The organism is Arthrobacter sp. zg-Y877 (assembly GCF_030373105.1).
Lineage (GTDB): Bacteria > Actinomycetota > Actinomycetes > Actinomycetales > Micrococcaceae > Arthrobacter_B.
Genome location: NZ_JAUCPU010000003.1, coordinates 399,314 through 453,912, shown reverse-complemented (window position 1 = coordinate 453,912; position 54,599 = coordinate 399,314). Strand labels below are relative to the sequence as shown.

Below are 54,599 nucleotides of genomic sequence, written 5' to 3'. Positions count from 1 at the left end.
GAGGTGGGCACCGGCACCATTGCGGTGATGGTCGCGGTGTACACCTACGTCCGCGCAGCCAGCGGCCGGAGGCGTTACCTGGTACCGGCGGGACTTGCCGCGGCCGACGTCGTCGTCACGATGTTCGCCGTGCAGAGCAGCGCCGTGGTTCCACCCGAGCTGATCCCCACGTTCGCCGTGGCACGCACCCTGCTGGTCTTTGGGCTTGGCGTGGGTGCCGCGGAAATCCTTGGCGGCAGGGCACGGCTTCTGGAGGCGCTCCGCGAGCGGGCGGAGGCTGCCGAACGCGAAAAGGAACACCGGGCCGAGGAAGCGGTCCTGCGTGAGCGGACCCTGATGGCCCGGGAACTGCACGACGTCGCGGCCCACCACCTGACCGGCATCATCGTCAGCGCCCAGGCGGCGCATGCCCTGCGGACCTCCGATCCCGAGAAATCCGGAGAGTACATCCGCCAGGTGCAGGGTGCCGCGAGGACAACCCTGGATAACCTCCGGCAAACGGTGGGGCTCCTGCGGGCCGACGCCGAAGGGGAGCTTGCCCCCGTAGCCTCACTGGAGAATCTCCCTACCCTGGTGGCAGAAGCATCAGCAGCCGGCGCCGACGTCGCCTTCGAAGAGTCCGGCACGCCTCGCGATCTCCGGCCGCTGGCAGGCATCGCGGCGTACCGGATGGTGCAGGAATCCCTCGCCAACTCACTTCGCCACGCTCCCGGTGCAGCCCGCGCAGTGCGGGTGGACTACGGGCCGACGTCGGTGCGGCTGACGGTGAGCAACGATCCGCCGCGGGCAGGTGCGCCGCGGGCAATGGACAAGCAGGGTTCGCGTGAAGGGTACGGTCTGATCGGCATGGCCGAACGTGCAGCGCTAGTCGGCGCAACACTTCGCACGGGGCCCGACGAGAACGGCGGCTGGGTCAACAGCCTGGTCATTCCGGACGACAACACCTACGACGACAAACCCTTCGAGGACAACAAATGACGATCACCGTAGCCATCGCCGATGACCAGGCCATTGTCCGTGCCGGACTTCGGGTCATTTTGGAAACCAGCCCGGACATCGAGGTCGTTGGCGAGGCATCCGACGGACACGAAGCGGTGGAGCTGGTGCGCGCAAAACGTCCCGACGTGATCTGCATGGATATCCGGATGCCGGGCCTCGACGGCATCTCTGCGACGCGGACCATAACCGCCGATCCGCAGAACACCACAGGTGTGCTGATGTTGACCACCTTCGAACTCGATGATTATGTCTTCGGAGCCCTCGAAGCCGGCGCCTCCGGATTCCTGCTGAAAGGCGCCGACGAGGAGTCGCTGCTGGACGCGATCCGTTCCGTCGCCCGTGGGGATGGGACACTCGATCAGCGGTTGACCCGCCGCGTCCTGGTCGAGTTCGCAAACCGGACCGCCGGGCCGCGCCGCCCGCCGACGTCACCGGCGGTGCCGCTCACCGCCCGGGAAACAGAAATCCTGACGCTGTTGTGCGAAGGGCTTTCAACCTCGGAGATCGGTGAACGGCTCTTTGTCGAGTCAACCACCGTCAAATATCACGTGGCAGGAATCCTGACGAAGACGGGCGCGCGGGACCGGCTGCAGGCCGCGGTCTGGGCCTTCCGGAACGGTGTTGTCTCCGTTCCCCGCTAATCAGCACCATCACGATCAGCGCCCCAAAGAAAACTAGCGCCCCATCACCTTCCGCAGCTCGTCGACAATGCGGGTGGCCCGGTCATCGTCCCCGGATTCCATCCAGTTGGTAATAAACGCCATGCTGAGGTCCAGTCCGGGCTCGGCAAAGGCCACCTGGCCGCCGGCGCCGTCGTGCCCGAACCCGTCCGCCGAGACGTATCGCCGCGCACCGGAATCCAACTGGAAGCCGGCGCCCCAGCGTGGCCACGGAGCAGGTGCAGGAAACACGGGTGCTCCTTCACTGCGGACCTCGGTGGCCCGTTTGAGCACCACCGGGTCCAGCCGGCGGGTGGCGGCGGTGTCATGGATGGCGGATGACCAGGCGGCGGACAAACCGCGGGCCGTGGCAACAGCTCCGGCCCCTGGGAACTCCGCAGCCCTGGCATCGGGACGGTTGAAGCCTGCGTCCGGACCCACCAGCTCCTGGGGGAACGCATGTCCCAGCGTCATCGCGGCACTGGGCCAGTCCGGTTCGCCGGGCCAGCTTGCCGCCTGCTGCGCCCGGACGGACTCGAGCAGGCTTTCCGCTGCTTCACTGTGGGCAATGTCCGTCTGGCGCTCCACCGGCACACCGAGGTGCAGCTCAGCGCCCAGCGGACCCGCCAGCGTTTCGGCGAGGTGCTGGCCCGGCATCTTTCCGGTGACGCGGCGGATGATTTCGCCGCTGAGCCAGCCGTGCGTCAGCGCGTGGTAGCCGTAGCCGGAGCCGGGCTCCCACAGGGGTTCCTGCTCTGCAAGCAGGACCGTCATGGTCTGCCAGTCGAGGGCTTCCGCCAGCCCCACAGGTGTCCGGAGGGCCGATACTCCCGCACGGTGGGAGAGCGCGTCACCCACGGATACCGCACCTTTGCCGTGGGCACCGAACTCCGGCCAGATATCGGCGAGCGGCATGTCGTAATCCAGCTGCCCGGCCTCGACCAGCCGGGCGATGAGCAGGGACATGATCCCCTTGGTGCAGGAGAAGACCACCGTGGACGTGTCGCTGGTCCACGGGCTGGAGCTGCGCGCGTCTGCCACCCCGCCCCACAGGTCAACCACCAGCTGGCCCTGATGGTGCACGGCCAGTGCCGCACCCATCCGCGGCCGTCCCTCGAAGGCAGCGGCAAAGGCATCCCGCACCGGCAGGAAGCGTTCGTCCGCTGTCCCGTGGACCGCGCTCATGCGCTGACCTCGGTCCGGGCGAACGAAAGGGACCCGTCCGGCGCCCATTCCAAGGGCAGGGGGTCAGAGATCCCGCCGATGAAGGTGCCCTCGCTGTCGACGTTCTCAAACGCCAGCAGCGCCCAGTCGCCGGTCCTGGTGCGGACGGCACGTCCGGCGTAGAGATCTTCGGTGGTCAGCTGCACGGCGGAGGCGACGTCGAGCGGGCTGTCCAGCACATCGGTATCCAGAGGCAGCGCCCAGATCCCGCCCTGGACTCCGTCAGCCTTCCGCCGGCCGGCCAGATGGTCGGTGTCGCACGAAAACAGCAGGACGGGCCGGTCGTCGATGGTCACCAGCTGGATCACCTCGAGATGGGCGAACCCGGCACCCGGTTCGCTCAGGGGAGGCTGCACCGTCCAGTGCTGGAGGTCGGTAGACGTGGCGTGACCGATGACTCCGCGGTCCCGCCCGGAACCGGTCCGCGACCGGGCGGTGAGGAGCATGTGCCAGAGGCCGGCGGAATCCCGGTGGATCCAGGGGTCCCGCCAAGCTTCCTCGTGCCAGGTGTCGTCGGCGAGGGTTTCGTACCAGCGGGGATCGGCAGAGAGGGAACCCGTCTGCTTGGTCCACGTCACGAGGTCGGTGGAGACGGCCCGGCCGACCGTTTCCACATTGGTGACCGTATCGGCGGACAGGAAGCGGGTGCCGGTGTAGAACATGTGCCACGAACCATCGTCGGCCTGGACCACGCTGCCGGTCCAGGTGGCGCTGCCATCAAAGTCGGCTGCCCCTCCCGGTTCAAGCACAACGCCGTGGTCGACCCACCGCTGGAGGTCCGCGGAGGTGGCGACGCCGATGCGCGCGTTCCGGTGGCGAAGGTGGGGATCCAGCAGGGATTTCGGCGCGTGGAGGTAGTAGAGGAAATCCTCGACGCCGTCGTTGGCGTGCCAGAAATCCCAGACCCAGTGGTCGGTACGGGTGAAGCCCATGGTGCGGATCCTTAGATGGGTAAGAGGTGCAAGGTCAGCCCTTGACGGCGCCCTGCAGCAGGGCGCGGACAAACTGACGCTGGAAGATGAGGAACACCACGATGGCCGGCGTGATGATGAGCAGTGCTCCTGCGTTCAGGAGGGGGATGCTCAGGGAATACTGCCCCTGGAAGAAGGTGAGCGCTCCGGCCACGGTCCGGTCCAGCGGGTCGGCAATAAGCACCACCGGCAGCAGGAACTGGTTCCAGGTCCAGAGGAACAGGAGGATGGCCAGGGCCGAGAGTGCGGGCAGGGCGAGGGGGAGCTGGATCTGCCGGAACTCCTGCAGGACCGACGCCCCGTCCACGCGGGCGGCTTCGGACAACTCGCGGGGCACATTGATGAAATGGGCCCGCATCCAGAAGACGCTGAAGGGCATAAACAGCCCCAGGAGGGGGAAGATCACGGCCCAGGGCGTATTGAGGGTGCCCAGGGACTGGGACTGGTAGTACAGGGGGATGATCAGCGCCTCGAACGGGATGGTCAGTCCTGCAACGAAGAAAATCAGGACCGCCCGGCCGCCCTTCGGGGCCAGCGCTCCGAGGGCATACCCCGCGAGGGTAGCGATGAGCATGGACGCAGGCACCACCCCCAGGACGATGAACGCGCTGGAGGTCATGAGCCGCCAGACGTTCCCCACCTCAAAGGCCGTAACGAAGTTGCCCCACTGCGGATCGGTGGGCCAGACGATGCCGGTGGGATTCCGGTCCGCCGGCTGCAGCGCCGCAGACAGCATGCTGATCAGGGGAAGCAGGGTCAGGATCAGCGCCGCCGCAAGCAGCAGCCGGCCGAGTATCAGTTCACTGCGGCTGGTACGCATCAGTCGTTCACTTTCGAAAGTCGCTGGATGGGAAGGACCACGAGCAGGACCAGGACCATAAGCACAATGCCGAACGCGGAGGCCAGGCCGACGTCGCTCTGCGTAAATCCGATCCGGAAGATCGAGATGCCCGGGACCAGGGTGGTCCGGCCGGGGCCGCCCTGCGTGGAGGTGTAAATGATGTCGAAGCTGCTCAGGGCGGCAATGATGGTCAGCGTCGCGAGGACGGCGATTTCCTGCCGCAGCCCCGGCAGCGTCACGGTGAAGAACTCCCGCCACCAGCCGGCACCGTCCAAACGGACGGCCTCATAGAGCGACGAGTCGATCTTTCCGATGCCGGTCAGCAGCAGCACTGTGCACAGCCCGGTCAGGACCCATGAACCGATCAGCCCGACGGCGGGAAGTGCCGTGCCGTAGTCGGCCAGCCAGGACCGGGTAATACCGCCCAGGCCGACGGCGCTGAGGAACTGGTTGACCGTGCCCGTCTGCGCGTACATCCACGACCAGGCAATACCGGCCGCGGCAAGCGGCACAATCTGGGGGAGGAAGAGGATGGTCTGCGCGGCGGAGGACAGCAAACCCTGGCGCATCGACCGGATCAGGCTGGCCAGGATCAGCCCCACGCCGATGGGTATAAGGGTGAAGTAAATGATCAGGGTCAACGCGTTCAGGATGGAGCCGAGGAGCTCGGGGTCCGTGACGACCTGGAGGTAGTTTTCCAGTCCCGCGAAGGTGGCGACCCCAACGCCGTTCCAGTCGTAGAACGAGTACTGCAGTCCCATGCCAAGCGGAACGACGACGAACCCGACGTACACGGCGAGAGCTGGAAGGAGCATCAGCCAGGCCACGTAGCCTGCCCGGCCCGGCCGTTTGCGTTTTCCCTGCTTGACGGCGGCCGCAACCGGCCCTGCCGGCGTCGAACCTGCGGCTGTGGTCTCGTCACGGCCGGCGGAGCGGCGTCGGACAGGACGGGTGGCGGCCTTCTGCATTAGTCGCTCACTTCGCTCTCGTAGAACTTCTGCACGCGGTTGACGAACTCTTCACCGCTGATCTCGCCCGTCACCAGCAGCTGCGACTCGGGAATGATGGAGCCGGAGTAGATGCCCGCCGTCGTGTTGGACATGAAGTCGACCTGGCCGTTTTCCTCACCAACCTGGGCAGCCATCTCCAGCGCCGAGGCGATCAATGATCCTTCCTCCACGGTGGGCTGTTCCAGCGCGGGATCCCCACCGGGGGATGCTCCGGTGACGTCGGAAATGATCTGCCGGGCTGCCGGGTCCGTGTGGATCCAGTCGAGGAAGTACGTGGTGGTATTCAGGTCATCGGAGCCTGCCGCTACGGAGAACGAGTTGGCAGCGCCCATGGCAACGTGGTCACCGCCCGCTTCGACCGGCGGGACCAGGAAGAAGGAAACGTCGTCGCCCAGGGCCTTCTGGTAGTTGGCAGCCTCCCAGTTGCCGTTGAAGGTAAACAGGCCGTCGCCTTCGGAGAACCGGCTGACGAAGGTGAAGTAATCGATGGCGTTGATGTCGGAGGGGAAGTAGCCCTTGTCGGCCCAGGTGCGGATCACTTCTGCGCCCTGGATGTTGCCTTCGGTGGCGTACGAGCTGCCCGGTTCGTTGAACATCCAGGAGAGGAATTCGTCCTTGTCCGCGTACTGGTTCATGGCCGCCTGAATGGCAAAGTTCACCACGCCGTCCTTGTCGCCGGCCATGATGGGCTGGACTCCGCCGGCCTTCGCCGTGGCAAGATCCTCTTCGAGCTCGGCCATGGTCTGCGGGGGACCATCAATGCCCAGCTTCTCGGCAATGGCGGTGTTCATAAAGATGCCGGTGACGCTGTAGCCCAGACCCACCTGATACAGGGGACCGGATCCACGCGTGCCCTCGTCATTCATGCGCAGGGGTGCCAGCTGCGATTCCGGCCAGGCATCCCATCCGTAGGCCTCGGCGTACGGATCCAGGTTTGCGAGCAGCCCATCACGTGCAGTGTCGCCGATGGTGGGCAACCGGATCAGGTCCGGCGGATTGTCTCCGGCAAGCAGCTTGGGGGCGTTGGCCGTGAGGTTTTGGAAGGTGTCCCGGGTGACCTCAAAGGTGACGTTGGGGTGCTGTTTGGTGAACTCCTCCGCCAGTTTGTCCGTGACGGGGAATCCTGTTTCGTCAGCGATCGTAATCGTGACGTCCTCAGAGGTCAGCTCGGTGCTCACCTCGACGCTGGCATCGGAGGAATCGGCAGCCGGTCCGCTGCTTCCCGGAGCGCATCCGGCGAGGGTGATGCCGGCGGCGGCCATAAAGGCAGCTACGGCAACTGGTCGACGGCGCCCCGGGCGCTGCAGTAATGAATTCATGCTTGACTCCTTTGTCAATGATTCTGGTGGCTGTCGGTATGCCGTGTGCTAAATCCATTCAGCACTACACAGCCTGCTGCCTATTCGTCAATTGCGCAAGTGAATTTGTGGAGTCGTTTTAGAGAGTTAGCATCAAGCAGGAGGAAATATGACCACCAAGCGTGTGACGCTTGCCGACGTCGCTCGTCGGGCAGGTTTGTCGTCTTCCGCTGCGTCCATGATTCTTAACGGCCGTCCGGATACCAGGCTGTCCAAAGACGCCCATGACCGGGTCAACCGGGCGGCCGCCGAGCTGGGTTATCGCCCGAATGTCGCGGCGCGCAGCCTGCGGATAGATAAAACGCAGACCATCGGATTTGTTTCGGACACCGTTGCCACCACGCGTTTCGCGGGCGGGCTCATCAAGGGAGCTTTGGCTGCAGCCGAGCAGGCGGGCCATGTCATTCTGCTGGCCGAAACAGGCGGGGATCCCGCACGCGAAACCCAGGCCATTGCCGCGCTGCTTGACCGGCAGGTGGATGGAATTGTTTTTGCCACCACGCGGGCCCGTGAACTGTTCATTCCCGACCTGCCGGGAAGCACACCGGTAGTGCTGCTCAATGCCATCAATGAGCACTATTCGACGTCGGTCCTGCCCGACGAGGAGCGTGGAGGCCGTGCGGCGGTCTCGCTGCTCGCGGATGCCGGCCACCGGACGGGCCTGGTGCTCATAGGCCATAACGAATTAAAGGAACGGGACGTTTTCCGGTCAACGACTGTTGCCCGCCGACTGAATGGAATCCGGGCGGAAATGAAAGATAGGGGACTGTCTTTTGCGCGGGAGGAATCCATTTGGGACTGGGAACCGCACACCGGCTACGCCGCGGTGAATGCCCTTCTGGAGGAGATGCCGGATGTCCGGGCGCTGGTCTGCCTGAATGACCGGCTGGCCTTTGGGGCGTATCAGGCACTCACCGAGCGGGGCCTGAAGGTGCCTGAAGATGTTTCGGTGGTGTCCTTCGACAATGACGAAATTGCCTCCTATCTTCGCCCCGGCCTGACGACCGTAGGGCTTCCCCATGAGGAAATGGGCGCAAGGGCGGTTTCGCTGCTCCTGGAGGGAGAAGCGCACGGCGAGCACCTCATCGAAATGCCCGTCATTATCCGTTCGTCAATTCAGTCGGTGGAGCGCTGACCCTGATATTCGGACCGCACCGTTTCCCCGGATTCCGGGGTGCTCCGGGCGCGGCCGACGACGCCGAGCCCGCTGATCCCGCACGCTGCCGCGGCAACGGCGAAGGCCAGCCCGTAGCCGCCTAGTTCAATGATGGTTCCCGTCAGGGCTGACCCGGCCGCCTGCCCGAGGATGAGACTGATAAACAGCACCGATGTGCCGGCAGCACTGCTGGCTGCCGCCTGTCCCGCCCAGATGATGAGGACTGACGTCGCGGCGGTGTACGCGAGTCCGAACAGTGCGGCGGTGGTAAATGAGATCGTGATGCTCCCCGGCGCGAAGGCCATGGCGCCGGTGGCCGCCCCGGTGGCCAGCACCGTGACCGGCCAGGTAAGCCGGATCGAATGCCGGGCCAGCCAGGGGGCGGTCAGCACAGCAGCAGCACCGCCGACGCCGAGGGCAATCCAGGCGCCGGCAGAGAGTGCGACGGGCATCCCGCCGGAGTCTTCGAGCAGGGTTCGGCCGTAGACCCAGATTGCAGCGCAGCCGATGCCGAAGACGAAGGCAGCAAGGATCGGCCGCAGCAGTCCACGCAGTCCCAGGCCACGCAGTCCCCGTTCCGCTCCCAGCCGCGGAGCGGGTTGGGTGCCGTTTTCCCGGGCGGCGCCGTCGTCGTCCCGGCTTTCAGTGTGGCCCCTGCCTGATCGCGAGACGTCGGCCCGCAGCACCCCGACCATTCCGGCCACCGCGATCACGGCAATGAGTGCCCAGGCCAGCCGCCACGAGGACCCGAGCGCCAGCGCGAGCAGCCCGGCTGCCACGACACCGAACCCGGTCCCGGAGTTCACCACCGACTGCCGCTTTGCCGCGTGGATCGGTTTCGTATTGCGCTGGACGAGTTCCACCAGCGCGGGGGAGGCGAAGCCCGCACCCATTCCGGCCAGCAGCACCGCGGCGGCAAAAATCCCCGTGGATGGAGCGGCCGCAATCCCCGCGGAGCCGACTGCCGCCGTCGTGCCCGCCAGGACCGTGACCAGCCGGGGATGCCGCGGCGCATAGACAAACCCCAGCCCGGCGGAGACGCAGTAGATCACCGAGGCGCCGGAGGCGAGCAGTCCGCCGACGGCCGGCGTTAATTCAAAGGAGGCCGAGAAGGCCGGCAGGAACAGGCCGTAGCCCAGCCGGGCCAGCCCGTAGGTTGCCGCGATGAGGGTCACGGCGGCAACCGCGAAGAGCGGTCCGGCGGTGGAGACTGAAGGCTGTAACGGTCGTTTCATTGAAACGTACGTTATATGGTGGACCCATGGTTGGACAACCCAGTGCACGTGAGCGTCTGCTCGACGCCGCCGAAGAGCTCGCTTTTACCCGCGGTGTCGCGGCGACGCCGGTGGACCGGATCCTTGAGCGCGCCAACGTCTCTCCGGCGACGCTGTATGCGCACTTCGGCAACAAGGAGGGGCTGATTGCGCAGGCGCTGCGCCGCCGGCTGGAGAACTGGGACGCGGCCTGGCAGCTGGAAATCGATGCGGCCGCCACCGACCGGGACCGGTTGCTGGCGGTGTTTCCTGCCCTGACGAGCTACCGGTCGGGTGCCTCCGCCGCCCGCTGGTGCGCCGCGCTCGGCGTGGCGGCGGAAACCGTCGAGCCGGGCCGTGAGCTCGCCGAAACCCTGACGCAGGACACGCAGCTGCTGACGAGCCGCTTCCGGGAACTCGCGGTGCCCGTCGTCGGCGCGGATTCGGCGGACGCGGTGGCGGGCCACCTGCTGCTGATCTTCACCGGCGTCCTGGGCATGCTCCTCCGGGGCGTCTCACCGGAGGACGCGGCGGCCATCGGCCGGGCCACGGCGGGGTTCGTCATTGACGGGTTCGGGCCGTCCCGTCCTGGCGCGTAGTTCCGGGCATTCCTGACTTCCTGCTCGTTCCTGATTTCCCGCCCGTTCCGGACTTTCCGTTCTTCCCGCCCGACGACGGCGGCACCCCCTTGCGTGCCGGTGCCTCGCCGGGGCTGAGGTACTCGACGTCGCGCCGTCCGTCCGTGAGGATCCGCAGGTCCTCGTCCAGGTTTCGTCGCAGCTCCATCAGTGCGAACTGGTACCGCCCGGGATCAGCGGCAACATCGCGCAGATAGCGGTTACAGGCCGCGGACATACGCATCAGGACCTCGGTGGCGGCGGAACCGAGGGAGAGGTGCGCCAGCGTCTCCATCAGGTTTTCCCGCAGGTCCTGCACGGCGGACCGGTGCCGGGCTTCCATCGGTCCGGCCGCCGAAGGCTGCGGCGTGATCGGGGCCAGCGTCCGTTTCAGGTGCAGATAGGTGACCAGTTCGTTGAGTGCCCGGGATTCCTCACGCCGGCCCAGATGCCGTTTGGCCAGCCAGCCGGCGGCGAACCCGAACAGCACCCCGAGGAGCGGCCAGAGCACATTGATCCAGTCCATTCGTGCCTCCCGCTTGATGCGCCGATCTGCAGGCAGGTTATGGTGCGGTTCCGGGTTCGACCAGAGGGGAGCGGCAACAGGCCAGCCAGGAGCAGTTGGAAGCAGTTTCCAGAACCCCCTAGATGTTGCCCTTGGACCCGCCTAGCGTGGATGCCAAGGGCACGTCCGTTCGGGCAGAAACACGGTGACTGACCACGGACCGCCCCACCAGAAGCCAGCTGGGTCCGCGGACCCGGGGGAGGCTGGCACGGCACCACCCTGCTGAGGCACCATGTCCCACGAACCAACACCAGCAGCAGCTCCCTCCAGCCCGTTTCCGCCGGAGCGAAGTCCCGGGATTTCCACCCCCCGCTCTGCATGGTTGGTCGTGGGTTTGGCCGCTGGACTGTTGTGGGTCGCGGCCCTGCAGGGCAGCTTCGGCGTCGTTATGTGGATGCTCGCCTCCGGATCACTGCTGGTGTTCACCGCGTTCTATGCGCTGGGTTTCCGGCGCCGCACCTGGGCCGGCCTCGAGACGGTGGAACAACGGAAGTTTGCCCTCGGGCTAGGTTCCGTGGTGTTGGTGGTCGGAATCGTTACGGCTGTTGTGTCCACACCGCAGCCGGTCGCCGGCCGGATCAGCGCGGACGCCGAAGGTCTCCGGCCACGGCCGGATCTCTTCTCCCTCCCGACGACGCCGCCCCCCGGGTCCGTGCTCCAGGTCCCACTGACGTCCGGTTCGGGTCAGGAAGTCAAAGAGGATTCGCCAAGAGACGGGTCAGGCAGCTATGCGCTGCTGGGGGAGGTGTCCCAGATGGAACCGGAGGATGCGCTCACCGGCACACCGTGCGCCGTGGCGGGAAGCACCCGGACGCAGGGTCAGGTGGAATACCGGTGCACCCGCAACTCCGCGGGGGATCTTGCCTGGCTCGAGGCCGCTTCCGCCCAGCAGTTGGTTGAGGAACGGATGGCCGAAAGCCAACGGGCGGAAGCCGCCCGTCAGGAGGAACGGGCACGCCAGGCCGAAAACGACGCCCGGCTGGAGCAGGAAAAAGCGGAGCAACGGGCAGCGGAAGAACAGACCCGCGCGGAGCGCGATGCTCCGGCACCGCAGCCACCGGCCCAGCCGAACGAGCCACAGCCGCCGGCGGACAACCCGCAGCCCCCGCCGGTCGAGCCACCTGTCGGACCGCCGGTGGAACCCCCGCCGGAACCACCCACGGAGCCGCCCACGCCGCCACCGAGTCCCGACCCGACGGTTCCGCCCCCGGATCCGCCTACTCCTCCCGGCCCGCCGGACCCGCCGGTTCCGGGCACTCCGGAACCGGACATTCCGGTCATTCCGCCGGAATTCCCCGTACCGCCGTCCCCGCCGGGACGGGAGCGCCCGGTCCAGCCGCCGTCGTCGTTCGCACCGCCGTCAGCTACACCCGAAGCCACCGAGGCTGCCGCCGAGCAGGTACTGCCGGCCGCCCGGTAACCAGGACCCCGGAAACCACCAGAACCCGCCTACCGGAACGCGGAAATTCCGGTGATGTGCTGGCCCAGGATCAAGGTGTGCACCTCGTCGGTACCTTCGTACGTGCGTACCGATTCGAGGTTGTTGGCATGCCGCAGCGGTGCGTAGTCCAGCGTGATGCCGTTGCCGCCCAGGATGGCCCGGGCCTCGCGGCAGATCGCGATGGCTTCGCGCACGTTGTTCAGCTTTCCCACGGAAATCTGCACCGGTTCCAGCATGCCGTCGTCCTTGAGCCGGCCGGTGTGGATGGCCAGCAGCACGCCCTTCTGTATTTCCAGCAGCATGTTCACCAGCTTTTCCTGCGTGATTTGGTACGCGGCCAGCGGCTTGTCGAACTGCTGCCGTTCCAGCGAATACGTCAGCGCCGCTTCGTAGCTGTCCCGGGCCGCGCCCATGGAACCCCAGAGGATGCCGTAGCGGGCCTCGTTCAGGCAGGAGAACGGTCCGCGGAGGCCCTTCGCCCCGGGCAGCAGTGCCGAGTTGGGCAGCCGCACGTCCTCAAGGAACACGTCGCACTGGATGGAGGCGCGCATGGAGAGCTTCGGTTCGATCGGTACGGCCGAGAAGCCCGGCGTATCCGTGGGGACGAGGAAACCGCGGATGCCGTCGGCGGTCTGCGCCCAGATCACCGCGACGTCGGCAATCGAGGCCAGCCCGATCCAGCGCTTGGTGCCGCTGAGGACCCAGCCGCCGCCGTCGTGCACGGCGTTGGTGGTCATGCTCGACGGGTCGGAGCCGGCGGTGGGTTCGGTGAGGCCGAAGCAGCCGATCAGCTCCCCGCGCGCCATGCCCGGCAGATACCGGTTCTTCTGCTCCTCGGAACCCCACCGGTGGATCGCGGTCATGGCCAGGGAGCCCTGCACGGAGACGAAGGTGCGCAGACCCGAATCGCCCGCCTCCAGTTCCATGACGGCGATCCCGTATTCGACGGCGGAACGGCCGGGACAGCCGTAGCCCTCCAGATGCATACCGAGCAGGCCGAGAGCGCCGAGCTCCCGCACAATCTCCACCGGGAAATGCGCGTCCTCGTACCAGTCCTTGATGTTCGGGCGGATGCGCTCGTCCACGAAGGTCCGGACCCGGGCACGCAGGGCGAGTTCAGCTTCGCTCAGGAGTCCGTCCAGGCCGAGTACGTCCGACGCCGAGCGGAGGCTTTCGAGGTCCGGACCGGCGTTAGGGGCCGTTGTGGAGGACGGGTCGGACGGCGTCGTGGGCATGCTCATGGTTTCTCCTGCAGCCGCAGCGCCGCGGCGAAACTGGCGGGATGCAAGCTGGACGGTGGTGGTCAGGTCGATGTATTCCAAGTCACATTACTAGTTCCGGCGCAGTACCATTTCCAGCATGACTGAGGCCTATCTCGTGTCCGGCGTCCGCACCCCCGTCGGCCGTTACGGTGGTGCCCTGTCCGGCGTCCGGCCCGACGACCTTGCGGCCCTGGTGCTGCAGGAAGCGGTGGCCCGTGCGGGAGTGAGGTCGGCCGACGTCGACGAGGTGCTCCTGGGCAACACCAACCAGGCCGGGGAAGACAACCGGAACGTGGCGCGGATGGCGGTCCTGCTCGCCGGGTTCCCCGACACCGTCCCCGCGATGACGGTGAACCGGCTCTGCGCCTCCGGGCTCAGCGCGATCATCACCGCCTCACAGATGATCAAGACTGGTGCCGCCGACATTGTGGTGGCCGGGGGCGTGGAGTCCATGTCCCGGGCGCCGTGGGTGCTGGCGAAACCGGAGAAGGCTTTCGCGAAGCCGGGGGAGCTGGCGGATTCTGCCATCGGTGCCCGGTTCACCAACCCGAAGTTCTACGACCTGCCCGGCACCACCTACTCCATGCCGGAAACCGCCGAAGAACTCGCAGCCCGGGACGGGATCTCGCGTGAGGATTCCGACGCGTTCGCGCTGCGCTCGCATGCCCGGGCGCTCGCCGCCATAGACGATGGCCGGTTCAGCGACGAGATCGTGCAGGTGGAAACGAAGAAGGGCGTGGTGAAGACCGACGAGGGTCCACGCCGGGAAACCAGTATCGAGGCCCTGGCAAAGCTGCGGCCCATCGTGCGGTCCGGCGGGGTAGTGACCGCCGGGAACTCCAGCTCGCTGAACGACGGCGCGTCGGCCGTCGTCGTGGCCAGCGCTGACGCTGTCCGCCGGCTCGGGCTGAATGCGCGGGCGCGGATTGTCGACGGCGCCTCCGCGGGGGTGGCCCCCGCCGTCATGGGTATCGGTCCGGTGCCTGCGACGCAGAAGGTGCTGGACCGGGCGGGCTGGTCGCTGGGTGATATCGAGGCGGTGGAGCTGAACGAGGCCTTTGCCGCCCAGTCGTTGGCCTGTATCCGTGCCCTGAACCTGGACGAGTCGATTGTGAACCGCGACGGAGGCGCGATTGCCCTCGGGCATGCGCTGGGGTCGTCCGGGTCCCGGCTGACGGTGACGATGCTGAACCGGATGGAACGTGAAGGTGCCTCGAAGGGCCTGGTGACCATGTGTGTGGGCCTGGGTCAGGGAGTGTCTATGCTGCTGGAGCGGGTGTAGGCGCGAGTTAACCCCGTGAATCCCGGCGTGGAATGTCCGGCGCAGAGAACGCTGGCCGTAGGCTTCAGCCCATGACTGCATTGATCTCCCACACGACCTTTGACAGCCTCGATGCCTACGCCCAGTCCGTGTTCTGGGCCCAGGTGCTCGACTTCCGCGAAGATCCGCAGGATCCCAACCAGCCCGACGACGACGAGTGCATGATTTTCTCCGCCGACGGCTCCCAGCGGCTGCTGTTCATCAACGTTCCGGACCGCAAGCAGGTCAAGAACCGGGTGCACCTGGACCTGCAGCCTGCAGAAGTCGGGGGCCGCGACGAGGAGCTTGCACGGCTGCTGGCACTGGGGGCCACAGAAGTGGATGACCAGCGCCGCCCGGATGGAACGGGCTGGGTGGTGCTGGCCGACCCCGAGGGCAACGAATTCTGCATCCTCCGCAGCGAGGCGGAGCGGTCCGCCTGAGGCCGGCGATGCGGCCCCCAGCTCAGCAGTAGGGCAGAGCCCTACCCCCGCACCAGCCCCAGCATCCGCCGGATAATCTCTTCGCCGGCCAGAATCCCGCGTGCCTCGGTGACGTGCAGGTGCGGATCGAAGTAACCGGCGTCGTCCAGTTCCCCGTGCGCGGGGCGGAAGGCGACGTCGGCGCACTCCAGCATCGGGCGGTCCAGCAGGGAGTCCCCGGCAGCGATGATGCGGTCGGCACCGATCCGGCGGGCAACCTCGGCCACGGCCTGCTGCTTGGTCACCGGAGTGGGCACACAGTAGAGCTTGCGGCCCTGCAGGGAGACGGTCCAGCCGCGCGCATCGCACCAGTCCTCCAGAGCCAGCAGGAACTCACCGGGCAGCGCGTCCCGGTCCACAATTGCGTAGGCGAACAGGTCCTCGGCGGAACGCAGCTTCAGAATCCATTCATGGAACTCAGGACGGCCCAGGTAGGCCTCGATCTCGGCAAGCGGCGCGCACCCGGAGGTGAGGAGGCCGCGGACGGAAGCCTGCCAGTCGGCGTCGGGCTCTCCGTGATGGAGGATGACGCCGCCGTTGGTGGTGACCGCGTACTCCGGCGCCGGACCGGGCAGCTGGATGCGCCGGTACTGCGCCACGGTCCGCGTGGTCACCGGGACAAACGCCGCAGCCTCGGCAGCGGAGACCAGCAGCGCCTCGGCGGCACGGGTCATGAAGGACAGCGGCTTACCTTCATAGACCTCGGACACAACCATCGCCGGAGCCAGGGCATCCTCGGTGTTCAGGAACAGCGCGTTGGCGGAATAGATCAGGGTACGGTCCAGGTCGGACGCGAGCATCGTTTTCACGCGTCGGCCCCCGGAACGCCGGCACCGGCGACGGCCCGGCCGTCGGCGCCCACGGCACCGGCGGTGAACCGCGGATGAATCAGGCCGACGCAGCTGAACGGCAGATCCGGCACCTCCTCCACAGGTACGCCACGCTGTTCCGCCAGGAGCAGCACATGCGCCACATCCTCCAGCGCGTCCGGATGCACCAGCACCTTCCACGGCACCCGGCGCAGCAACACGCGGGTGGTCTCGCCGACGCCGGGCTTCACCAGGTTGACGTTGTGGATGCCGTATTCCTCGCTCAGCCGCTCCACCGCCTGCCAGCCCACCCAGGTGGGGGTCCGGTCGGCGTGCACCAACGACGCCGCAGCAGCCTCGGCTTCAGGCCGCACGTCGTCGAAATGGGACTCGATCGCGGTCAGGAAATCCCGGGAGACATCCGCAGTGGCCAGGTGCGCATAGAACTTCGCCCCGTGGAAATCGTGCGGCGCGATGAGGTCCTTGTTGAACACCGTGCGGGACACCAGCCCGGAAACGGTCGAGTTCAGGCAGGCCGACGGAATCAGGTAATCCTCGCGCGTGCCGAACAGCTCCACCGAGTGGCCGGGATCGGCCAGCACCGCGAGCTCGGAGGAGAACCGCACGCCGTCGCTCGCTTCGAACTTCTCCAGCGCCGCGGTCAGCTCGCGGGTGATCGCGCCCTTCCCGGTCCAGCCGTCCACAAACAGGATCCGCTCGGGGGAGTAGGTGCGGGCCAGATAGCGCAGCGCGGTCTCGTCCATGCCGACGCCGCGGACAATGCTCATGGTGTAGTGCGGCAGGTCCAGCCCGTGCATCCGCTGCGCCCAGCGGCGCATCAGAATGCCGATGGGGGTGCCGGCCCGGGCGAGCGACACCAGCACCGGCTCCCGGTTCCGGGCGGCCAGCGCCAGTTCAGTCACGGTGCCGACGGCGGCGGCGACCCGCGGCGCGGAACGCCGCAGCGCCTCTTCGTACAGGTCCTGGTACTGCGCCGACGGCAGGTATTCCATGGGCAGCGACTCAGCGTAGTTCGCCCCGCCGGATTGGATGGCGGCTTCGCGCTCGGCGGTCGGGGCTTCCAGCGCCGCGTCGCGCAGATCCTTCAGCAGCCAGGTCACATCCTCGGGCGCATAGGAGCCAAATTCGGGTCCGGTCAGTGGCACCGCTGCGGGCACGGCGGCCGGTCCCGTCCAGTCCTCCGGCGTGGGGACATCGGCCGGCAGCAGCACAACGACCACGGCGCCGGTCACCGCGCGCAGGGCTTCGGTCACGCTGCCGGGACCGGTGATGGAATTCAGGTCGGTGCCGGGCTCGGGCAGCAGCACAATGCTGCCGAAACCGGTCCCGGCCGGACCGGCAGCAGTGCCAGCGGCAGCAGCACCGTCCGCACCCACGGCGTCCGCACCCACGGCGTCCGGGCCGGCCGCACCCACGGTGTCCAGGCCGGCGCCAGTCCGCCGCGGTCCGACGTTGTAGGCATGCCGCGGCCCGGGGCCGTCCTCGGTCACGTCGTGGCTGGCGAAGGCCACGGCGTTGGCAATTGCGTAGTCCGACCGGTCGATTGGGACGATGGGGGAGCGGGTGGTGGTGGAGAACCGGACGGGTACACCGGGCAGGGCTTCGGCCAGGGCGTTGGCAATGGTCAGCGGCACATGGATAAATTCCTCGCAGCCGAGCACCAGCACCGGCTCCGCGGGATCCGGGAGGGTGGCGGAGATGCGCGAAGCGATGAGGGCCAGTGTCTCGGCGGAAACGGCTCCGGGCAGGGCGGCAGGCAGGGTGCCGAGGTATTCCGACGAGACGCCTGCACGGTTGCCGAAACGGTCACTGCGCAGGCCGCGCGCAGCATCGGAGTAATCCAGGACGGTCACGGGTGCGGGATCGACAACCCCGGGATCGAACTCAGTAGCCTCAACCTGATCCGGGAGTCCGCCGATCAGCTCCTGGGCCCGGGCCAGGAGATCCTCGCCAAGGTCAATGCGGCCGGTACCCAGCGCAACCACCCGGATGCTGCAGCCCAGCTGTTGGGCCAGCTCGTCGAAACGGGCACGGTCGGCGTCGGAACGCAGGTCGATCAGCGACGCCACCACATAGAGCGGATGCTGGGCGGCGGCGTGCAGTTCAGTGATGGTGTTGACGACGGTGGCGCCGGTGCTGAGCTCATCGTCCACCAGCACCACCGGTGCCGGGCTGTTCAACAGTGCCGGGTCCACGGGGAGCAGCCGGTGCGAGGTGGCATGCGAATGCGCTTCCTCAAACGAGCCGTAGGCCACGGCGTCCGCGGGGGCATGCCGGGTGGAATGGATGTAGTAGGAGCCCAGGACGTCGGCCACCAGCCGGCCCAGCCCGGTGGCCGTTTCCGCGTAGCCGACCGTCACCACGTCGGGGTGGGAAATGGGCAGGTCCCACAGCTGTTCTCGGGCATGCTGCAGCCGGGTCCGCGGGGACCGGGCGGCAGCGGAGCGGGCACGGCCAGCGCTGTCACGTCCCGCACTCGTACCCGGCCCGCCGTCGTCGTCCGCCGGCCCGCCGTCGTCGTCCGCGGACCCCGCCCCGCCCTCGAGAGCCGCAGCGAGTTCGACGGCGACGCCGCGCAGCACTGTGCCATCCACCGTGCTGCCCAACGCCGCACCGGCGAGGGTCCCGAGCAGCTCACCGGCGGCCAGGACCACAGCCGGTTCGGTGGGCACGTGCTTGGCCAGCACCCGGGAAACGAGCAGGTGCGCACGCCGCGGATTGCGGCGCAGCGCCAGCCCCACCAGATCCTCCACCGGCAGGAGGGCCGCAGGATCCGAGGTGATCCGCACTCCCAGGGCCTCGTGGACAAATCCGCCGGTCCAGGGGTGCTGGTTCAATTCATGCTCGCTTCCAGAAGATCTACATAGCTGATGTCGGGGGCCGCGACGCCGAACGCGGCAGCCCGGACGAGGGTGGAAGCTGCCCACGCCTGGTGCGGTTTCATTTCGTTCATCTTGTTGCGGTACGGCGACGCCGCGGCGCCGCCCCCGGCCGTGCCGGAAATATGCAGGGCGTCGAGGTACGCCTCGTGGCTGACCACGGACATCGCGTGGACCAGGGGAACATGCGAGGGGTGGATGACCGTCTTGCCGAGCAGACCGTTCGCCTGGTCCAGTTCGATTTCGCGGATCAGCCCGTCTAGGTTCGCGGTCAGCAGCCGCTGGCGCAGGTCCAGTTCGTCGGCATCGGCGAACGGGGTGGAGCGCAGCATCGGGCGCAGCAGCCGTTCCCCGGAGCTGTAGTGTTCCCAGACCGGGCCGCTGATGATGAAGCCGTCGGGCCGGCCGAAGGTGTTCACGATGTCACCGATGACCGCGGAGACCACCTTGACGTCGTAAATGGTCAGGTCACGGGAACGGCGCAGCCCGTAGGCGCTGGACATGTCCGTGGCGCCGATCCGCACGGCCAGGATGTCCTGCCGGTTCGCTTCGAGCACCTCGAGGATGCCCGTGAGGGTGGCGGAACGGGTTTCGGCGTGGATCATCAGCGGCGATTCGAGGATGGGCATGGCGCGCAGCGGCCGGGCGTCGGGATCGGCGGCCCGCCGGGCGTCGTTCACGGTGTGCAGGGCGTCGAGGAAACGCTGGGCCGTGCCGGAGGTGTTCTCGAATTTCGGCAGCACGAATCCGGTGAGGACGTCCAGGGCGGGACCGCTGCGCTCGGCCAGGCTGAGGAGCTGCTCGGGGGTGCGGACACGGACGAAAAGCATCAGGTCTGCGGCATCGCCGGTCCGGCGGGTAGCGGCACTGTGAAGCTGTTCGAGGGCGCCCAGCACGTTGGTCTCCGCTGCGGGGACCTCGGCGTCGGCAATGGAATCCTCCAGGCAGAGGACCATGCTGACGGCACCGCTGGCGGCCTGCCTGCGGATGTCCTTGACCAGGTCCGGCCGGGTGGCTGGACAGTACAGGGTGGCACCGAGGGCACTGGCCAGCAGCCCGGGATCTGTTTCCAGGGTCAGTTCCTGCGGCGGGAGGTGGAACAAGCGGGCGGTCTCGGGTCCGCTCAGAAAAGAGAAGTGACGCACGGGGCTCAGCGGTTCCTGCCGGGGAAGGAGGTAATGGTGAAGCCGAAGGCCTCCCAGATGGCCTTGAGTTCCATCCCGTAGGGCATGATTTCGGCGCGCAGTTCCAGCACCTCGCCGATCCGCAGCACGGACAGGACATAGAAGGTGCGTTCCCCGGCCTTGGGCGGAATGGTGACGGACTGGCCGTTGTAGATGCCCACGGTCATGGTCTGCTTGGGCTGAGGGAAGAACAGGGCGCGGCGCAGCAGCCCGGCATGGCGCAGGGGAATCAGCGCCAGATCGTCTTCATAGCCCACCAGCGGCCGGTTGCCCGGAGTGTCGACGACCGTGCCCTCCAGGGTGCCGCGGTCCAGCGGACCGGCAGGCATGCCGCCGGTTGTGTATTTCCGGTCCTCCCAGACCGCGTGGATGGTTCCGCTGATGGCGAGGCTGCCCACGGCGGATTCCATCGGCGTCAGGCGCAGCACGGGATTGTTCCGGTCCAGCATGCGCACGTCACGGATGCCCGGGGCCGGGAACAGGCGGGTATGCAGCGGCGCGGGAACGGTACGGGCGGGTGCCGACGGCGTGACCGACGACGGCACGGACGCCGCCGACGCCGGCCGCGACGCGGAGCGGGTGGAGGCGGCCTCGGCGTTGGGCGACAGGCCAAGGGAGAGCGACGGCGACGGCGGTGCCGGCGGCGCAGGACGGGTTGGTGAGGACAGCGTGAGGGACCCCGGCGCTGAAGCGGGGGGAGCCGGCGTCGTTGGCCGCGGCGACGTGCGTGGGGGCGTTGCCTGCGGCGGTGTGGCCGGCGCGGGGGTCGAAGCAGGAGCCGCAGGGGCGGAAGCAGGCGCGGCAGCGCGCGGCTTGACCCGCCGGCTCAGGAAAGGCAGGTCGGTACGCACATCCGAGGAACGGTTAACCGCCATCGCCTAGAGATCGAATCCGAAGTCGCTGGCGAGTCCGCGCAGCCCGGTGGTGTAGCCCTGGCCCAGGGCACGGAACTTCCAGTCGCTGCGGTGGCGGTACAGCTCGCCGAACATCATGGCCGTGATGGCGTCACGGTTGGCTGCGGGCAGGTCAAAGCGGACCAGCTCCGAGCCGTTGGCCCGGGCCACCCGGATGTAGGCGCTGCGGACGGCGGCGAAGTTGCCGGGGCCGCGCATCTCGGGGTCGGCGTACACGGCGAAGACAATCTTCGTGACGTTGTCGGGGACCCGGGAGAGGTCGACGTCGATCTGTTCCTCGTCCTCCTCGCCGGCAAAGTGCACGGAGGCATCCGGGCTGGCGATCTGGTTGAAGAACACCAGATGCGCGTCCGAAAGCACCCGGCCGTCCGCGCCCAACAGCAGCGTGAGCGGAACCAGTTCGGCTGCGGGGCCGCGGCTGGGGATCACGTCCCATCCCAGTCCCACCAGCACGGACGTCAGGCCCGGGTTTTCCGCGGTCAGGGCGGCGTTGGCGCCGGCCACCAGGGTGCCCATCAGCGCTCCCCGAAGGTCAGGGAAGAGGGGGAGAACTTGTCATCAAGGAACCGCCCGTGGGTGGACAGTTCGGCAATGGCGCCGGAGCGGACCTGGTTTTCCAGGTCCCGGGCAATGCCTTCCAGGATGGTCAGCTGTTCAACGAGCAATCTGGTGGCCTCGGAATCGTCGGTCCGCTCCCGGTCGTTCAGGGCCACGTAGGCCCGCAGGGGAGTGGGGAGGTAATTGGTAATGATGGCGTTGAGCAGCACCCGCTGCTCGGTGGAGGCACCCTGGGCGCCGACGTACTGGACCAGCGGCACCAGGATGTCGTCGATCTGCCGGACCATGGAGGACACCAGCGTCGGCAGCGCGGCACCGGCCCGCCGGACGGCGATGCGCAGGTTCCGCAGCGAATCGGCGGTCTCCCGGTGTTCGGCGTCGGGGCCCGACGCCGGCGCGGCAGGGGGCAGCCCCGATGCCGGTTCGGGTTCCGGCGAGCCGAAGAGCGAACCGAAGAACTTCACCACGGCCGTGTCCTCGGCATCGGAGCTGCCCTGTCCTGCATCTAGCGGGACTCGCTCTGGCGGGAGCGTTCCAGGTAGGGCTTGGCCTGCGTGATGGTGGACTCCAGGGACTTCACGGTCCCCTCCATGTTGCGGGCAGCCTCGGACCGGAACGTGTCGATAGCGTCCATGGTCTGGTACACGTTGTCGAACGCCTTCTGCAGGGTTTCCACGCTCACGCCGGAGGTGGAGGCCTGCTGGTGGATGCGGGCGGTCTGGTCCTTGAGCATTTCACTGGTGCTCAGGATCATGTTGTTCGTGGTGGTGTTCACCGCGTCGATCTGGTCCAGCACCATCTTCTGGTTCGCCAGGGCACCGGCCACGATCACGGCGGTGCGCAGGGCGGAAATGGTGGTGGTGCGCGCGCGTTCCACGCCCTTGATCAGTTCCACGTTGTTCTTGCGGATCAGGTCCATGGCCAGGTAGCCCTGCACGGAGACGGCCAGCTGGGTGAGGATGTCCTGGCGGCGCTGGCGGATGGGGAAGAGGACGTCCGCTTCAAGGGCGTTGGCCTGCTCAATCTGCCCGGAATTCTTGAGCTCGTTCACCTTCTGCACGGCCGCCGCATCCAGCGACTCGGCGAGCACGGAGTATTCGCTGAGGGTCTGCATGGTCTTCCACAGCTCCACCTTTTCCCCGGCGAGGGAGGCGTTGTCCTTGAGCAGCTCGTCCTGGCCGGACATCAGGGCCTTGATGATCTTGTCCAGCTGGACCTGCGCCGACTCATACTTCTGGAAGTACTTGGCGAGCTTGTTGCCTCCCGGGATGAAGCCCAGGATCTTGCGTCCTGTGCCCAGGTTCGCCTGGTTGGGGGTCAGGTCCTCGACGGTGGTGCGCAGGTCGCCCAGAGTGACGGCGACCTTCTTCTGCGCATCGTTGCCGGACTTCTTTGCCCCGGCGACGGAGGTGGAGGAACGCTCCAGCAGGCGGGAGGAGTAGCCGGCGGACTGCACCATTTCCGCGCCGGCCAGCTTGTTGATGGAATCCACCTGTGCGGTGAATTCCGGGCTGCGCGCATCCAGCTTGGACACTTCCTCCATGAAGGACTTCGCCTGCGCGGCGATTTCGACGCGGCGTTCCTCCGGCACCGGGACCATGCCCGGGGCGCTCTCGGGTGCAACCGGAGCGGGCGGTTCCGGAGCCTTCAGCACCAGGGCGGCTTCGGTGGCGTCCGGGGGAGTCAACGGTGTGGTCATGGTCCAGCCTTTTCTTCGGTGTCTACGGATGCGGGGAGTGTCCCGGCCTGCGGAACACTCCCCGCAGGGTGTAACTGAAAGCCGAGCTTAGCTCAGCTGCACGCCGAAATCGGTGGCGATGCCGGCCAGGCCGGTGGCGTAACCCTGGCCAACGGCCTTGAACTTCCATTCGCCGTTGTTGCGGTAAACCTCGGCGAAAATCATGGACGTTTCCGGCGCAGCGTCTTCGCTGAGGTCGAATCGGACAATTTCGCTGTCGTTCTCCTGGTTGATCACGCGGCAGTACGCCCCGCGGACCTGGCCGAAGTTCTGGTTCCGGACCTCGGCCTGATCGATGGAAACCACAATGACCACACGGTCGACGTCGGCCGCCATCTGCGTCAGGTCGAGCAGGATCTGCTCGTCGTCGCCTTCGCCGGCGCCCGAACGGTTGTCGCCCAGGTGGGTGACGGAGCCGTCCTTGGCTGCGGGCTGGTTGTAGAAGATGAAGTCATCCGAGGACCGCACCTTGCCGTTGGCTGCGATCATCAGTGCCGACGCATCCAGGTCGAAGGGATCGCCCGTGGTGGTGCGCGGGTCCCAGCCCAGGCCGACGACGGCCTTCTGCAGTCCGGGATCGGTCTTGGTCAGTGAAAGGTTGTTGCCCTTGGTGAGGGTCAGACCTGCCATGGTGTTCAGCTCCTTGTAGACGAAGGGATGATTAGTCGAGGGCGATGCCGAAGTCGGTGGCAACCCCGTACAGCCCGGACGCGTAGCCCTGGCCGATAGCACGGAACTTCCACTCACCGCGGTTGCGGTAAATCTCGGCAAAGATCATGCATGTTTCTGCAGCAGCATCCTCGCTGAGGTCGTAGCGGACCACCTCAGTGTCGGTGTCCTGGTTGACCACCCGGCAGTAGGCATCGCGCACCTGGCCGAAGTTCTGGTGCCGGGCGTCCGCCTGGTCGATGGAAACCACAATGACCACGCGGTCGACGTCGTCGGTCAGGATGCTGAGGTCAATCAGGATCTGCTCGTCGTCGCCGTCGCCCAGGCCGGTGCGGTTATCGCCCAGGTGGACCACCGAGCCGTCCTTGGCGGACAGCTGGTTGTAGAAAATGAAATCGTCCTGGGAGCGCACCTTGCCGTTGGCGCCGAGCAGCAGTGCGGAGGCGTCCAGGTCGAACGGATCTCCGCTGGTGGTGCGCGGATCCCAGCCCAGGCCGATCACGGCCCGTTCCAGGCCTGGATCGGCCTTGGTCAGGGAAAGGTTGCTGCCTTTACTAAGCGTCAGGCTGGACAAGGTGCGCTCCTTACGGACGGGGGTGGTTAGAGCGAGCGGGCTGCCGTGGGGATCAGGTCCATGACGGTGCGGCCCTGGGCGCGTTCGCCCAGTGCCTTGAAGCTCCAGCCGGACCCTTCCCGGCCGACCTTGGCCATCACCATGGCAGTGTGCGTGCCGGCGTCGGTCAGCTGGTAGCGGGCAATCTCGGGGCTGCCCGGCGTGGAGTCATCGACGAGGCGGCAGAAGGCGTTCTGCACCTGGTCGAAGGTCTGCCGGCTGTAGCTGGAGATGACGAACACGATGTTCTGCACGGCGGGGGAAACAGCTGACAGGTCAACGAGGATGACCTCGTCATCGCCTTCGCCGGCACCGGTGAGGTTGTCGCCGGTGTGCTTGGCGGAGCCGTCCTTGCTGGCGAGCTGGCCGTACCAGACCTGGTCAACAGCGTTGCCGTTCGCATCGAAGAAAATGGCCGAGGCATCGAGGTCCACTTCGGCGGCTTTCTTTCCGCCGAACAGACCGCGCTTGACCGGGGCAGCGGAATCCCAGCCCAGTCCCAGACGCGTCTTGCTCAGTGCGCCGCCGTCCTTCTTCGTCAGTGAAAGCGACTGACCTTTCTGCAGGCTCAGGCCCATGATTCTCCCTCGTTAGTTTGTGTAAACAGATTCTTTGGCAGCGCCGGACTTTGCGGCACGCTTGTTACGCACGATCGAGGAGGTCAGGGCGGCGAGGATGAAGACGACGCCGATGAGGCCGGTGAAGACCTCGTTGATCTCGATTTCGATGGTGAGCAGCAGGATGGTCGCCAGGGCACCGATGGCCCAGTGGGCACCGTGGTCCAGGTAAACGAACTCGTCCAAGGTTCCCTGCTTCACGAGGAAGACGGTCAGGGAACGGACGAAGATCGCACCGATCAGGCCAAGGCCCAGGGCAATGATGATCGGGTCGGAGGTGATGGCGAAGGCGCCGATGACGCCGTCGAAGGAGAAGGATGCGTCAATGACTTCCAGGTAGAGGAAGAGCATAAACGCCGCCTTGCCGGTGGCCTTTACCAGGGCGCCGTTGCCGGACTTCGGGGCGAGTGCCTCGACGTCGTCGGCATCGAAGTCCCCGTCGCCGTCGACGTCGAACATGTCACCCAGGCCGGTGACCAGAAGGTAGGTGATCAGGCCGGCGGCACCGGCGACGAAGACATCGGTGGTGTGCTCGGGATCCGCGAGCGAACCGGCGGCCAGCAGGGCGCCGAGGCCGACGATCAGGGACGCACCGGTGACCTTGCCGATCTTGTTCATCGGGGTTTCCAGCCAGCGCAGCCAGCGGATGTCGCGGTCTTCGAACATGAAGTCCAGGAAAAGCATCAGCAGGAACAGGCCGCCGAAGGCGGCAATCTGCGGGTGGGCTTCATGCAGGAGGTAACCGTAGCTGCCGGGCTCATCCGGATCGCCCTTTTCGAGGGCCAGCTGCAGGGCTTCAATCGGGTTGATGCTGGCAGTGACGCCCACGATGACCAGCGGGAAGACGATGCGCATACCGACGACGGCAATCAGGATGCCCACGGTGAGGAACATCTTCTGCCAGAAGGGGCTCATCTTTTCGAGGATGCGCGCGTTGACCACGGCATTGTCGAAGCTCAGGCTGATTTCCAGGACGCCCAGGATGGCGCAGAGGATAAGTGCCTCTACTCCGCCATAGAAGAACGCCGTGACCAGCGCAGCGGCCGTGATGACAAACGACCAACCGAAAGTTTTGAAGAACACTCTGCTTGCAGCTCCTTCAGTTCCTGCGCGCAGCCGGTGGCCGGAGTATGGCAAAAACCAAGTAGGGGATGGGTACATCCGAAACGATTTAGGCTTCAGTATGTCGCACCCCGGATGCCACGGGCAACTACCGGCGGCGCTGTTCGCGGAGAGGGTAGCCCCAGGGCAGTTCAGGGCACCAGAGCGGTGGTGAACTACGGCGGCCCAGCGGCCTCCATGATTGGGAGGCGGGCCTGGTGGTCTGAAACAATAAGGAAAGCCTACTTACCCGGGCACCCCTTTGAAGGAGGACTGCATGCAGGACGAAGTGTATGAAAACACGAATCCGGAACCGGTCATGAACATTCCGGCGGCCGACATCGTCAACGGCGGCGCGTCTGCCGCTCCGCCCGCCGAGGTGGATCCGGCCGAGGTCGCCATCCTTGCCCAGGCCGAGGATCCGGGCACTGATCCCCTCCGGCTGCAGGAACTGGCTACCGACTATCCGCTGGCCCGCCCCGCGGTCGCCGCCAACCCGGCTGCCGGCCCGGAACTGCTTTCCTGGCTCGGTGCGCTGGGCGACGCCGGCGTGAACGAGGCCCTGGCCCGCCGCGGCGCGTAGCCTGCCCGCAGATCCAACATCCCGCCGCACAGTGACTGTGCGGCGGGATGCTGTCTTTAAGCGGTGGTTGCCGTCCCGGGTTTTGGGGGTGCCCGAGGCTAGATCTCCGCGACGGCCACTATCGGGAAAGTGGGGGCCGTGGATCCGCCCGCAGGTTCCACGGTCAGGGCCACGGCGCCGGCCTTGTCGAGGTCGCCGCTGAGCCAAACGCTGACGTCGCCGCCGGAAAAGTGCTGATCCGGAATGGGCGTGTCGGCCTCAAGCAGCCACAACTGGTACTCCCGTCCTTCTCCGGGATCCGGAAGGCCGTCCGCAACGAACAGCGCCTCATCCTGCTCACGGGACACCACGAGGGTGGCGGTTTGTCCGTTGACTTCCACCTGGTGCGTGGCGAGGTCCGGGGCGCTGAGCAGCCGGTTCTCCTGCTCCTGCTGCCGGGCTGCCACCTCCGCCTGCTGCCGCTGCTCCGACTGGACTCCCAGGCTCCAGCCGCCCACGGCGATACCCGGAAGCAGGACTGCGGCTGCAGCGGCGGTCAGCAGGCGGCGGGTGCGCCGCCGTCGTCGTTCCTCGAGCGAGACGACGACGCCGGCCGGGCCGGTCTCGGCGTCGGTAGCCGTACCGGTACCAGACGCGCTGCCCGCCTGGGGATCAGATGCAGGCAGCGGCCGGGTGCCGTGGATGCTGTCCAGCACGGAGGCGCGCAGTTCAGGCGGGGGAGTCTGGGCGGAACCGGCGGCAAGATGCGCGGTGACCTCGGCGTAGCCGGCAAGCTCGGCCTGGCACGGCAGGCAGTCGGCCAGATGCTGCTCGAATTCGGCGCGCTCGGCCGGTTCCAGTGCATCGACGGCATACAGCGGTGCCAGCTCATGGAAATCCCCGGCGTCAACGCCTTTGCTGTGATGGCTCATGCCTGTCCCCCCAATGCTGACCGCAGGTTCTTCAATCCGTCCCGGATCCTGGCTTTGGCGGTGCCGAGCGGAACATCGAGGCGCACCGCAACCTCCTGGTGCGTATAACCCTGGTAATAGGCCATGGCCACGGCCTCGCGCTGGAGCGGGGTGAGGCTGCCCAGCCCGTTCCGCACCTCATGGGTGTTCATGCTCTGTTCCACTTCCTGCCACGTCTGGTCCGTCGGAGTTTCCGCCCGCTGGTCCTCATAGGTCTGTTCCCGGTCCCGTTCCCGCGCCACCTGGCGAACCCGGTCCACCGCCCGGCGGTGGGCCAGGGTGCATAACCATCCCAGCACTGTTCCCCGGCTTGCGTCGAAGCGGGCCGACTGCTGCCAGGCCATCAGATAGACCTCCTGGACAACTTCGGCCGCGATCTCCGGGGAACGGGTCACCCGCACCGCCAGCCCGTAGACCTTGGACGAAGTGGCATCATAAAGGGCCGCAAAACTTGCTTCGTCGCCCTCACCGCAGCGCCGGAGCAGAGCCGCGAGCCCGGAGCCGCCGTTGTCCGCGGTGTCCCGTGCCGCGGCCGCATGCGGGTCGGAGAAGTCCGTTCCGCCGGTACCGGGGTCAGTCATGGGCTCCCACAGGTGATCCCTTCGGCGACGTCGCCCCGCCGCGGTAACGGGCGGGGATATCTTCGCTGAGAACACTGCCATACTCACCAGCCAATCGGCGACCCGCCTCCCTGCCGGATACTCCTGCGGTGTGCCGGCCGGCAGGCCAGTAGCTGCCGGGGGATGCTGCGCTGCCGGAAAAGTTGTTCCATACCCTGTATTCGGAACCGGGGAGCCAACGGACGGGTGGGCGGGGGTAAAAGTATTTTTCCTTTGCACCCATCCAAGCGCGGATCTGCTCCGAACCTTCTGTGTCTAACCACCGATGCACAGCACCTCGATGTGCACACCGACACGACGAAGGAACGATCATGAACAAGAAGATGCGCCTGCTTGCTGTCCCCACCCTGGCCCTGGGCGCGATGGCCCTGTCGACGGCCCCCGCGATGGCACACGGCGAAGACTCCTGGTCGAGCCAGGCAACGCTGAACACCATGAACAACTCCGGCACCACCGGCCAGGCCATGGTGGAAGTGCACGGCATGGAGGCCAAGGTGACGGTCAACGTCGCCGGTGCTGCAGAGACGTTTATGGACGGTCCGTTCCCGCACGCCCAGCACATCCACATCGCCGCCCAGGGCGTCTGCCCCGGACCCGACGCGGATACCGACGGCGACGGCGTTGTGAACACCACCGAGGGGCACCCCTTCTACGGCCACATCGGCAACTCCCTCACCACTGAGGGGGACACCAGTGCCGACTCCGCACTGGCCGTGGAGCGCTTCCCGGGTGGATCCGCCTACACCTACGAGCGCACCTTCGACCTGACTCCGGAGACTGCGGCGTCGCTGAAGGACGGATCCGCCGTAGTGGTAGTCCACGGTGTGGACCCGGCGCTGATGCCCGCCGCCGCAGCCGAGAAGATGTCCGATCTTGACCCGTCGCTGCCTGCCGCGGCAACCCTGCCCGCAGCCTGCGGCACCCTTGCCGGTTCGCAGATGGCGGCAATGCCTGAAGGCGGAGCAGATACCGGAGTGGAAACCGCAGCGGACAACGGCACTGCCACCGGCACCACGACAGTCATCGCCGTGGCCGGTGCCGGTGCACTGACCCTGGCCGGAGCGGTTATGGCCTTCCGCCGCCGCGCCCGCGCCTAGTTCCCAGCTGAGGCTCCGATCCCCATGATTGCATCGCGACACGGCCGCCGCGCAGGTCTTATGACCGGCGCGGCGGCCGCGCTTCTTCTGTTCACCGGGTGTACCGGCACCTCCTCACCGGAAGGAGGGGGACAGGCCAGCAACTCTATGGCTACTTCCTCCGCCGTTCCGGGCGGATCTCCGGGCGAACCGGGCCATCCGGGCGAACTGTCGGGTCCGCCCTCCGGCCAGCCGCAGGCTGCTGCCGGCCAACCCCCGGTCCTGACCGCTTCGAAACCGGTCTCGCTGACCATCCCGTCCGCCGGCGTCGACTCCACACTCCTGCACCTTGGGCTGCGGGAAGACGGCGCCCTTGAGGTCCCGCCCGTTCCGCCCGGCTCACCGGCCAGCTGGTACACGGGATCACCCACCCCCGGCGAACGCGGTCCAGCCGTGCTGCTGGGCCACGTCAACGCTACCGGCGGCGGTGCGGGAGTGTTTGCCAACCTGCGGAGCCTGAAACCCGGCGACCGGATCGAAATTGCCCGGGAAGACGGGACCACCGCGGTTTTCACCGTTGACCGGGGAGAGCAGTACGGGAAGGAAAGCTTTCCCACCCTGGAGGTCTACGGAAACACCGAGGATGCGGAACTGCGGCTGATCACCTGCGACGGTTTTGACGCTGGCACCGGGACCTTCGACGACAACTATGTCGTGTATGCGTCGCTGGCTCCCTGAGTACCGCGTGTTAGGGTCTGGGGCGATATGTCATTGTTGGCTCGGGGGGACCATCATGTCCTTACTTCCGGGCGCTTGCGGAACCATCCTGGGAGAAGACATGAAACACTGCCTGTCCTGCGGCGCTGAACTGCTGCCGCCGTCGGAAATCTGTCCCGCCTGCCGCGCTCCGCAGTCGGCAGCTCTGTACGTTCCGGTTCCGGCAACGTCGGTCTTCGATCCGCCCGTGGTCGCCCCGACGGCGGGCTTTATCCCGTCGCAGCCCGTTGCTTCCCCGGGAGCCCCACGCCCCGCCGCCCGGGATACGCCCGAAGTGCGTACCCGCAGGACGATCATCCTGGTGTCGGTGCTTGTCCTTCTGCTGGTCCTGGGACTCGCGGCGTACGCCGTCGGACGCGGCGGAACGGCGGAGAGCACAGTGGACACCACCGTGGACACGGTGGCCACCGGGACCGGGGGAGCCGGAACGCGGTTCTCGCCCGTGCCTGCATAATCCCGTGCCTGCGTAATACTGGACTCGACTGTCGGCAAGGAGGCCGGGAGGAACGAAAGGATAGGCGCACGTGACGCACTCCCCGACCCCGGCATTCGAAGGATTCACCACGCTCCGGGTAACCGAAGGCGCGGACCGGGTCCAGGTCCAGCTCCACCGGCCAGAGGTCCGCAACGCCATTAACTCGGCCATGGTGGAAGAACTGCACCAGGTCTGCAGCGTGCTGGAACGGCAGCCGCGGGTCCTGATTCTCTCCGGCACCGAGGTCGGCGGAAAAGGGGTCTTCGCCTCCGGGGCGGACATCAAGGAACTGCGGGAACGGCGCCGCGATGACGCCCTGGCCGGAATCAACTCCGGTGTTTTCTCCCGGATCGCCTCCCTGCCGCTGCCGGTGATCGCCGCCCTGGACGGATACGCGCTGGGCGGCGGAGCGGAACTGGCCTACGCCGCGGACTTCCGGATCGGCACGCCACGGCTGAAAATCGGCCAGCCGGAAGCGGGACTGGGCATCATGGCCGCAGCCGGCGCCACCTGGCGGTTGAAGGAACTGGTGGGGGAACCGCTGGCCAAGGAAATGCTGCTCGCCGGACGGATCCTGACCGGGGAGGAAGCGCTGGCTGTCCGGCTGGTCACCGAGCTTCATGACCCCGCCGGCCTGCTTCCTGCCGCCCATGCGCTCGCGGACCGCATCACGGCGTTGGACCCGCTGGCCCTCCGGCTGACCAAGGCGGCCTTCACTGCCCCGCGTGGCGCGCATCCGCTGATCGACAACCTGGCCCAGGGCATCCTCTTTGAATCGGACGCCAAGTTCGACCGGATGCAGGCCTTCCTCGACGGTAGGGAGAACGCCAGCGGCAGCGAAGAGCGCTGACGCCGTGTCCGCCCCGCCCGGGTGAGATCCCCCGGCCGGAACACCGGACACAGATTCAGCTAGAAAAAACCTCCCCGGGCGCCACTGTGTCAAGGAAGGTGCGGACCATGGCGGCGTGGTCCAGGGCCATGGCCACCGATACGACCGGCGCCGGAGCCAGCAGGCCGTGCACGGTGTCCTCGCCGGGTATCAGCCGCCGGTCCACCAGGGTCTGCCCACGGCTGTGGCCGGCCAGCTCCACGCGGACCGGATAATCCTCCAGCACCACGGTCTCCGGGGCGGCGATCAGGCAGGCGGCACCGGCGTCGCCAATCGTGACCGGCGGCAGTGTGCCGTCGTTGGCGGTCACTGTGACGACGGGCTCTTCGCCCAGGATGCCGGCCACGGCCCGCGTCCGTGCGCCCGAGGCCAGCAGCGATCCCACCAGCCGGGCACCCGGATCGGTGGAGGCTTCCAGTGACAGGTACTGCGGGGCGTCCAAGGTCGCCAGCATAAAGACGTCCAGCCCGTACATGGTCACCGGCACGCCGCTGTCCAGGACCACGGCCAGCGCCTCCGGGTCGTGCCACGCATTGAACTCGGCGTGTGACGTGGCGTTGCCGATCCCGGCCGATCCGCCCATAAACACAATCCGTTCCAGTTTCCGGGCGGTCAGCGGGTAAGCGCGCAGGAACACCGCCAGATTGGTCAACGGGCCGATTCCCAGCAGGGTCACCGGTTCGGCAGAGTCTTCGATGGTCCGGTGCAGCAGTTCGACGGCGGCCAGCGGCGAAGCCGGCGTGCTGCTGGCCGGCAGCTGCAGCCCGCCGATCCCGTTGGCACCATGGAACGCGTGGGCGTTGAGGGCTTCATTGACCAGCGGCCGCTCCGCCCCGCGCGCCACGGGAACATCCGGGCGCCCGGCAAGGTCCAGCACGTCCAGGGTATTGCGCAGCACCTGGTCGACGTCGGTGTTCCCGGCCACGCAGGTCACCGCCCGCAGATCGATGCGCGGGCTGCGCGCCAGGAAGGTCAGGGCCATGGCATCATCCACACCGGTATCGACGTCGGCAATTACGGGAATGCGGTGCACGGAATCAGGGGAGGAAGGCATGGCGCCGTCTTTCGTTGAACTGCGGGGGATTACCGGGGAAGGTAATCAAAGAACACTGCCATTCTTCATGAAGGGGACAATCCATGTCACAGGCGCCGCTCCCTCCCGCCAGTGTTGCCGTCCTGGGCGGCGGGGTCCTGGGACTGTCCACCGCGGTCCAGCTGCTGCGCGGCGGGGCGGACGTACTGCTGGTGACGGAAGCGGAGGTGGACAGCGGGGCGTCCGGGCGCTCGCTGTCCTGGCTGAACGCGGGCGGCGGCTACGGCGAGGACTATTACCGGCTGCGGATGTCCGGCATCGACCGCTACCGCACCCTGCTGGCGCAGCACCCCGGCATCGACTGGCTCGCCTTCGACGGAGGCCTGTACTGGGACGATGACCCGTTCACCGTCGTTGAACGGCACAATGCCCAGTCCCGGCAGGGCTACGACGCCCGGATGCTGGAGCGCGAGGACGTGCCGGGTTTCGTGCCCGGCGTTGACCCTGGAGTGCTGCCGCACCGGGTGCTGGCCAACCCGGGCGAAGGCTGGGTGTCCCTGCCGCACCTGGTCCGTCACCTGGCCGAGGAATTCACGCTGCGCGGCGGCACCCTGATTGAGCACGCCGGGCTATGCACGGTGACCCGCGGAGCCGACGACGACGGCGTGCGGGCACGCGGGCTGCGCACCGCCGGCGGGGAGGAATACGCCGCCGACGCCGTCGTCGTCGCCTGCGGGGCAGGCACCCCGGCCGTCCTCGCCGCGGCCGGCATCGACCTGCCCGACGCGTCGGATCCGGCGATGCTGGTGATCAGCGAACCCGTGGAGCACGGGCTGCGGGCAGTGCTGAACACCCCGCGGATTTCGCTGCGCCCCCATCCCGGCGGGCGGCTGGCGATGGATTCCACCTGGTATCTGGACCGGGTGCAGCGCCGCGGGGACGGCGGCTGGGACGTGGACCCGGAGGTGCCGGCCGAGCTGGCCGCCGAGGCAAGCCGCGTGCTCGCGGGACACCCCGAGGTGGTGCCGCAAAGCTGGCACCCCGGACTGAAGCCGGTGCCGGGAGATGGTGAGCCGGTGCTCGGTGAACTGGACGCACTGCCCGGCTGCTGGGCCGTTTTTACGCATTCCGGGGCAACGCTGGGTCTGATTGCCGGAGAGCTGGTTGCCGGGGAGATCTTGACGGGCCGCCGGCATCCGGTGCTGGACCCGTTCCGGGCGGAGCGTTTCCGCTAAACCGGGTGTGTTCCGCTAGCTGGCAGCCCTAGCCCACGGTGCTATTTCGACGGCGCAGCCAGCACCGGAGCGAAAGCCAGCTCAGCGGCACCAACCAGCAGCAGTTCCGAGCGCAGCGCGGCCCGGCGCAGCTGCACCCGCTGGCCCAGGCCGGCCATCGACTCTGCGGCAACGGCGTCGACCAGGCGCTGCTGGTTGGCCGCAAACAAGGTGCCGAGGAAGCCGCCCAAAACGATGGCTTCGGGGTTGAAGATATTCACGAAGTTCGTCAGTGCCACCGCAAGCTGGTCCAGCTGCCGGTCCACCTCTGCACGGACTTCGGCGGTCTGCGGCTGTTCCATTGCGGCATCGAGCGTGTCCTGGTCGGCCCGGTCCAGCCCGAGCACGTCCAGCAGCCGGTCAAGGTTCACTTCGGTTTCCAGGCAACCGCGGCGCCCGCAGTGGCAGGGTTCGCCACCGCTGCGGACCAGGGTGTGGCCGAGTTCGCCCGCATAGCCGTCCGCTCCGCGCAGCGGTGCGCCGGCAACGATGATTCCGCCGCCGATCCCGCTGGCACTGCCGTTGAGGTAGACGGCATTCCCGGTGTCAACGGCGGCACCGAAGAGGCTTTCCGCCACCGACCCCAGCGTGGCGTCATTGCCGGCGAAGACAGGCAGGCCCAGTGCCTGGGACAGGGGAGCGGCGAGGGGTTCGTTCCGCCAGCCCAGGTGCGGGGCCAGCAGCACGTGTCCGTCGGAGGTGCGGGTCAGTCCGGGCACGGCCACACCGACACCGGCGATCCGGTCCATGGCGGCCAGGTCCGGGGCCATCCCCGCCAGCACGGCACGGGTGATGCTGACCGTTTCCTCCACGCTCGGCGGGGTGACGGTGTCATGGCGGACCCGGCGGTGCACCCGGCCGCCAAGACCCACCAACCCCACGGTCACGGCGTCGACGTCGGGGTGGACCACCACGGCGGCGACCCGCTCGTTGGGATGGACCAGCGGACTCGGCCGGCCGACCCGTCCGGCAGGGGGATCGGTTTCATAGGCCAGCCCCAATGAGGCGAGATCGGCGGTCAACGTCCCCACAGTGGAGCGGTTGTAGCCGGTGAGCCGGGTCAGGTCCGCCCGGGACAGCGGGCCGCTGCGGTGCAGGAGGGTCAGGATGCGGGAAAGGCTGGTGGACCTGTCGGTGCCGCGCCCTGCCGGGGCCGGGGCGCTGAGGATGCCGCTTTCCACGTCTCGTGTTTCCTTCCCGGTAGCTCGTTACCCCCAGCCTACCCGGCGTCGGACGCGTTTAGTTGAAGGTGGCAACAAACCTGCTTTGATCCAGCGGTGGAGGCTGGCGGATCCGCGGAGTCGGGCCGGAGAACCATTGACACGCTCGCACCACACCAATATGTTGTTGATTCCAACTAATTCGTGATCTGGAGTTCCCATGACAATGACGCCATCGCCTTCCGACCGTTTTACCTTCGGCCTCTGGACCATCGGCTGGACCGGAACGGACCCCTTCGGCACTCCCACCCGCGCGGCCCTGGATCCGATCAAGGGCATGCATAAGCTCGCCGAACTCGGCGCCTACGGGGTGACCTTCCACGACAATGACCTCGTTCCCTTTGACGCCACGGCGCAGGAACGGGACCTCATCCTCAAGAACTTCACCAATGCCTTGGCCGAAACCGGCCTGAAGGCACCCATGGTGACCACCAACCTGTTCAGCCATCCGGTCTTCAAGGACGGCGGCCTGACCTCCAATGACCGCTCGGTCCGCCGGTTCGCGCTGCGCAAGGTCCTGCGCAACATCGACCTCGCCGCGGAGCTTGGCGCGGAAACCTTCGTGATGTGGGGCGGCCGTGAAGGCAGCGAATACGACGGCTCCAAGGACTTCGCCGCCGCCTTCGACCGGATGCGTGAGGGTATCGACACCGCCGCCGGCTATATCAAGGACAAGGGCTACGGGCTGCGCATAGCCATCGAACCCAAGCCCAACGAGCCGCGCGGCGACATTTTCCTGCCCACCATCGGGCACGGGCTGGCGTTCATTGCCCAGCTTGAGCACGGCGATATTGTCGGCCTGAACCCGGAGACCGGGCACGAGCAGATGGCAGGACTGAACTTCACCCACGGCATCGCCCAGGCCCTGTGGTCCGGCAAGCTGTTCCACATCGACCTCAACGGGCAGAAGTCCATCAAGTTCGACCAGGACCTGGTCTTCGGCCACGGCGACCTCACCAGCGCCTTCTTCACCGTGGACCTGCTGGAAAACGGCTTCCCGAACGGCGGCCCGCGCTACGAAGGCCCCCGCCACTTCGACTACAAGCCCTCCCGCACCGAGGGCTACGCCGGCGTGTGGGAATCCGCCAAGGCCAACATGGACATGTACCTGCTGCTCAAGGAACGTGCCCTGGCCTTCCGTGCCGATCCCGAGGTGCAGGAAGCACTGCAGTACGCGGGCATCGAGGAGTTGGCTTCGCCCACGCTGGCCGCAGGCGAATCGGTCACGGACCTGCTCGCGGACACCTCATCCTTTGAGGACTTCAATGCCGACGCCGCCGCGGAGCGCGACTTCGGCTTCGTGAAGCTGAACCAATTGGCGCTGGAACACCTGATGGGTGCCCGCTAGGCTACCTGCGCACGGGACACCCAGCGCCACCACCAGCACCGATTCGTGCACTGCCGGCTCTTCCGGGGGAGAGCCGGCGGCAGCACCCGTTGAAAGGCCCGATATGCCGCTCGTTGCCGGAGTCGACAGTTCCACCCAGTCGTGCAAGATCGTCATCCGCGACGCACAGACCGGGACACTGCTGCGCGAGGGCACGGCCCGCCACCCTGCCGGCACCGAGGTCGACCCGGAAGCGTGGTGGGCAGCGTTTCGAGAAGCCGCCGCGGCTGCCGGGGGACTGGACGACGTCGACGCCGTCTCCGTGGGCGGGCAGCAGCACGGCATGGTCTGCCTGGATGAGACCGGCGCCGTCATCCGGCCGGCCCTGCTCTGGAACGATGTCCGGTCCGCGGCCGCAGCGGACAAGCTGATCGCCGACGCCGGTCCCGACGGCGCCCGGTACTGGGCCGACACCACGGGCACGGTTCCGGTCGCCTCGATTACGGCGGCGAAACTGCGCTGGCTGGCGGAAAACGAACCGGAGAACGCTGCCCGAACTGCCGCTGTCTGCCTGCCGCATGACTGGTTGAGCTGGCGTCTGGCCGGCTTCGGCCCCGGCAGCGGCGCGGAGGGGCTGGCGGCACTGACCACCGACCGGTCCGATGCTTCCGGCACCGGCTACTGGTCCCCATCCACGGGGGAGTACCTGCCCGAGGTCCTGGAACAAACGCTCGGCCATGTGCCGCAGCTGCCTCGGGTGCTCGGCCCGCTCGAAGCGGGCGGCCGCACTCCAGCCGGCGCGCTGATCGGTCCCGGTGCAGGGGACAACGCCGCTGCCGGACTTGGTGTTGCCGCCGGGGTGGGGGATGTCGTGGTCTCCATCGGCACCTCCGGCACCGTGTTCGCCGTCGTCGACTCCCCGACGTCGGACGCCACCGGACTCGTGGCCGGTTTTGCCGACGCCACCGGCCATTTCCTGCCGCTGACCGCCACCCTGAACGCCTCCCGGGTACTGGACGCGACCGCGGCCCTGCTGGGGGTGGACCTGAATGAGCTGACCAGGCTCGCACTTTCCGCGCCGGCCGGTGCCGGCGGATTGGTGATGGTGCCCTACTTCGAGGGCGAACGCACCCCCAACCTGCCGGATGCCACCGGTTCCCTGCACGGCATGACCCTGCAGAACTTCACCTCCGCCAACCTGGCCCGTGCCGCCGTCGAGGCTGTGGCGTGTTCCCTAGCCGACGGCTTTGCGGCGTTGAAGAACACAGGAGTCACCGCGCAGCACGTGATCCTGGTTGGCGGTGCTGCCCGGTCCGAAGCGGTCCAGCAGGCCATCGCTGCAATCTTCGAACTTCCCGTCACCGTGCCGCGTCCGGGGGAGTACGTGGCCGACGGCGCCGCCCGGCAGGCCGCTGCCGTCCTCACCGGCGCGTGGCCTGAGTGGAGCGACGGCGAATCCGTGGTGGTGACGGCCGATCCCACTCCCGAAGTGCTGCACCGCTACCGGCAGGCTGCCGGACGTCCAGCGCTTCCGGCTGCCCGATAGGATCGGCCCATGACAACTTCCTTCGGGCCCAACGGGCGTCCTGTCTCCCTGGCCGCCGGAGAATATCTGGCCACCATCCTGCCCGTGGGGGCCACGCTCGCCGGACTGACCCACGGTGGCCGGGACGTTGTGCTGCCGCTCGCCGAAGATGAGATTCCGCAGGCCTTCTCCGGCAAGGTGTTGATGCCCTGGCCGAACCGGATTGTCGGCGGCCGCTACACGTTCGAGGGCACCGAGTACCAGGTGCCGGTCAACGAACCCGAGACCGGCATGGCACTGCACGGGCTGGTGGCCTGGGACGCCTGGGACGTTGCGGAGACTTCGCCGGAGCGGGTGGTCCTGCGGCACCGGCTGATGGGCCAGCCCGGGTATCCGTTCCAGCTGGAACTGGAAGCCGTTTATGAGCTCGATGCCGAGACCGGGCTGCGCGTTTCGCTTACTGCCCGGAACGCGGGCACCGGCCCGGCACCCTACGGTGTTTCGGCCCACCCGTACCTGACCGTCGACCGGATTCCTGTGGACCGCTGCGTGCTGGACGTGCCTGCCGCCCAGGTTCTCGGCGGTCCGGACCAGTCCGGCAGCCCTCTGGACCTACGCGAACTTCGGGATACCGAGGGCACCGTGCTCTCCTTCTCTGCGCCCGAGCCGATCGGCGCCCGCACAGCGGACCATGCCTTCACCGGCCTGCCCGACGGCGAATGGCAGGTGTCGCTCACCGATCCGGAAACCGGGTTCGGTGCCGTGCTGTCGGCCGACGGTACGGATGCGCCGTGGCTGCAGGTTTACACAGGGGAGAAGATGGACCGCCTCGGAGTCGCCGTCGAACCGATGACGTGCCCTCCGGATGCCTTCAACTCCGGGGAAGATCTGATTGTGCTGGCTCCCGGCGAGGAGCACCGGCTGAGCTTCCGGATTGCTGCTGCCTAACCGCTTGGCTGTCCTGTTTCCTGGTAGGAAACCAGCCTACGCTTTGAGGTATGACTCAGGACCCCGTCGAGTCCAATCCCGACCATTACAAAGTGGTGTTTGAAAACGATCGCGTTCGCGTGCTTGAGTACCGCGACACTCCCGGCCATACAAGCGTCATGCATCGGCATCCGGACAGTGTGATGCTTACCGCCAGCTCCTTTCGGCGGCGGTTGCATTCGGGCGGGGGACCCGGTGTAGTGCCAGGGCCTGCTCCGGGGCCGGAACCGTTGCCGGGAGCGGGCCCCGGGCTCATACCGGGGCCGGGTGGACCAACTTCGGCTCCGGGCGGCGGGATGGACGTGGAACTGCCCGCCGGTGCCGTCCGTTGGCTTCCCGCCCAGGAGCACTACGGTGAAAACACTGGAGAGACGGAAACCCACGTGTTTTTCGTGGAGCTTAAGGAACCGGACCCATCGGAGGAGATGCCGGGCGGGCCGTTGCCTGCCGCTCCCTGACTGGCTCTTCCCTCCGCTGTAGACTTCCCGGATGCAGACCCTGAAGACGCCCCGCTTGACCCTGCGCCCCTATGAGTCTGCCGATGCCGATTTTGTCCTCGATATGTACTCCCGCATGGAAGTCCAGCGTTTTCTCGGTGCCGTTCCGAAGCTTATGAAGAACCTCGACGAGGCTCAGGCCCTGATCGAGGCTTGGGGTCGCGTGGACGACGGTATCTGTGGTGTGTGGGCCGTGGAGGAAAGGGACACCGGGAACCTGGCCGGGACCCTGCTGCTGAAGCCCATTCCGGCGTCGGGACCGGAGAGGCAACCTTCCGGCGATATTGAAATCGGTTGGCACTTCCATCCCGCGAGCTGGGGGCAGGGTTTCGCTGCGGAAGCGGCGGCTGCTGTCCTGGAGCATGGTTTCGGCCAGGGGCTTCCCCGGGTAGTGGTCGTCATCGATCCGGCCAATACTGCGTCGCGGCGGGTCTGCGAGAAGATCGGTGTGGTTCCCCAGGGCAGCACGGACCGGTATTACAACACCATCCTGGAGCTGTTCACTGCGGAGAATCCGGGCTAGCGCGCTGGGTGCGTCTGCCGGGTTTACCGGGTTGCTGGGGACGGGACTTGGGCCGGGATGATGCGACTGAGGGTGCATGGTCAGAACGGAGGTTCCGCTTCCTGCCCGTGTTCCTCCCACTTGTGGTTCTTCCACCCGCCTGCCTTCTGCCTATCTTCCGTTCGCGGGTCCGTTGCCGGATCCGGCGGGCCTAGTTCCAGGAAGGGTTCGGTCCGGTAGACCCGGCCGGTCGGCGAGGTCCACTCCATCACCCCTGGTGTGGGTTGGCAGGTTTTCCAATAACCCAGGGTCTTGAACCGGTGATGCCGGCGGCATAGATGTTCCAGGTTCCCATGGTCGGTGGGACCGCCGCGGGCCCAGTCTGTGGTGTGGTCGATGTCCGAGTTCGCGGTGCTGACCCGGCACCCGGGGAACCTGCAGGTTCCATCCCGGGCCCGAAGCCAGCGGCGGAGCCCCGCCGGGACCTTTCTGCGGCGCCCCACGCCGAGAATTTCTCCGGTGTGCGGGTTCTGCGCCAGACCGGTCCATCCGGCTGCGTTGCGGGCCAGCCTTCGGGCGGTTTCGGCGCTGATGGGTCCGTAGCCGTGCAGTTCGGCCGGCTGATCGTCGGCACCGAAGAGTGTTTCGGCACTGATCAGGACCATGATTTCCGCCCTCGGGACGGCGCCCATGTCGTCGCAGCTGGTCCCGTTTGTGCCGGGCGAGCCGCCCGCCCGCCTTGCTCCACCATTTCTAGTGATTCGCGTTGGGCCTAGCCTGACGGCTCCACCCGCACCGCCGGCTTCAGTGACCAGCAGCGGGCCAGACCCGGCGGCTCCACCCGCACCGCCGCTAACGTGCATTGTCCCGAGTCCGCCCATTAACAGTTGCGCCAGAATGTCGGCCCGCAGCTGGTCCGTAGTCCTCGGGTCTCCGCCCGCTTGCTCTCCCCGAGCCGCCGTGCTGAGGGTCGTGTAGATCTGCTGGGCTTCCTCGGCCCGTAGATGAGCCGACAGGCAGGACATGCCGTCCTCTTCCCGGTCCAGAGTGACCTTGCGCTGCTCGAACGCGGACTGGTGCCGTTTGCTGATCGTCGCCGGGTACTGTTTCTCGCGCAGTCGCCGGGCCTTCGCCGAGAACTGCGCCCGGGTCTGCCCGGCTGCAGCGGCCAGTAGGCCGGCTTCGAATTCCGGCAGTGCAACGGGAGGAACGTTCTCGCACTGGTCCAACACCACCTGGGCGTGAGCGTAGCTAAACCGTCCCTCTTCCAGACCAGTCATTGTGGCGGCATGGGTGCTGCATAGGATGCGCGCTTCACTCAGCATCCGCTGACCGGTGGCCTGCGGAACGTGCAGGATGGTCGCGCATTCAGAGGCTGCGAGACTGAAGACCAGCCCGGGTTCGGCCTTGCCCCAGTCCGACTCGATGCCGTCCCGGAAGATCACCTCCATCCGGTTCATCAACCGGGCCTGCTGCGCCTGCGCCCAGGAAATCAGATGCGCCACCCGTCCTAGAGCGTCTCCGACAGTTCTCTCGTCGAAGGCTTCAATGTTCTGTAGCGCCAACGTTCCTGTGAACCCGTCCGGGTACCCGTCGGCGGTGGAAGGCTCGTTAGCAGTGGAAGGGCTGGCTGCGGGTTCGGACGTATCATCGTCGGCAGGTTCGGCAGGTTCGGCAGGTTCGGCAGGTTCGGCAGGTTCGGCAGGTTCGGCAGGTTCGGCAGGTTCGGCAGGTTCAGAAGTGGCAGTGGCAGTGGCAGGCTCGGAATTGGAAGCACCGGCATCTGTGGTCTCTGCATCCGCGAGTTCCGCCCGGTACACAGCCAGAGTGACCGACGAGCAGGGCGCCTCTGCGTCACCAGCCTGCCCGTCCGGCTGCTGGTCTTCGCCATCCTGCTCTTCGGTTATCTGTTCGGTGTTCCCGAGCTGATCCATACCTCAGGATTTCATCCCGCACTGACATTTCCGGCCCAAAAACAGGCCCAAAACGGCCATCACAAAAACTGGAAATACCTGTCTTTTGAACGCGATTACCTGCCTGCCAATCCCGTCGATCGAGGGGCACTTTTCCCTGAGTTTCGACGCCCTACGCATTCAGTCCGCAGGTGGTGAAAGGATTTCCACCCGGTTCCCGAACGGGTCCCTGCAGTGGAACCGCTCGTAACCCTCGAAGGTGTACCGGTCGGCCCAGGAAACCTCGTAGCCCTCCAGTGAGAGCCGGGCCCCGAGTTCCACAAGTGCGTCCGAGGATTCCAGCACCAAGGCCGGGTGCGCCTTCTGCGCCGGAATAAAAGGGGAGTCCACTCCGAGATGGATTTCGGCCGCCACCGTGTCGGCGTCGAACGCCCGGAACCAGCAGCCTCCCCGCCCGGCGAGCGACGGCGGTTTTGCCACCTCGGTCAGGCCCAAGCCCTCGCCGTAAAAGCGTCGGGCCTGGTCTTCCCCGCCCTTGGGTATTGAAACCTGTACATGGTGAAGCCGCATGAATTCCCCCGAGTGTTCACTGATTGCAGTAATGAACCGAATTGTGCCAGAAGGTTCCGTTGACGGCTCCGGGACCGGGTTTCACACTGAGAGCAAGCACGTTCACTGTCCGCCCAAGCTGCACCCCACCGAAGGCGCTTTCCCATGGACAAGAACTTCCTCACCTATCCGGACTGGCAGGCCACCGCCGACACCCTGCACCTGTACCTGCAGGTGGCAGGCAAGGTGAAACTGGAACGCAGCTACCCGGAACCGGAGTGGGGCCACGTGCGGATGCCGCTGACCGTCCAGGGGATCGGCACCGGCATCATCCCCGGCCCGGACACGAACTTCGAGATCTATTTCAACCTGCGCCAGCACCACGTGGACGTCCAGAACAGCAACTACATCCGCACCCGGATCGAGCTCAGCGACGGGCTCAGTGTGGCCGACTTCTACCGCCAACTGATGGGGGCACTGGAATTCATCGAGGCGCCCACCAGCATCAACACCGAGCCGCAGGAATTCTATGATCCGGTGCCTTTCGACTCCGACACCAAACACTCCACGTATGACAAACACGCGGTGGAGCTGTTCCTGGACAACCTGCATTTCGCGCACCGCTGCCTCACCCAGTTCCTAGGACCGGTGCGGGGGAAGGTCTTCGCGCCGTCGTACTGGTTCGGCACCATGGACCTTTCCGGAACCATCTTCAGCGGCCAGTCCGAGCCGTACCCCGGAAACGGCGTCATTGCCGTGAACTGCTTCGACGAAAGATTCTGCGAATTGGGTTTCTGGCCGGGGGACCCGTCCGCTCCGGAACCCGCGTTTTACGCAATGCCGTATCCGTTCCTCGCCAACATCGGTAGCTACGGCAGCATGCTGGCCCCGGATAAAGCCGAATTCCGCACCACATCCAGCGAATTCTTCCTTACACTCAAGGACGCGTTCTCCTACGCCGATCCGCAGCGGGCAGTAGTGGATTTCTGCCGCACCACCTTCGACATCGTGCAGCGGATGGATAGGTGGAGCGGGATCGAATGGATCACCGAACCGCTGAATTACGAGAGGCCGGACCGCAGCTAGCGGGTGAACGGCGCAGCCAGCGGGTGAACGGAGGAAGCGGCTGCCGAAGCGCTCCCTCACGGAGGAGTTTCAGGCGGATTTGCCGGGCGTCCTCGTGTGGTCGCGGGCTATGCGGCGGGCGCTGGCCGTGTCCGAAGGGGATCTGGGCATCCTGGTCGGCAGCCCGATCACCGTCACCCTCTACCTGGTGCTCGTGGTGGCGCTGGCCGTCAGCGCAGTGCAGCATCTGCGCCACCGCCGGGATGACCGACGCGCGGCAGACGCTGAACCGGAGCACGAAACGGTCTAGCAGGTTCCCACCCGGAGGGGACGGCGGCCAGACGCGGCCGTCCCCGCCGCCGCACCCCCCGGCGGGAGTTAACAGCCCGTTCGCCGACAGGTTGATCTTCCTCGCACCGGACGTTTCGGTGGGGTCCGGCGCGAGCGGCCGGGATACGATGCTGAACAGCAACCGCACCCCACCGAAAGACCCCGATGTCACCCCGCAAACTGTTCCGCAGCCTCGCACTGGCCGAAGCCGTGACCTGGACCCTGCTCCTGATCGGCATGTTCGCCAAGTACGTGCTGGACTTCGAAGCCCTCACGCCCATCTTCGGCGGCCTGCACGGCTTCGTGTTCCTCGCGTACGGCGTGGTCACCCTGTTTGTCTGGGCCAACCAGAAATGGCCGGCACGCACCGGCATCCTCGGACTGGCCACCACAGTGATCCCGTGGGCCACCATTCCCTTCGAAAAGTCCGTGGACCGCCGCGGCCTGCTGAAGGGCGGCTGGCGGATGGCACCGGGCGGCGACGAGCCCACCAACGCCGTGGACCGGGTCTCGGCCCTCGTCCTGCGGCGGCCCATCGTCGCGGGGATCGTGGCGCTGGTGGCCGTTGCCGTGGTCTTCAGCGTCCTGCTGTACCTGGGCCCGCCGGTTCCTCAGGGATAACTGTTCCGAAGGGGATAACCGCTAGGACTCCGCGGGCAGCGGGGCGGCACCGGCGGCGCCTGGCTCTGCACTGGGCTTACCACCGGGACGCAGCCGACGCCGGTCCGGACGGTTGGTACGTCCCCCGCGGTACGCCGTCGTCCCCGTCGCCAGGATGAGGACGATCAGGACGGCACAGCCGATGATCACCGAAACCATGGCCATGGCGCCGCCGCCCAGGATCCCGACCAGCGGGCTGATGATCCCGGCCAGGCCCACCTGCAGCGCACCGATCAGCGCTGCGGCACTGCCGGCCATGTGGCCGTAGTTGTTCAGGGCGAGGATGGAGGAGTTCGAGGCAATGAAGCCGTGCATGCCTAGGACCAGCCACAGGCCGGCGGTCAGGCCGGCGACGCCGCCCAGACCGGTGAGTACGATCACCGGCAGCAGCATGGCCAGGCCCAGCAGCAGGAGCACAGCGAGCCGCAGGATTCCCAAGGGGTTATAGCGGCCCACGAGCCAGGCATTGAGCTGGGCGGAAATAACCATGCCGACGCCGTTGATCGCGAACACGGCGGCGTACTGCGCCGGGCTGAGCCCGTATTCGTCCTGGAAGACGAACGGTGAACCCACCACGTAGCTCATAATCACGGCCATACCCAGGCCCGGAATCGTAGCCAGCGCCAGGAACTGCCGGTCCTTGAGCAGGACCCGGAAGCCGCTGAACGTACTGGCACCGCCCTTGGTCCGGCGGCGTTCCGGCGGCAGGGTTTCGGGCATCCACTTCAGGACAATTGCTCCGAGGACGACCCCGATCAGGGCCAGAGCGAGGAACACGGCACGCCAGTTCCACAGCCCGGAAACCGCCTGCCCGATGGTGGGGGCCAGCAGTGGGGCCAGACCGATGATCAGCATCAGCCGGGAAAGCATCGCGGCTGCGGAGGATCCGGTGAACCGGTCCCGCACCACGGCCAGGGCCACCACGCCGGCGGCGGCGTTGAAGAAGCCCTGCAGCAGGCGCAGCACAATCAGCGCCCCGATGTTGGGCGCGAGGAAACACAGCAGCGACACCACCACGTGCAGGGCAATGCCGATGATCAGCGGCAGGCGCCGGCCGAAGCGGTCCGAGAACGGACCGATCACCAACTGCCCGACGGCGGCACCAAGCAGCGTGCCGGAGAGGGTGAACTGCGCCGCGGCGGCGCTGGTGTGCAGGTCCTCGGCTACCTCCGGCAGCGCCGGAAGGTACATGTCGGTGGTCACCGCCGGGAGCGCAGCCAGGGCACCGAGCATCAGGATGTACTTGATGCTCGTGCGGGCTGCAGTGCGGTTTCGTGTTCCAGTTTCGGGCGGGGTATCGCTCACAGGCACTCCTGGTGCGGGTTGCGGTTTTCTAAATCCTTACGGGTGCCGGACGCCGGCTCCAGCCAGCACGGCGCGGTAGCCTTCCCGGTACGTGGGGTAGGCAAACTCGAATCCCGTGCCGCGCAGCCGCCGGTTGCTCAGCCTGCGGTTGCCGCCGCGGCTGGTGGACGTTTCGCTTGCGGGCGGCAGTTGCCGGCCCAGTTCGGCGGCCAGGAATCCGAGCACATCTGCCAGCTCCACCGGCTCCATATCCACTCCAACATACAGGGGCGCGGGAGCGGAAACCCGGGTGGTGAGGTGCACGATGGCGGCGGCGGCGTCGTCCCGGTGGATCCGGTTGGTCAGCTGGGTCTGTGCCGGGACGACGGCGGTTCCTGCGGTGACGGAGTCGATCAGCCGGGTGCGTCCCGGCCCGTAAATGCCGGATAAGCGCAGCACCACCGCGTCGGACCGCCGGGAGTGCAGCAGCTGCTCGGCCTCGAGGATCACGGCACCGGTGGCCGACGCCGGGGCGGCCGGCGTTTCCTCGTCCACCTCGCCGCCGTCGGCGTCGCCGTACACCGCGGTGGAGGAGACGAAGAGGATGCGCCGCGGCTGCACGCCGTCGCGCTCCAGGGCGTCCAGGACGTTCGCGGTACCGGTGAGGTAGGCCGCGCGGTAGGCCGCCTCGGTCCGTTCATCGGCGGCCACCGCAATCACGACGACGTCGGTATCCCCCGGGATGCGCGGAAGGTTCCCTGCGGTCAGGTCTACTGCGGAGCCGGTGATCTCCGCCGGCAGTTTCTCCGGCGAGCGGCGCCAGCCCAGCACGGAAAAGCCGGCCGCAGCGAACCGCAGGCCGGCTTCCGTGCCCAGATCGCCGCAGCCGGCGATCAGGACCGTCATGTCCTACTCAGCCAGGGCGGAGATGACGGCCTTGGCCACATCCTCGCTGGACTGGGGGTTCTGGCCGGAGATCAGGTTGCGGTCGCGGACCACGTAGCTGGTCCAGGCCGGGCCGGTCTCGATCTCGGCGCCCTTGTTCCGCAGGACTTCCTCCACGAACCAGGGGGTGTTCTCCCCGGTGCCGCCGTTGAGCTCTTCCTCGTCCGTGAAGACGGTGAGCTTGCGGCCGGCGAAGATGAATTCGCCGTCCTCGGTCTCGGCAGCCAGGAGACCGGCCGGGCCGTGGCAGAACGGGGCAATGATCTTGCCCGCGGCATCGGCCTCAATGAGGATCCGGCCCATGTCCTTGTCGAACGCAAGGTCCGCCATGGGGCCGTGCCCGCCCGGCATCACTACGGCGTCGTACTCCGCGGTATCCGCGTCGGCGAGCACCAGCGGCGAGGAGAGCTCGGCGTCGATGAAGGAGATGTACTGCGTGAAGGCTGCGGCCTTTTCCACGCTGCCGGCCGACTCGGGGGCCAGGGAGACCTGGTCTACGGTGGGCTTGGCGCCGCCGGGGGTGGCGATGCGGACGGTGTGTCCGGCCTCGTGCAGCACGCGGTGCGATTCAACCAGTTCTTCGGCCCAGTAGCCGGTGGGGTGTTCGCTGCCGTCCTTCATGGTGAGGGAGTCTGCTGCGGATACAACCATCAGGATATTTGCCATGCGTTCTATCTCCTCTGCTTGGCGGGAAAAGCCGAAAGTGTTGTTACTTGGCCGGGGCGGCTGCGGCGCCGGCGGCGTCCAGTTCGGCGAAGGTGGCGTCGTCGAGTGAAATGTTCGCAGCACCCAGGTTGTCCTCGAGGTGGGCGATGGAGCCGGTGCCCGGGATCGGCATCATCACGGGGGAGCGGCGCAGCAGCCAGGCCAGGGCAACCTGGGAGGCGCTGGCGTTCAGGCGCTTGGCGGCTTCGTCCACGGGGCCGCCCGGCTGGGCCAGCTCGCCGGCGGAAATCGGTGCCCACGGGATGAAGCCGATGCCGTTGTCCTCGGCGTACTTGAGCACGTCCTCGGAGGAACGGTCGGTGAGGTTGTAGCGGTTCTGCACGGTGGAGACGGTGAAGAACTTCGCAGCTGCCTTCAGCTCCTCAACGGAAACCTGGGACAGGCCGAGGGCCTTGACCTTGCCCTCCTGCTGGAGGTCGCGCAGGACGGCGAACTGCTCTTCGGGATCAACCTTGGGGTCGATGCGGTGCAGCTGCAGCAGGTCCAGGGAGTCGACCTTCAGCTTGCGCAGGGCGAGTTCGGTCTGCTGGCGCAGGTACTCGGGGCGGCCCACCGGAACCCAGACGTCCGGGCCGGTGCGGACGAAGCCCACCTTGGTGGCGATGCGGACGCCGTCGGGGTACGGGTAGATCGCTTCGGCGATGATTTCTTCGCTGATGTTCGGTCCGTAGGAGTCGGCGGTGTCGATGAAGTCGACGCCCAGCTCGACGGCGCGGCGCACCACGTCGACGGCGGTTCCGCGGCTTTCCGGTTCGCCCCAGACGCCGGGTCCCACAATGCGCATGGCGCCGAAGCCCAGGCGGTGTACGGTGCCCAGGTCCTTCAAATCGATGGTGGGGGACAGGGCGGGGGAAGTTTCCGTCGTATCAGTCATATAGGCGTCAACAGACGGTGCGTCCGGGTTTATTCCTCAGCAGCCTTAGTTCTGCACGCAGCCTCCGGACTGTTCCTGTCCGGAAAGGGGCTATTGGCGGGGCCCGGGAGGGCCTAGCTTGTGGGGATGGACTGGAAAATCGAGCTTGTCCCCGTGCCGGTGTCCGACGTCGACGCCTCCAAAAACTTCTACGTGGACCAGGTGGGCTTCAACGCCGACTTTGATGAACGGGTGGATGAAAACCTGCGTTTTGTGCAGCTGACGCCGCCCGGCTCCGCCTGCTCCGTGGTCATCGGCCCCGGCACCACCGATATGGTTCCAGGCACCCAGCGGATCCAGGTGGTGGTGCCAAGCGCTGCCGATGCCCGGCAGCACCTGGTGAACCACGGTGTGGCCGCGAGCGAGATTACCCCGCTGGACTGGGGCACCTTCGTGTACTTCAGCGACCCGGACGGCAACCAGTGGTCGCTGCAGGAGCTTCCGGAGATTCCTCCCACACTGCCGTCCGAGTCCTTATAAGGATCCCCACCACCGCTGGCGGTCCCTGCCCGCCGGTGCCGCCCGGTTGGCTGCCGCGGCGCTCACCTGTCGGAAAAGGCTGGCGCCGCGGCGGTCCTGGATCCCTGTCCCAGGCTTGAATCGCTTGCGCGGGCTACAGGAAAATTCCAAGCAGAAGGACAGCTGCCAGCCCGATCACTGAGGCCAGCGATGTAGTCACGCCGACAATCTTCACTGCGCCTTTAGTTGTTTGACCCAGAAGGTTCTTTGACATCCAGAAAAAGTTGCTGTGCACCGTCATGAAGAATACGGACCCGGCGCCGGCGGCTAGGGCTATCAGGATGGGATCTATGGTTCCCATGGCAGCAACGGGAGCCAAGATACCCGCCGACGTGATCGCCGCTACGCTGACGGATCCAATTGCCACGTGCAGGACTACTGCGATCAACCACGCCAGGAGGATAGGCGGACCGGCGCTGGCGGAAAAGAAGTCGGCCAGGACGTCGCCCAGACCTGTCACTTTCACCAGGCTTGCAAGGGACCCGCCCAGCCCGGTCAGCACCAGAACCTCGCCCAAGTTAGTGAAGGAAGAGTCCAATGCGCGTTTGACCCCGTCCTGTCCCTTATAGCCCAGGACGATCATGAGCGAGACGAAGGACCCCAGTAGAAGGGCGATAGTGGGATCAGCAAAGAAGGCTAGTGCATCGACTTCGATCCCGAAGACATCGGCCAACGAGCCGAGAGCGACGAGCACCAGGGTGAGCACCAGGGGAGTGAGGCTCAGCCAAATGGGTGGCAGGGGCCGAGCTGTGGAAGCCTTTGCTGTTCCAGGCAGAACCGCGGTCCGGCTCTCGGATCCTCCGGTAACAGAATCAGGTGAAGATGAAGCGCCGGTGACCGGCGCAGCGGGGAAGGTCTCTTCTGCAGACGCCGCGTCGAGCTTGTCCATAACCTCCCAGTCTTCGTCGGTTGCTGCGTTCCAAAACCGGGTATGGCTGATGAGGAGGTTCATCAGGAAAATCGTGGCGATGATAGTTACCACGCCGATCGCGGTGCCGAAAAGGAGATAGCGCCACAAGGGGATGCCGATTACCCCGGAGAGAGCCAGCGAACCGACGCTGGGAATCATCATGACCAGGCCCACCAGGATCCCGCAGACCAGCGCCGCAGCGACGCGCGGAATTCCGTTTCGCCCGATGTTCCGCGCGAGGCCCCGGGCGACGGGAGCGGTGACTACCAGCATGACGTCGGCAAAGATGGCCTGAAGTGCGGTCCCTGCAGTGACTCCGAGAGCATAAGGGGAGCGCTGCTTGCCAAATATTCTCAGGAGCGACTTAACGATGCGGTCGATTGCCCCCATTTCAGACAGCGCCGTTCCCATGGTGATTCCAAATGCAATCAGGAGACCGATCTTTGCAAGAATTTCACCGAACCCTCCGGTGAGGGCTTCCAAGGTTCCTGTGAGTCCAAGCCCGGCCGCGATGCCGAGGTAGAGGATTCCAAAGATCAGCGCATATGCCGGATGCACCTTTAGCTTAACGATCAGAACGATGATGCCCACGATCGTGATCGCCGTGTGAAGTAGTAACAAACCGTTGTCCATAGGTCCGTCCAGTCATTAGGTAGCGCGCCGCAGTGACGGCTTCAAAGGTGGTCATGAACCACGGGTAAGTGATGTGAGTCACTAGATTGCCTGTGGTAAGACCATACGCTAGCATCTAATGTGACATACGCAACAGAGGTGCTTTTGCGAAATTCACAACGGAGCGAAGGGTGCCCAATGGACCAGTCATCAGAGAGTTTCCTGGGCCTGATGGAGCTCATCGACAATGAATCCTCGGAGGCTCCGGGCGTTGCCCTGCACAGGCTCGGAGAAGTGGCGGTAGTGGTCATTTCCAATACCAGCCGCAGGAATGCCCTGAACCTGTCCATGTGGGCGGAGTTGGAGGATATTTTCCGGGCGTTGTCGACTGACCGGGGAGTATCAGCCCTCGTCATGAGGGGAGCAGGCCGCCAGGCGTTTGCCGCCGGGGCGGACATCAGTGAGTTCCCCGTTGAGCGGCACGATTTGGAGACCGCCGGAAGGTACAACGCGCAGCTGTCCCGCACGTTGCGTCTGTTGGCCGGACTTGAATTTCCTACCCTCGCTGCCATTCAGGGCTTCGCTGTGGGAGGTGGTTGTGAACTCTCGCATGCCTGCGATCTTAGGATTGCCGCGGACGATGCGCAGATCGGTATCCCCATCGGGCGGCTCGGTGTTGTCCTCGGCGTGACGGAAGCAAAGTACATCGTTCGGCATATTGGGGTAAATGGGTTGAAACGGGTGTTGTTCTCCGGGCGGCTGTTCGATGCCGGCGAAAGCGCCCGCCTAGGGCTGGTTGACGAAGTAGTCTCCGCAGCTGACCTGTGGAACCACCTGGCTGCCCTGACGGGAACCATTACTGCGTCACGTCCAACGACGATGCGGGCTGCAAAAGTTGTCACGGATTTGGCTGAGGGTTTTGACGAACGGCGCACGGACCAGTTGCAGGACCTAATGCAGGCCGCGTATGGAGGCGACGGCCTGCGCGAGGGTTTCAATGCATTTATCGAAAAACGAAGCCCGGATTTTGGATTCGAGAGGAAGCTTTAGATTATGGGGACGTTATCCGGAGTTCGCGTGCTCGACCTGTCGCGGTATATCGCTGGCCCAACGGCCAGCATGATGCTTGGCGATCAAGGTGCCGACGTCATCAAAGTTGAGTCACTGCCTGTCGGTGATCCTTCCAGGCAGTCGGGGCCCTTCCTCGACGGCCACAGCGTGTACTTCATGTCAGCGAACCGGAACAAAAAGTCTCTGGCTCTGAACCTGCGCTCTCCGGAGTCGCTGGAAATAGTCAAGAAGCTGGCATTGGATTCCGACGTCATTATTGAGAACTTCAAGCCCGGCACAATGGAGAAGATGGGGCTGGGGCCGGAGACCCTCTTGGCCGCCAATCCTGGACTGGTTTATTGTTCAATTTCCGGATTCGGAAGCGGTACCCTCGGGGTCGACATGGCCGGCTTTGACCAGAACGCGCAGGGCATGAGCGGCCTGATGGGCGTCACCGGAACGGAGGAGACCGGCCCGCTCCGGGTCGGAGTACCCATCGCCGACACGGTGACGGGCCTGATCGCGTCCTTCGCCATTGTCTCCAAGCTCCAGGAGCGGGTCCGCACCGGTGCCGGTGGGCTCGTCAGTACTTCACTAATGCAGTCGGCGAACTTCCTGCTTACCTACCAGGCCCAGAAGTACCTTTCGATGGGCATCGTTGCCGGCAGGGAAGGCAATGACCACCCGCTCCTCTTTCCTCAGGGAACTTTCCGGACGGCCGACGGATACGTGACGATCGCGTCGGGCAATGAAAAGATGTGGCGCCAATTGTGCGAGGCATTGGGTTTGGTCGAGCTCGGCGACCATCCGGACTTCTCCACCAATGCGCTTCGGCTGCAGAACAAGCTGGAGCTGCGCCGGTTGATGGAAGAGGTGCTGACCACCAACTCCACCTCTTACTGGATAGGCCATATTAGTGCTGCGGGAGTGCCCTGCGGAGAGGTTCTGGATATTGACGAGGTCTACTCCCACCCTATTGCTGCCGAATTGAAACTGGCGGAAACAGTGAAGCACTCTGCGCTGGGTGAAATGAGCGTTTTGGGGCGTCCGGCAGTGACCGGTGATGAGCCGTGGCTGCGGTTGCCGCCTCCAGTGCTGGGAGAGCACAACGAGGAAGTGCTGTCCGGGCTGGGCTACAGCGAAGAGCAGATTGCAGAGCTGGCTGCAGCAGGGATCCTGCAGCGGCTCTGACACCTGCCGCCATCACGCGGCGATGGTCCGCACTTCCGTGGGGCTACTGCTCCGCTGGCCGGGCGCCGGCTCCGGCCGGCCCCGGTTTTTGCTCCGCCGGTACCTGCGCGTAGAACCATTCGATGTGCTCACGCAGCAGCCTGGCAGCGTCTGCACCGCGCTGCGCTAAGACGGCGTCGTAAATCTCATGGTGCTGGGCCTGCAGCACGCCCATGACCTCGGGCCAGTTCTCCATTAGTGCAACCGCATCGGCAACATACCCGCTGATTGCACTTCTGAGGGATGCCATCATGGCTTCAATAACGGCGTTGCCCGCCAGGGATGTCAGTACTACGTGGAACTGGGCATCGAGAAGATGGAAGTTCTCCCGACCAATGTCTGGAGCATCCATGGCCTCCAATAGGCCGGCGGCCTCGGCCAGGGATGCCTCGGCGGTGTCGTGGGTCGTCCTGTCTGCGGCGCTTTGGGCAGCCCAGGTCTCCAGCAGCACGCGGGTCTGCACGATGTCCGCCACCGGCAGCCGGTGGCTGGCCATATGCAGGCGCAGGGCAGATGACAGGCCGGCAGAGGGCTCACTGATGATGATTGCGCCCGATTTAGGGCCGGAGCCGGATGATGACCGCAGCACCCCCATGGCGTCCAGGATCCTGATTCCTTCGCGCACCGAGGCGCGGGAAATGCCGTAAGTTTCGGCCAGAGTCCGTTCACCCGGCAGCTGGTCGCCCAAGCGAATGGCCCCCGAGCGGAGGTCGGCTTCGATGTTCTCCAATAGCAGGTCGTAGCTGCGGCGCGGATTCTCGGTCACGTAGTTATCCTGCCATGCGGGTGCGAAAGGCTGAACGTCAACACTCCTGCAAAATCGTTGGTTTGTGAGGCGTATCCACGGGCGGGGGCGGAGCCTTGAAGGCGTCTAAATGATGCGGTTAGTCTGTGACCCAGCTGGCGGCACAGGGGGCTTGGTGTGGCGGGCGTTACATGCATACTATGGTCAGACCACAAGTTTTGAGGCGTTGCGCTTCTCCGAAAGGCAGCCATGAAGATTGCACTGTTCGCCACCTGCATCGTGGATGCGATGTACCCCTCCACCGCGCGCGCCACTGTATCGATTCTGGAACGGCTGGGCCACGACGTTGTGTTCCCGGCAGGTCAGGCCTGCTGCGGGCAGATGCACCTGAACTCCGGGTACTTCCCGGAAGCGGTGCCGGTGGTCCGCAACCATGTGGAGGCCTTCGAAGCCCAGGATTACGACGTCGCCGTGGCACCTTCGGGTTCCTGCGTCGCCTCGGTCAAGCATCAGCATGCGATGCTGGCCCGCTCCGTCGGCGACGCGGACCTCGAAACCCGGGCCACCGCCGTCGGCGCCCGGACCTACGAACTCTCCGCCCTGCTGACTGATGTCCTGGGCGTGACGGATGCCGCCGCACAGCTGGGCTCCTGGTATCCGCACCGGATCACCTACCACCCCAGCTGCCACGGCATGCGGCTGCTGCGGCTGGGGGACCGGCAGGCGGATCTGCTCCGTACCGTGGAGGGAGTGGAGCTGGAACCGCTGCCCGAAGCGGATCAGTGCTGCGGCTTCGGCGGCACCTTTTCCATGAAGAACGCAGATGTGTCTTCCGCCATGCTGGCGGATAAAAACGCGAACATCGCCGCCACCGGTGCGGAGCTCTGTGCCGGCGGGGACGCATCGTGCCTGATGCACATTGGCGGCGGGCTGTCCCGGCAGGGCAGCACCATCTCCACCCTCCACTTCGCCGAAATACTGGCCAGCACCCGTGACAACCCTGCTCCCGCCCCGGATGCGCTTCGCGGTCCGGCCCGGAAAACGGCCCACACCACCGGAAAGGCCGGCTGATGAGCTCCACTTACCTTGGCATGCCGGGGCTGCCCGTCTACGGTGACGGGAACCTCCACGCATCCGAAGCATTTCCAGCAGCCGCCAAGCGGGAACTGGGC

The 54,599-nt window shown here is 66.3% G+C and carries 57 protein-coding genes (2 of these 57 running past the window's edge); 26 read left to right on the top strand and 31 right to left on the bottom strand.

The window, feature by feature from the left end; genetic code table 11:
- A protein-coding gene (locus QNO03_RS09590) for a sensor histidine kinase (RefSeq protein ID WP_289603115.1) crosses the window boundary here: on the top strand, positions 1 to 978 show its 3' portion. Its footprint begins 264 nt before the window's first position; only the last 978 of its 1,242 coding nucleotides appear in the window; its start codon lies beyond the left edge, outside the window; its stop codon occupies positions 976 to 978.
- The gene (locus QNO03_RS09585; RefSeq protein WP_289603114.1) at positions 975 to 1,640 is read left to right on the top strand and encodes a response regulator transcription factor; all 666 of its coding nucleotides are present in this window, start codon (positions 975 to 977) and stop codon (positions 1,638 to 1,640) included. Before QNO03_RS09590 ends, QNO03_RS09585 begins: the two co-directional genes overlap by 4 nt.
- Before the next feature lie 33 nt (positions 1,641 to 1,673).
- Here QNO03_RS09585 and QNO03_RS09580 read toward each other — a convergent pair whose 3' ends face one another.
- The 5 genes from QNO03_RS09580 to QNO03_RS09560 are packed head-to-tail and all read right to left on the bottom strand — an operon-like array spanning position 1,674 to position 7,023.
- A complete protein-coding gene (locus QNO03_RS09580) occupies positions 1,674 to 2,843 on the bottom strand; it encodes a serine hydrolase domain-containing protein (protein ID WP_289603113.1) in 1,170 nt (389 codons plus the stop codon).
- The gene (locus tag QNO03_RS09575) at positions 2,840 to 3,814 is read right to left on the bottom strand and encodes a glycoside hydrolase family protein (protein ID WP_289603112.1); all 975 of its coding nucleotides are present in this window, start codon (positions 3,812 to 3,814) and stop codon (positions 2,840 to 2,842) included. The genes QNO03_RS09580 and QNO03_RS09575 overlap by 4 nt, the downstream gene beginning before the upstream one ends.
- Positions 3,815 to 3,848: 34 nt before the next feature.
- Positions 3,849 to 4,673, bottom strand: coding sequence for a carbohydrate ABC transporter permease (locus tag QNO03_RS09570; protein WP_229949353.1), 825 nt, complete (start codon positions 4,671 to 4,673; stop codon positions 3,849 to 3,851).
- Complete coding sequence (locus QNO03_RS09565; protein ID WP_502874574.1) at positions 4,673 to 5,662, bottom strand: carbohydrate ABC transporter permease; 990 nt, start codon at positions 5,660 to 5,662, stop codon at positions 4,673 to 4,675. The genes QNO03_RS09570 and QNO03_RS09565 overlap by 1 nt, the downstream gene beginning before the upstream one ends.
- Positions 5,662 to 7,023, bottom strand: coding sequence for an ABC transporter substrate-binding protein (locus QNO03_RS09560; protein ID WP_289603111.1), 1,362 nt, complete (start codon positions 7,021 to 7,023; stop codon positions 5,662 to 5,664). The genes QNO03_RS09565 and QNO03_RS09560 overlap by 1 nt, the downstream gene beginning before the upstream one ends.
- A 148-nt stretch (positions 7,024 to 7,171) precedes the next feature.
- On the opposite strand from QNO03_RS09560, the gene QNO03_RS09555 reads away from it, so the two are divergent.
- Complete coding sequence (locus tag QNO03_RS09555) at positions 7,172 to 8,197, top strand: LacI family DNA-binding transcriptional regulator (protein WP_289603110.1); 1,026 nt, start codon at positions 7,172 to 7,174, stop codon at positions 8,195 to 8,197.
- On the opposite strand, the gene QNO03_RS09550 is transcribed toward QNO03_RS09555, so the two are convergent.
- Positions 8,179 to 9,453 carry an MFS transporter gene (locus QNO03_RS09550; RefSeq protein ID WP_289603109.1) on the bottom strand — a complete coding sequence of 425 codons (1,275 nt, stop codon included), beginning with the start codon at positions 9,451 to 9,453 and terminating at the stop codon, positions 8,179 to 8,181. The two genes, QNO03_RS09555 and QNO03_RS09550, sit on opposite strands and share 19 nt — an antisense overlap.
- Positions 9,454 to 9,479: 26 nt before the next feature.
- Between QNO03_RS09550 and QNO03_RS09545 the strand changes: the two genes are divergently transcribed.
- A complete protein-coding gene (locus QNO03_RS09545; RefSeq protein ID WP_289603108.1) occupies positions 9,480 to 10,070 on the top strand; it encodes a TetR/AcrR family transcriptional regulator in 591 nt (196 codons plus the stop codon).
- On the opposite strand, the gene QNO03_RS09540 is transcribed toward QNO03_RS09545, so the two are convergent.
- The gene (locus QNO03_RS09540; protein ID WP_289603107.1) at positions 10,033 to 10,614 is read right to left on the bottom strand and encodes a DUF6650 family protein; all 582 of its coding nucleotides are present in this window, start codon (positions 10,612 to 10,614) and stop codon (positions 10,033 to 10,035) included. The genes QNO03_RS09545 and QNO03_RS09540 overlap by 38 nt on opposite strands.
- Before the next feature lie 367 nt (positions 10,615 to 10,981).
- Between QNO03_RS09540 and QNO03_RS09535 the strand changes: the two genes are divergently transcribed.
- Positions 10,982 to 12,073, top strand: coding sequence for a hypothetical protein (locus QNO03_RS09535; RefSeq protein WP_289603106.1), 1,092 nt, complete (start codon positions 10,982 to 10,984; stop codon positions 12,071 to 12,073).
- 29 nt (positions 12,074 to 12,102) lie between these two features.
- Here QNO03_RS09535 and QNO03_RS09530 read toward each other — a convergent pair whose 3' ends face one another.
- Complete coding sequence (locus QNO03_RS09530) at positions 12,103 to 13,329, bottom strand: acyl-CoA dehydrogenase family protein (RefSeq protein ID WP_289603272.1); 1,227 nt, start codon at positions 13,327 to 13,329, stop codon at positions 12,103 to 12,105.
- Positions 13,330 to 13,453: 124 nt separating this feature from the next.
- On the opposite strand from QNO03_RS09530, the gene QNO03_RS09525 reads away from it, so the two are divergent.
- Both QNO03_RS09525 and QNO03_RS09520 read left to right on the top strand, forming a co-directional pair.
- The gene (locus tag QNO03_RS09525; protein WP_289603105.1) at positions 13,454 to 14,638 is read left to right on the top strand and encodes a thiolase family protein; all 1,185 of its coding nucleotides are present in this window, start codon (positions 13,454 to 13,456) and stop codon (positions 14,636 to 14,638) included.
- A 71-nt stretch (positions 14,639 to 14,709) separates the two neighbouring features.
- On the top strand, positions 14,710 to 15,099 hold the full coding sequence (locus tag QNO03_RS09520) for a VOC family protein (RefSeq protein ID WP_289603104.1): 390 nt from the start codon (positions 14,710 to 14,712) through the stop codon (positions 15,097 to 15,099).
- 41 nt (positions 15,100 to 15,140) lie between these two features.
- Here QNO03_RS09520 and QNO03_RS09515 read toward each other — a convergent pair whose 3' ends face one another.
- Genes QNO03_RS09515 through QNO03_RS09500 form a run of 4 tightly spaced genes read right to left on the bottom strand, consistent with a single transcriptional unit; the run spans position 15,141 to position 20,576 of the window.
- Positions 15,141 to 15,938 (bottom strand): HAD family hydrolase, encoded by a 798-nt coding sequence (locus QNO03_RS09515; RefSeq protein ID WP_289603271.1) that lies wholly within the window; start codon positions 15,936 to 15,938, stop codon positions 15,141 to 15,143.
- Positions 15,939 to 15,943: 5 nt separating this feature from the next.
- Entirely contained in the window at positions 15,944 to 18,805 is a 2,862-nt protein-coding gene (locus QNO03_RS09510) for a phosphoribosyltransferase domain-containing protein (RefSeq protein ID WP_289603103.1), read from the bottom strand.
- Positions 18,802 to 19,992 carry an HpcH/HpaI aldolase/citrate lyase family protein gene (locus QNO03_RS09505; RefSeq protein ID WP_289603102.1) on the bottom strand — a complete coding sequence of 397 codons (1,191 nt, stop codon included), beginning with the start codon at positions 19,990 to 19,992 and terminating at the stop codon, positions 18,802 to 18,804. The genes QNO03_RS09510 and QNO03_RS09505 overlap by 4 nt, the downstream gene beginning before the upstream one ends.
- 5 nt (positions 19,993 to 19,997) lie before the next feature.
- Positions 19,998 to 20,576 (bottom strand): hypothetical protein, encoded by a 579-nt coding sequence (locus QNO03_RS09500; protein WP_289603101.1) that lies wholly within the window; start codon positions 20,574 to 20,576, stop codon positions 19,998 to 20,000.
- Between QNO03_RS09500 and QNO03_RS09495 the strand changes: the two genes are divergently transcribed.
- Positions 20,560 to 20,913, top strand: coding sequence for a hypothetical protein (locus QNO03_RS09495; protein WP_289603100.1), 354 nt, complete (start codon positions 20,560 to 20,562; stop codon positions 20,911 to 20,913). The genes QNO03_RS09500 and QNO03_RS09495 overlap by 17 nt on opposite strands.
- Here the strand turns inward: QNO03_RS09495 and QNO03_RS09490 are convergent.
- The 7 genes from QNO03_RS09490 to QNO03_RS09460 all read right to left on the bottom strand — a co-directional run bounded on the left by QNO03_RS09490 (position 20,910) and on the right by QNO03_RS09460 (position 26,223).
- Positions 20,910 to 21,461 carry a TerD family protein gene (locus QNO03_RS09490; RefSeq protein ID WP_289603099.1) on the bottom strand — a complete coding sequence of 184 codons (552 nt, stop codon included), beginning with the start codon at positions 21,459 to 21,461 and terminating at the stop codon, positions 20,910 to 20,912. The genes QNO03_RS09495 and QNO03_RS09490 overlap by 4 nt on opposite strands.
- Positions 21,461 to 21,970 (bottom strand): hypothetical protein, encoded by a 510-nt coding sequence (locus tag QNO03_RS09485; protein ID WP_229949378.1) that lies wholly within the window; start codon positions 21,968 to 21,970, stop codon positions 21,461 to 21,463. The genes QNO03_RS09490 and QNO03_RS09485 overlap by 1 nt, the downstream gene beginning before the upstream one ends.
- A 38-nt stretch (positions 21,971 to 22,008) precedes the next feature.
- Positions 22,009 to 23,202: a toxic anion resistance protein gene (locus tag QNO03_RS09480; protein ID WP_289603098.1), complete on the bottom strand. Its 1,194-nt coding sequence runs from the start codon at positions 23,200 to 23,202 to the stop codon at positions 22,009 to 22,011.
- A gap of 87 nt (positions 23,203 to 23,289) precedes the next feature.
- The gene (locus tag QNO03_RS09475; RefSeq protein ID WP_229949382.1) at positions 23,290 to 23,871 is read right to left on the bottom strand and encodes a TerD family protein; all 582 of its coding nucleotides are present in this window, start codon (positions 23,869 to 23,871) and stop codon (positions 23,290 to 23,292) included.
- A 31-nt stretch (positions 23,872 to 23,902) separates the two neighbouring features.
- The gene (locus QNO03_RS09470; RefSeq protein ID WP_229949384.1) at positions 23,903 to 24,484 is read right to left on the bottom strand and encodes a TerD family protein; all 582 of its coding nucleotides are present in this window, start codon (positions 24,482 to 24,484) and stop codon (positions 23,903 to 23,905) included.
- Between the two features lie 26 nt (positions 24,485 to 24,510).
- Positions 24,511 to 25,101, bottom strand: coding sequence for a TerD family protein (locus QNO03_RS09465; RefSeq protein WP_229949386.1), 591 nt, complete (start codon positions 25,099 to 25,101; stop codon positions 24,511 to 24,513).
- A gap of 12 nt (positions 25,102 to 25,113) precedes the next feature.
- A complete protein-coding gene (locus QNO03_RS09460) occupies positions 25,114 to 26,223 on the bottom strand; it encodes a DUF475 domain-containing protein (protein WP_229949388.1) in 1,110 nt (369 codons plus the stop codon).
- A 295-nt stretch (positions 26,224 to 26,518) separates the two neighbouring features.
- Between QNO03_RS09460 and QNO03_RS09455 the strand changes: the two genes are divergently transcribed.
- Positions 26,519 to 26,824 (top strand): variant leucine-rich repeat-containing protein, encoded by a 306-nt coding sequence (locus QNO03_RS09455; RefSeq protein WP_229949391.1) that lies wholly within the window; start codon positions 26,519 to 26,521, stop codon positions 26,822 to 26,824.
- Between the two features lie 98 nt (positions 26,825 to 26,922).
- Here QNO03_RS09455 and QNO03_RS09450 read toward each other — a convergent pair whose 3' ends face one another.
- Together QNO03_RS09450 and QNO03_RS09445 are read right to left on the bottom strand one after the other, a co-directional pair.
- Positions 26,923 to 27,735, bottom strand: coding sequence for an anti-sigma factor (locus QNO03_RS09450; RefSeq protein WP_289603097.1), 813 nt, complete (start codon positions 27,733 to 27,735; stop codon positions 26,923 to 26,925).
- Positions 27,732 to 28,355 (bottom strand): sigma-70 family RNA polymerase sigma factor, encoded by a 624-nt coding sequence (locus QNO03_RS09445; RefSeq protein WP_289603096.1) that lies wholly within the window; start codon positions 28,353 to 28,355, stop codon positions 27,732 to 27,734. The genes QNO03_RS09450 and QNO03_RS09445 overlap by 4 nt, the downstream gene beginning before the upstream one ends.
- A gap of 350 nt (positions 28,356 to 28,705) precedes the next feature.
- On the opposite strand from QNO03_RS09445, the gene QNO03_RS09440 reads away from it, so the two are divergent.
- The 4 genes from QNO03_RS09440 (at position 28,706) to QNO03_RS09425 (ending at position 31,572) form a co-directional block, all read left to right on the top strand.
- Positions 28,706 to 29,491 (top strand): hypothetical protein, encoded by a 786-nt coding sequence (locus QNO03_RS09440; RefSeq protein WP_289603095.1) that lies wholly within the window; start codon positions 28,706 to 28,708, stop codon positions 29,489 to 29,491.
- Between the two features lie 147 nt (positions 29,492 to 29,638).
- Positions 29,639 to 30,208, top strand: coding sequence for a class F sortase (locus tag QNO03_RS09435; RefSeq protein ID WP_289603094.1), 570 nt, complete (start codon positions 29,639 to 29,641; stop codon positions 30,206 to 30,208).
- 100 nt (positions 30,209 to 30,308) lie between these two features.
- Positions 30,309 to 30,701 carry a hypothetical protein gene (locus tag QNO03_RS09430; RefSeq protein WP_289603093.1) on the top strand — a complete coding sequence of 131 codons (393 nt, stop codon included), beginning with the start codon at positions 30,309 to 30,311 and terminating at the stop codon, positions 30,699 to 30,701.
- A 70-nt stretch (positions 30,702 to 30,771) separates the two neighbouring features.
- Positions 30,772 to 31,572 carry an enoyl-CoA hydratase/isomerase family protein gene (locus QNO03_RS09425; RefSeq protein WP_289603092.1) on the top strand — a complete coding sequence of 267 codons (801 nt, stop codon included), beginning with the start codon at positions 30,772 to 30,774 and terminating at the stop codon, positions 31,570 to 31,572.
- Between the two features lie 55 nt (positions 31,573 to 31,627).
- Here the strand turns inward: QNO03_RS09425 and QNO03_RS09420 are convergent, their stop codons facing one another.
- Complete coding sequence (locus QNO03_RS09420; protein WP_289603091.1) at positions 31,628 to 32,665, bottom strand: nucleoside hydrolase; 1,038 nt, start codon at positions 32,663 to 32,665, stop codon at positions 31,628 to 31,630.
- A gap of 83 nt (positions 32,666 to 32,748) precedes the next feature.
- On the opposite strand from QNO03_RS09420, the gene QNO03_RS09415 reads away from it, so the two are divergent.
- Positions 32,749 to 33,879, top strand: coding sequence for an NAD(P)/FAD-dependent oxidoreductase (locus tag QNO03_RS09415; RefSeq protein WP_289603090.1), 1,131 nt, complete (start codon positions 32,749 to 32,751; stop codon positions 33,877 to 33,879).
- Between the two features lie 41 nt (positions 33,880 to 33,920).
- On the opposite strand, the gene QNO03_RS09410 is transcribed toward QNO03_RS09415, so the two are convergent.
- Positions 33,921 to 35,099 carry an ROK family transcriptional regulator gene (locus QNO03_RS09410; protein ID WP_289603089.1) on the bottom strand — a complete coding sequence of 393 codons (1,179 nt, stop codon included), beginning with the start codon at positions 35,097 to 35,099 and terminating at the stop codon, positions 33,921 to 33,923.
- 199 nt (positions 35,100 to 35,298) lie between these two features.
- Between QNO03_RS09410 and xylA the strand changes: the two genes are divergently transcribed.
- From xylA to QNO03_RS09390, 4 genes are all read left to right on the top strand, one after another.
- Positions 35,299 to 36,486 (top strand): xylose isomerase, encoded by a 1,188-nt coding sequence (gene xylA, locus QNO03_RS09405; protein ID WP_289603088.1) that lies wholly within the window; start codon positions 35,299 to 35,301, stop codon positions 36,484 to 36,486.
- A gap of 103 nt (positions 36,487 to 36,589) precedes the next feature.
- Positions 36,590 to 38,011 carry an FGGY family carbohydrate kinase gene (locus QNO03_RS09400; protein ID WP_289603087.1) on the top strand — a complete coding sequence of 474 codons (1,422 nt, stop codon included), beginning with the start codon at positions 36,590 to 36,592 and terminating at the stop codon, positions 38,009 to 38,011.
- A gap of 9 nt (positions 38,012 to 38,020) precedes the next feature.
- On the top strand, positions 38,021 to 38,938 hold the full coding sequence (locus QNO03_RS09395; protein ID WP_289603086.1) for an aldose-1-epimerase: 918 nt from the start codon (positions 38,021 to 38,023) through the stop codon (positions 38,936 to 38,938).
- A gap of 528 nt (positions 38,939 to 39,466) precedes the next feature.
- The gene (locus QNO03_RS09390; RefSeq protein ID WP_289603085.1) at positions 39,467 to 39,997 is read left to right on the top strand and encodes a GNAT family N-acetyltransferase; all 531 of its coding nucleotides are present in this window, start codon (positions 39,467 to 39,469) and stop codon (positions 39,995 to 39,997) included.
- An 80-nt stretch (positions 39,998 to 40,077) separates the two neighbouring features.
- On the opposite strand, the gene QNO03_RS09385 is transcribed toward QNO03_RS09390, so the two are convergent.
- Positions 40,078 to 41,910, bottom strand: a complete 1,833-nt coding sequence (locus QNO03_RS09385; protein ID WP_289603084.1) for an HNH endonuclease — start codon at positions 41,908 to 41,910, stop codon at positions 40,078 to 40,080.
- Between the two features lie 159 nt (positions 41,911 to 42,069).
- On the bottom strand, positions 42,070 to 42,459 hold the full coding sequence (locus QNO03_RS09380; RefSeq protein ID WP_289603083.1) for a VOC family protein: 390 nt from the start codon (positions 42,457 to 42,459) through the stop codon (positions 42,070 to 42,072).
- Between the two features lie 144 nt (positions 42,460 to 42,603).
- On the opposite strand from QNO03_RS09380, the gene QNO03_RS09375 reads away from it, so the two are divergent.
- The 3 genes from QNO03_RS09375 (at position 42,604) to QNO03_RS09365 (ending at position 44,454) form a co-directional block, all read left to right on the top strand.
- A complete protein-coding gene (locus QNO03_RS09375) occupies positions 42,604 to 43,524 on the top strand; it encodes a DUF5996 family protein (RefSeq protein ID WP_289603082.1) in 921 nt (306 codons plus the stop codon).
- A gap of 79 nt (positions 43,525 to 43,603) precedes the next feature.
- Entirely contained in the window at positions 43,604 to 43,813 is a 210-nt protein-coding gene (locus QNO03_RS09370; protein ID WP_289603081.1) for a hypothetical protein, read from the top strand.
- Positions 43,814 to 43,998: 185 nt separating this feature from the next.
- Entirely contained in the window at positions 43,999 to 44,454 is a 456-nt protein-coding gene (locus tag QNO03_RS09365) for a DUF3817 domain-containing protein (protein ID WP_289603080.1), read from the top strand.
- A 21-nt stretch (positions 44,455 to 44,475) separates the two neighbouring features.
- On the opposite strand, the gene QNO03_RS09360 is transcribed toward QNO03_RS09365, so the two are convergent.
- Genes QNO03_RS09360 through QNO03_RS09345 form a run of 4 tightly spaced genes read right to left on the bottom strand, consistent with a single transcriptional unit; the run spans position 44,476 to position 48,322 of the window.
- A complete protein-coding gene (locus tag QNO03_RS09360; RefSeq protein ID WP_289603079.1) occupies positions 44,476 to 45,798 on the bottom strand; it encodes a multidrug effflux MFS transporter in 1,323 nt (440 codons plus the stop codon).
- A 36-nt stretch (positions 45,799 to 45,834) separates the two neighbouring features.
- Positions 45,835 to 46,683 carry an NAD-dependent epimerase/dehydratase family protein gene (locus QNO03_RS09355; protein ID WP_289603078.1) on the bottom strand — a complete coding sequence of 283 codons (849 nt, stop codon included), beginning with the start codon at positions 46,681 to 46,683 and terminating at the stop codon, positions 45,835 to 45,837.
- Positions 46,684 to 46,686: 3 nt separating this feature from the next.
- Complete coding sequence (locus QNO03_RS09350) at positions 46,687 to 47,388, bottom strand: type 1 glutamine amidotransferase domain-containing protein (RefSeq protein WP_289603077.1); 702 nt, start codon at positions 47,386 to 47,388, stop codon at positions 46,687 to 46,689.
- A gap of 43 nt (positions 47,389 to 47,431) precedes the next feature.
- On the bottom strand, positions 47,432 to 48,322 hold the full coding sequence (locus tag QNO03_RS09345) for an aldo/keto reductase (protein WP_289603076.1): 891 nt from the start codon (positions 48,320 to 48,322) through the stop codon (positions 47,432 to 47,434).
- A gap of 126 nt (positions 48,323 to 48,448) precedes the next feature.
- On the opposite strand from QNO03_RS09345, the gene QNO03_RS09340 reads away from it, so the two are divergent.
- A complete protein-coding gene (locus QNO03_RS09340) occupies positions 48,449 to 48,841 on the top strand; it encodes a VOC family protein (RefSeq protein ID WP_289603075.1) in 393 nt (130 codons plus the stop codon).
- 133 nt (positions 48,842 to 48,974) lie between these two features.
- Here the strand turns inward: QNO03_RS09340 and QNO03_RS09335 are convergent, their stop codons facing one another.
- Positions 48,975 to 50,423: a GntP family permease gene (locus QNO03_RS09335; RefSeq protein WP_289603074.1), complete on the bottom strand. Its 1,449-nt coding sequence runs from the start codon at positions 50,421 to 50,423 to the stop codon at positions 48,975 to 48,977.
- 177 nt (positions 50,424 to 50,600) lie between these two features.
- Here QNO03_RS09335 and QNO03_RS09330 point away from each other — a divergent pair, with 177 nt between their 5' ends.
- Positions 50,601 to 51,452 carry an enoyl-CoA hydratase-related protein gene (locus QNO03_RS09330; RefSeq protein ID WP_289603073.1) on the top strand — a complete coding sequence of 284 codons (852 nt, stop codon included), beginning with the start codon at positions 50,601 to 50,603 and terminating at the stop codon, positions 51,450 to 51,452.
- A 3-nt stretch (positions 51,453 to 51,455) separates the two neighbouring features.
- Positions 51,456 to 52,643: a CaiB/BaiF CoA transferase family protein gene (locus QNO03_RS09325; RefSeq protein WP_289603072.1), complete on the top strand. Its 1,188-nt coding sequence runs from the start codon at positions 51,456 to 51,458 to the stop codon at positions 52,641 to 52,643.
- Between the two features lie 43 nt (positions 52,644 to 52,686).
- On the opposite strand, the gene QNO03_RS09320 is transcribed toward QNO03_RS09325, so the two are convergent.
- Positions 52,687 to 53,448 carry a FadR/GntR family transcriptional regulator gene (locus QNO03_RS09320; protein WP_289603071.1) on the bottom strand — a complete coding sequence of 254 codons (762 nt, stop codon included), beginning with the start codon at positions 53,446 to 53,448 and terminating at the stop codon, positions 52,687 to 52,689.
- Positions 53,449 to 53,676: 228 nt separating this feature from the next.
- On the opposite strand from QNO03_RS09320, the gene QNO03_RS09315 reads away from it, so the two are divergent.
- Both QNO03_RS09315 and QNO03_RS09310 read left to right on the top strand, forming a co-directional pair.
- The gene (locus tag QNO03_RS09315) at positions 53,677 to 54,498 is read left to right on the top strand and encodes a (Fe-S)-binding protein (RefSeq protein WP_289603070.1); all 822 of its coding nucleotides are present in this window, start codon (positions 53,677 to 53,679) and stop codon (positions 54,496 to 54,498) included.
- Positions 54,498 to 54,599 carry the start of a LutB/LldF family L-lactate oxidation iron-sulfur protein gene (locus tag QNO03_RS09310; RefSeq protein ID WP_289603069.1) on the top strand. Its footprint extends 1,416 nt past the window's final position, so only the first 102 of its 1,518 coding nucleotides appear in the window; its start codon is at positions 54,498 to 54,500; the stop codon falls past the right edge of the window. The genes QNO03_RS09315 and QNO03_RS09310 overlap by 1 nt, the downstream gene beginning before the upstream one ends.

Excerpts from the sequence above, each read along its gene's own strand:
- QNO03_RS09585 (WP_289603114.1), top strand. The coding sequence starts at position 975 with ATGACGATCACCGTAGCCATCGCCGATGACCAGGCCATTGTCCGTGCC.
- QNO03_RS09580 (WP_289603113.1), bottom strand. The coding sequence starts at position 2,843 with ATGAGCGCGGTCCACGGGACAGCGGACGAACGCTTCCTGCCGGTGCGG.
- QNO03_RS09575 (WP_289603112.1), bottom strand. The coding sequence starts at position 3,814 with ATGGGCTTCACCCGTACCGACCACTGGGTCTGGGATTTCTGGCACGCC.
- QNO03_RS09570 (WP_229949353.1), bottom strand. The coding sequence starts at position 4,673 with ATGCGTACCAGCCGCAGTGAACTGATACTCGGCCGGCTGCTGCTTGCG.
- QNO03_RS09565 (WP_502874574.1), bottom strand. The coding sequence starts at position 5,662 with ATGCAGAAGGCCGCCACCCGTCCTGTCCGACGCCGCTCCGCCGGCCGT.
- QNO03_RS09560 (WP_289603111.1), bottom strand. The coding sequence starts at position 7,023 with ATGAATTCATTACTGCAGCGCCCGGGGCGCCGTCGACCAGTTGCCGTA.
- QNO03_RS09555 (WP_289603110.1), top strand. The coding sequence starts at position 7,172 with ATGACCACCAAGCGTGTGACGCTTGCCGACGTCGCTCGTCGGGCAGGT.
- QNO03_RS09550 (WP_289603109.1), bottom strand. The coding sequence starts at position 9,453 with ATGAAACGACCGTTACAGCCTTCAGTCTCCACCGCCGGACCGCTCTTC.
- QNO03_RS09545 (WP_289603108.1), top strand. The coding sequence starts at position 9,480 with ATGGTTGGACAACCCAGTGCACGTGAGCGTCTGCTCGACGCCGCCGAA.
- QNO03_RS09540 (WP_289603107.1), bottom strand. The coding sequence starts at position 10,614 with ATGGACTGGATCAATGTGCTCTGGCCGCTCCTCGGGGTGCTGTTCGGG.
- QNO03_RS09530 (WP_289603272.1), bottom strand. The coding sequence starts at position 13,329 with ATGCCCACGACGCCGTCCGACCCGTCCTCCACAACGGCCCCTAACGCC.
- QNO03_RS09525 (WP_289603105.1), top strand. The coding sequence starts at position 13,454 with ATGACTGAGGCCTATCTCGTGTCCGGCGTCCGCACCCCCGTCGGCCGT.
- QNO03_RS09520 (WP_289603104.1), top strand. The coding sequence starts at position 14,710 with ATGACTGCATTGATCTCCCACACGACCTTTGACAGCCTCGATGCCTAC.
- QNO03_RS09515 (WP_289603271.1), bottom strand. The coding sequence starts at position 15,938 with ATGCTCGCGTCCGACCTGGACCGTACCCTGATCTATTCCGCCAACGCG.
- QNO03_RS09490 (WP_289603099.1), bottom strand. The coding sequence starts at position 21,461 with ATGGGCACCCTGGTGGCCGGCGCCAACGCCGCCCTGACCGCGGAAAAC.
- QNO03_RS09480 (WP_289603098.1), bottom strand. The coding sequence starts at position 23,202 with ATGACCACACCGTTGACTCCCCCGGACGCCACCGAAGCCGCCCTGGTG.
- QNO03_RS09475 (WP_229949382.1), bottom strand. The coding sequence starts at position 23,871 with ATGGCAGGTCTGACCCTCACCAAGGGCAACAACCTTTCACTGACCAAG.
- QNO03_RS09465 (WP_229949386.1), bottom strand. The coding sequence starts at position 25,101 with ATGGGCCTGAGCCTGCAGAAAGGTCAGTCGCTTTCACTGACGAAGAAG.
- QNO03_RS09455 (WP_229949391.1), top strand. The coding sequence starts at position 26,519 with ATGCAGGACGAAGTGTATGAAAACACGAATCCGGAACCGGTCATGAAC.
- QNO03_RS09450 (WP_289603097.1), bottom strand. The coding sequence starts at position 27,735 with ATGAGCCATCACAGCAAAGGCGTTGACGCCGGGGATTTCCATGAGCTG.
- QNO03_RS09445 (WP_289603096.1), bottom strand. The coding sequence starts at position 28,355 with ATGACTGACCCCGGTACCGGCGGAACGGACTTCTCCGACCCGCATGCG.
- QNO03_RS09440 (WP_289603095.1), top strand. The coding sequence starts at position 28,706 with ATGAACAAGAAGATGCGCCTGCTTGCTGTCCCCACCCTGGCCCTGGGC.
- QNO03_RS09435 (WP_289603094.1), top strand. The coding sequence starts at position 29,639 with ATGGCTACTTCCTCCGCCGTTCCGGGCGGATCTCCGGGCGAACCGGGC.
- QNO03_RS09430 (WP_289603093.1), top strand. The coding sequence starts at position 30,309 with ATGAAACACTGCCTGTCCTGCGGCGCTGAACTGCTGCCGCCGTCGGAA.
- QNO03_RS09420 (WP_289603091.1), bottom strand. The coding sequence starts at position 32,665 with ATGCCTTCCTCCCCTGATTCCGTGCACCGCATTCCCGTAATTGCCGAC.
- QNO03_RS09415 (WP_289603090.1), top strand. The coding sequence starts at position 32,749 with ATGTCACAGGCGCCGCTCCCTCCCGCCAGTGTTGCCGTCCTGGGCGGC.
- xylA (WP_289603088.1), top strand. The coding sequence starts at position 35,299 with ATGACAATGACGCCATCGCCTTCCGACCGTTTTACCTTCGGCCTCTGG.
- QNO03_RS09400 (WP_289603087.1), top strand. The coding sequence starts at position 36,590 with ATGCCGCTCGTTGCCGGAGTCGACAGTTCCACCCAGTCGTGCAAGATC.
- QNO03_RS09395 (WP_289603086.1), top strand. The coding sequence starts at position 38,021 with ATGACAACTTCCTTCGGGCCCAACGGGCGTCCTGTCTCCCTGGCCGCC.
- QNO03_RS09390 (WP_289603085.1), top strand. The coding sequence starts at position 39,467 with ATGCAGACCCTGAAGACGCCCCGCTTGACCCTGCGCCCCTATGAGTCT.
- QNO03_RS09385 (WP_289603084.1), bottom strand. The coding sequence starts at position 41,910 with ATGGATCAGCTCGGGAACACCGAACAGATAACCGAAGAGCAGGATGGC.
- QNO03_RS09380 (WP_289603083.1), bottom strand. The coding sequence starts at position 42,459 with ATGCGGCTTCACCATGTACAGGTTTCAATACCCAAGGGCGGGGAAGAC.
- QNO03_RS09375 (WP_289603082.1), top strand. The coding sequence starts at position 42,604 with ATGGACAAGAACTTCCTCACCTATCCGGACTGGCAGGCCACCGCCGAC.
- QNO03_RS09365 (WP_289603080.1), top strand. The coding sequence starts at position 43,999 with ATGTCACCCCGCAAACTGTTCCGCAGCCTCGCACTGGCCGAAGCCGTG.
- QNO03_RS09355 (WP_289603078.1), bottom strand. The coding sequence starts at position 46,683 with ATGACGGTCCTGATCGCCGGCTGCGGCGATCTGGGCACGGAAGCCGGC.
- QNO03_RS09350 (WP_289603077.1), bottom strand. The coding sequence starts at position 47,388 with ATGGCAAATATCCTGATGGTTGTATCCGCAGCAGACTCCCTCACCATG.
- QNO03_RS09345 (WP_289603076.1), bottom strand. The coding sequence starts at position 48,322 with ATGACTGATACGACGGAAACTTCCCCCGCCCTGTCCCCCACCATCGAT.
- QNO03_RS09340 (WP_289603075.1), top strand. The coding sequence starts at position 48,449 with ATGGACTGGAAAATCGAGCTTGTCCCCGTGCCGGTGTCCGACGTCGAC.
- QNO03_RS09335 (WP_289603074.1), bottom strand. The coding sequence starts at position 50,423 with ATGGACAACGGTTTGTTACTACTTCACACGGCGATCACGATCGTGGGC.
- QNO03_RS09330 (WP_289603073.1), top strand. The coding sequence starts at position 50,601 with ATGGACCAGTCATCAGAGAGTTTCCTGGGCCTGATGGAGCTCATCGAC.
- QNO03_RS09325 (WP_289603072.1), top strand. The coding sequence starts at position 51,456 with ATGGGGACGTTATCCGGAGTTCGCGTGCTCGACCTGTCGCGGTATATC.
- QNO03_RS09315 (WP_289603070.1), top strand. The coding sequence starts at position 53,677 with ATGAAGATTGCACTGTTCGCCACCTGCATCGTGGATGCGATGTACCCC.